Here is a 56,112-nt window from a genome sequence, read left to right as displayed (position 1 = left end):
TGCGGGACGGTGATGTACTGGTTCCAGACGAACAGGCCGGGCGCCAGCATCGCCGCGACGCCCAGCGTCGTGCTCGTCGCCAGCCAGCCTTCGAGCTTCCTGTTCTCGGGCTCATAGGCGGCGGTGTTGCCGGGACGATGGCGGAAGCGCAGAACGCAATAGGCCATGAACAGGACCACGGCGGTAAAGGCAATGCCGGTGATCCAGAAGGTGATGATGATGGTATTGTCTATGTAATTCCAGTTGGAGGCGATCGGCGTCCACCACCAAGGACTGAGCAAATGGAACAACACTGATCCGGCGGCCAACACAACCAGAATCACTACCACCGCCATTTTCTGTCCCTCCCCGCCGCGATTGGCCGTGAGACGAATACGCAATCCGCGGCGTTCCGATCAGAATTATTGCACGAACGGATAATACTGGCAAATCCTCGGTAAGGCGGAGAATTCTGCCTACCCGGGAGATGCTCCTATTTGGGGTGTTGCTTGAGATAGGCGATCACATTGGCGATCTCATCGTCCTTCTTGAGGCCGGGGAAGACCATCTTGGTGCCTTTGACCTTGGCTTTGGGATCTCGGAGATACTCATTCAGCGCCGCCTCGTCCCAGACGAGCCCGTTCTTGCCCGCATCGACCATGGCTTTCGAATATTTGAAGTTCGCATGAGTTCCGGCGGTTCGGCCGATGACGCCCATGAGCGATGGCCCGACCCTATTCTGATCCTTGTCCACGACGTGGCAGGCGGAGCATTTCTTGAAGACGGTGGCGCCGGCCTCGGCGTCGCCCTCCTGCGCCTGTCCGGCGGTCGGACAGAGAAGGAGTGCCGAAAAAGACAGGGCAACAACTGCAATTCGCATGATACTTCCCCATTTTCGCCCGGCGCGGGCAAAGAAGAGTATCGTCAATCGTGGCTTTGGACGGTGCTTGCTCTCTAAGAATGCGCGCCGGAGCGGTTGATACTTGCGACAAAAAGAAGCTAGTCCACACCGGGGAGAAGTCAATTGCTCCTTCGGGATAGAGACGGATAGGGCGCCCGTCAGACGCGGGTCCCCTCGCTGTCGAAGAAGTGCAGGCTATGCGCCGGGAAGTGGACGGGGATGGTGCCGGAGGCGGTCAGGAAGGAGCGATCGTTGGTGAAGACCTTAAAGCCCGCCCGCCCAAGCGAGAGGTGCAGGATGATGCCGAAGCCGGTCGGCTCGACGAGGTCGACGGCGGCGAGCAGCGTCTCCGGTCCATGGCCGGCAAGCACGATGTGCTCCGGGCGGATGCCGAGCGTCGCCCTGGCGTTGTTCGCAAGCGGGGGAGATGCGTCGAGGGGAATTCCGATGTCTCCGGCGATTTCGAACAGCGGCCCGTCGGCAGCGCGACAGGTGCCCTCGAAAAAGTTCATGCCGGGCGATCCGATGAAGCCGGCAACGAAGAGATTGGCGGGACGGTCGTAGAGGTCCAGCGGACTGCCGACCTGCTGGACGACGCCGGCATTCATGGCGACGATCCGGTCGGCGAGCGTCATCGCCTCGATCTGGTCATGCGTCACGTAGATCGAGGTGGCGCCGAGATCCTTGTGCAGCTTCTTGATTTCGGCGCGCATCTGCTCGCGCAGCCGTGCGTCGAGATTGGAGAGCGGCTCGTCGAAGAGGAAGGCCTTCGGCTGGCGCACGATGGCGCGGCCCATGGCGACGCGCTGGCGCTGACCGCCGGAAAGCGCTTTCGGCCGACGCTCCAGCAGCGGCTCGAGGCCAAGCTTGGCGGCGGCACCGGTCACCACGGTTGCGATCCTCTCCTTCGGCGTCTTGCGAAGCCTCAGGCTGTAACTCATGTTCCGGGCGACCGACATGTGCGGATAGAGCGCGTAGGACTGAAACACCATGGCAATGTCGCGGTCCTTTGGTGCGAGCTCGTTCACCCGCTTGCCGGCGATGCGGATCTCGCCGCCGGTGACGCTTTCAAGCCCGGCGATCATCCGCAGCAAGGTCGACTTGCCGCAGCCGGACGGGCCGACGAGGACGACGAATTCGCCGTCGCGGATCTTGAGGTCGACGTCGTGCAGCACCGGGTGGACGCCGTAGGATTTCTGGATATTGGCGATGTCGATGGAAGCCATGAGCAATCCTCAGCCTTTGACCGCGCCGGCCGTGAGGCCCTGGACGAGATAGCGTTGAATGAGCAGGAAGAAGAGGCAGGCCGGGATCAGCGCAAGCACGCCGGCAGCCATCATCTGGCCGAAATCGACCGAGAATTTCGAGACGAAGGAGAGGAGCCCGACCGGGAAGGTCGCCTGATCGTTGCCGGAGATCAGCATGAGCGAGAAGAGCAGTTCGCTCCAGGCGGCGGTGAAGACGAAGCCTAGCGTTGCGGCGATGCCGGGCAAGGTCAGCGGCAGGATGATCTGGCGGAAGGCGACGAATTGCGTGGCGCCGTCGATCATCGCCGCCTCTTCCAGATCCTTCGGAATGCCGTCGAAGAAGGACTGCATCAGGAAGGTGGCGAAGGGCACGTTGAAGGCGCTGTAGACGATGACGAGGCCCGTCAGGCTGTTGGTGAGCCCGAGCGGCGAGAGGATCTTGAAGATCGGCGCGACGAGCATGACCAGTGGGAACATCTGCGTCAAAAGCATCAGCGTCACCAGCCAGTATTTGCCGCGGAAGCGGAAACGCGACAGCGCATAGCCGGAAAGCGAGGCAAGGATCGTCACGACGACCGCCGTCGAGCCGGAGACGATCAGGCTGTTGCGAAAGAAAACCGGAAAGGCGCTGTGCCGCAGCACGAAGTCGAAGTGCTCGAGGCTGGCGCGCGACGGCCAGAGGCGGATGCCTTCGGAATAGAGCAGGTCGTTGGGCGTCACCGCGACCTTCAGCAGCCAGAAGAGTGGAAAGAGGGCAAAGGCAATATAGGTCAGGATCGCAAGGCGGTGCGCGACGGTGAGGAGGGCTGACTTGACGCGCATCGGTTCAATCCTTGCTCAGGAGCCATTGCCGCAGGATGACGATCAGCAGCGAATAGGCCAGCAGCAGCGCCAGGAGCACCAGCGCGATCGCCGAGGCGTAGCCGAAATCGAGCCGCTTGAAGGCCTGGGTGAAGATGTAGCTGGCGACGATCTGGGTCCGGTCGGCCGGACCGCCATTGGTCATGACGATGATCAAGTCGGCGAAGTTCGAGATCCAGACGGTGCGCAACAGAATGGTGATTGCGATCGTCGGCGCGAGGAAAGGCAGGGTGATCGACAGGAAGCGCTGAAAGGCGCCGGCGCCGTCTATGCTCGCCGCTTCGTAGAGGTCGCGCGGGATCGCCTGCAGGGCGGCAAGCAGGGTAATTGCGAAGAAGGGAATGCCCCACCAGATATTGGCGACGATCGGTCCCCACATGGCAAGCTGCGGATCCGACAAGATGTTCGCCGGCTGGCTCATGATCCCGAGCGCATAGAGCCAGTGCGGCAGCGGCCCGACGACCGGGTTGAAGAGCCAGGCCCAGTTGAGGCCGGCAAGGAAGCTCGGCACCGCCCAGGGCAGGAAGACGAGCGCCTGGGCGATGGCGCGGCCGCGAAACGGTTTGTCGAGCAGCAGCGCCAGAATCAATCCAAAGGCAAACTGAAGAAGAACGGATGCACCGGTCCACCAGAGCGTGTTGCGCAGCGAGCGGAAAAAGGCCTGGTCTTGAGAGAGCGCCCGAAAATGATCGAGTCCAATGAAGGCGCCGGAGAAGGGATTGAGGAGCTGCACGTCGCGGAACGCATAGGAGACGCCGAGCACCAGCGGCACCAGCATCACCGTGACGATCAGGATCAGCGCCGGCGCACTGTAAAGATAGGGCGCCGATGCGTCCGCGATGCGCTTCATCAGCGGCCGGCGGCTTGCGGACTGGCGCTGTTGGCGTGCGGCATAATCCATCGATCGGAGTTCCTCCTGGCCGCCCCGCGGGCGGGCGCAGTCCATGTTGATGAAGGGCGGCAGGCGACCCTGTCGCCCTTCATGTCGGATCACTTCTTGTTGGCCAGATATTTCTGCTGTGCCTTGGTCAGGTAGTCCGCCCATTGATTGGCGAGCTCTTCCGGCGTGATGTCGCCGAGGAGCGCTTCCTGGCTCGTCTTGATGGCGAGTGAATCCTTGAAGAAGGCGAATTCCTCGAGGTAGGTCGGCATGACGGTCAGCACGACGTCTTTGTCGGCCAGTTCGTCGAACCAGCCCTTGAACTGCGGGCCCGAATAGAAGGGGTCCTTCTCTGCGGACTTGTGGACCGGCAGCGCGCCGGTGCGCTTGTTCCACTCGATGTTGCCTTCCGGCCCTTCGAGCGTCTCGATCAGCTTCCAGGAGAGGTCCTTGTTCTGGCTTGCCGAAAGCATCGACCAGCCGGCGAAGCCGATCGTCGTGAAGGCCTTGCCGCTCGGGCCCTTGGGCATGGTGGTGACGCCGAAATCCTCCGGCTTCATGCGCTGGGCGATGGCGATCAGCGCGTCCGGATCCTGGTCGAGGAAGGCGCAGGTGCCGCTATAGAAGCCGGCGACGATTTCGTTGAAGCCCCAGTTGACGCTGTCCTTCGGCGCCAGACCCTTTTTGTAGAGGTCGATCACCCAGGTGAGGCCCTTGATCCAGCCTTCGCTGTTCATCGTCGAGGTGCCGTCCTCCTTGAAGAAGGTGTTGTCGCCGGCCATGGTGGCGCCGAACATCACCCAACCATTGAGGCCGCCCGGGCCGCCGCGCAGGCAGTAGCCGGATTTGCCGGGCAGCTTGGAGATCGCTTCCGACGCCTTGACGAAGTCGTCCATGGTCTTCGGCGGCTCGGCAACGCCGGCTTCCGAGAGCAGTTTCTTGTTGTAGAACATCGCCCGGAGATAGAAGCCGTAGGGCAGCATATAGGCGGTATCGTTGACGTCGCGGCCGAGTTCTAGGGCGCGCTCGGTGAGGCCTGGCGTGTGCTCCCACTTGGCGAGGTAGGGTTCGAGGCTCTCCAGCATGCCGTTATTGGCGTAGAGCGACAGCCAGGTGTCCGGCATTTCCATGACGTCCGGGATTTCGCCCGCCGAGACCATCGTGGCGAATTTCTGGAAGGCTTCGCCCCAGGGCAGCGAGATGATCTCGACAGTGGTGCCGGGATTCGCCGCCTCGAATTTGGCGACGATCGACTTCAGCGTTTCGGTGCGCTCGGGGCTGGTGATGACCTCGACGAGCTTCAGCTTGGTATCAGCAAGCGCGCTGCCGGCCATCAGCGTGGCGAGCAGGGTGACTGTGATCAGTTTCCTCATTTTTGTTCCCTTTGTTCTTGGCGTTGATCGATTTTTTTGGGGCGGGATGCGGAGAGCCGCCTTCCCGCTGGTCGTCAGCCTGGTGAAGCGGCGCCGAGCGCCGCTTCGAGATCGCTCCAGAGGGCCTCCGTTCCCTCCAGGCCGACATGGAGCCGTACCGACCGCGGAGAAATGCCGAAGGCGGCCGCGGAATTGGGTTGCGCTTTCTGCGCCAGGACGACCTCGCCCGGGACGATGAGGCTTTCGTGGCCACCCCAGGATACGCCGAGCTTGAACAGTTCGAGATGATCGGCGAAGCGGCGGATGTCGACGCCCTCGCGGAAGATGAAGGAGAACAGGCCGGAGGTACCCGAAAGACCCGGCGGCAGGTGATTGCCGAGCCCGGGGTGGCAGACGGTCTCGACCAGCGGATGCTCGAGCAGGCGGCGCGCAAGGGCAAGCGCCGAGCGCTCATGCGCCTTCATCCGGATCGGCAGGGTACGCAGGCCGCGGATTAGCAGCCAGGCATCGAAGGGCGAGAGCTTGCCGCCGAGGTAGGGATAGGCTTCGGAGCGGATGCGGCCGACGAGTTCCCTGGAGCCGGCGAGGACACCGGCGACGACATCGCTGTGGCCGCTCAAATATTTCGAGGCCGAGTGGATGACGAGATCGACGCCGAGCGAAATCGGCTGCTGGAACACCGGGCTCGCCCAGCTATTGTCGATGACGGTGACGATCCCTTGCGCCCTGGCAAGTGCGGCCAGGCCCGCCACGTCATGGGTATCCATCACCCAGCTCGTCGGGCTTTCCATGTAGAAGAGCTTGGCGCCGGGAAGTGCCTTGGCAACCGCTTCCTCATCGCGCCCGTCGACATAGGTGACCTCGATGCGCATGCGCTTCAGATGCGTGCCGAACAGCCGGAAGGCATCGGGATAGAGATGCTTGACCGCGACGATGCGGTCGCCCGGCTCGACGAAGGACAGAACCGTGGAGGAGATCGCCGACATGCCGCTGGCAAAGCCGATCGCATCCTCGGCACCCTCGAGCTTCGCCAGCATCTCCTCGAACAGCCTGACGGTCGGATTGAGGCCGCGGGTGTAGATCGGCCGGACGCGTTCGCCTCGGTACGAGGCGATCATCTCGTCATAGTCCTTGAAGGTGAAGAGGGAGGTCTGGACGATCGGCGGAACGACTGCGTCGAAGGCATGGGCCTCGTCATGGGCGGCAATCAGCGAGGCTCTGTCGAACGGGTTGAGGCCGTCATTCATTTGGACATTTCCTTGATGTCTTCCTCGACGATCGCGAGAATTTTCAGTGTCTCTTCCCGGGCGGCGTTCGGGTTCTGCGAGGCGATCGCGTCGAAGAGCGTCCGGTGATACGGAAACGACCGACGCGCGAAGTCCGGCCGGTCGAAGGGCTTTTCCCAGAAGCGCTCGAAGGCCTCGCGCATCTGCTCAAGCAATTGCCGGAAGAGCGGGTTGTGGGTCGCGTCGTAGATCGCCAGATGGAAGGCGAGGTCCTCGGGGCCGGACGTGCCCTTGGCAAGGTGAACGCGCTCCATCGCGTCGAGCTTCGTTTCGATGTTGATGAGGTCGGCCTCGGTGCGGCGCCGCGCAGCGACCATGCCGGCCTCGACCTCGATGCCGCGGCGAACTTCCAGCGTCTGCAGCAGCGCATCGCGAAGGTGCGCGGTGTCGAGGGTCAGCGGCATGTGGATGGTGGCGCCGGAAATGGCGCGCAACAGATAGGTGCCGCTGCCCTTGCGCGCCTCGACGACGCCGAGCGCCTGAAAATGGCTGATGACCTCGCGGATGGTGGAGCGCCCGACGGCGAGCGCCGCCATCAATTCGCGTTCGGCCGGAAGGCGATCGCCGGGCTTCAAGCCGGAGCGCTGGACATAGTCGGCGAGCGCGGAGATCACCTGCTGCACCCGATCGACCGGGGGCAGGGGCAGAAGCATCGCTTTCTCCGGCTCGGGCATGCACTCGCTCTCAAATTGGTCTGACATCTGAGCAATATGACAGCCGTTGCGCCGCATGGTCAAGGGGCAAGATTTGCGATATGGCTCCTACCGACAAAGACCTGCGGCAGAGGGGAATCCTCGGGGTGAGCGTCACAAAGTCCTATGCCGGCGACGGCGGCTATCCGGCGAGCTACTACGCTGCCACCCGCAACATCATCCGCACGCCGGTCAAGCTGCAGGGGCGGGTCGAAACCGATATCTGCGTCGTCGGCGCCGGTTACACAGGTCTGGCGACGGCCATTCATCTCGCCGAGAAGGGCAACAAGGTTACAGTGGTGGAGGGCGCCCAGGTGGGCTGGGGCGCTTCCGGGCGCAATGGCGGCCAGATCGTCAATGGCCTCAACGTTAGCCTCTCGACGATCCGGAGTCGCTTCGGAGAGGACGCGGCGCGCTTCATCGGCGGCCTCGTCCAGGAAGGCGGGCGGATCATCCGCCGGCTCGTCAGCCGATACCGGATCGACTGCGACCTGAAATCCGGCAACATCTACGCCGCCTATACCGGCGCGCATATGAAGGAGCTCGAGGCCAAGCAGGCGCTCTGGCGCAAATATGGCATGGACGACCACTTGCTTCTCGACCGGGAGGCGCTGCGCAAGCTCGTCGATTCCGAGGCCTATTGCGGCGGCATGCTCGATATCAGCGGCGGCCATATGCATCCGCTCAATCTGGTGCTCGGAGAGGCCCGCGCCTTCGAGAGCCTCGGCGGCACCATCTACGAGATGTCTCCAGTGGCACGCGTCGACCATAAGCGGGCGCGGCCGACCGTCCATACCAGGGAAGGTGAAGTCTCAGCCCGCCTTGTGGTGCTCTGCGGCAATGCTTATCTCGGCGAGGCGGTGCCCGAGCTCGTCTCGCGCGTCATGCCCGTCTCGACGCAGATGATCACCACGGCACCGCTCGGCGAGGAACTCGCGGACGCGCTGATCCCGAGCGACATGTGCGTCGAGGATGTGCGCTACATCCTCGACTATTTCCGGCTGTCGGCCGACAAGCGGATGATCTTCGGTGGCGGCACCGTCTATGGCGGAACCGATCCAGCCGATGTGGTGGCGAAGCTCCGGCCCAATCTTGAAAAGGTCTTTCCGCGCCTGAAGGGCGTGAAGATCGACTATGCCTGGAGCGGCAATTTCGCGCTGTCCTTCACGCGCATGCCGCAGATGGGCCGCATCGGCGCCAACACATATTTCGCCCACGGCTATAGCGGTCACGGGGTGACAGGCTCGCATCTCTTCGGCCGGACGCTCGCCGAGGCGATCGACGGCGACCAGACGCGCTTCGACATGTTCGAGAAACTGCCCTGGTATCCCTTTCCTGGCGGGCGGCTGTTCCGCGCGCAGTATTCGACGATCGGCTCCTGGTGGTATTCCTTCAAGGACGCCGTCGGCTGGTAGGCTTGCGGCTGCCGGCTTCTCGCCGAAATCGATACCGCTCGCTGCAACGATGCGCTAGTATTCCGGCTCGCGGGCGGGTCGCCCGCCGGCTTGACGCGGACATCAAGGGAACTTCAGGGAAGAGCTTCGAACGGGTTGCAAACCCGGGCTGCCACCGGCGTTTTGGCGTGCGGGAGCAAGTGTCGGTAAATCACCGTGCGGAGGTCGAACATGTTCATCCGCTTCGGTTATGAGATTGGCATCGATTGTCCGCAACCCCACGCCGATGATGACGTTTCTGTCCGTCGCCAAGGAACGGCGCAATGCAGTCGTGACGGAGCGCGGGCCGGTCGCGTCACCGCTCATCCCGATGGAAGAAATCACCGACCGCATCACAGTATCTGTTTGCGCATGGTTCTCTCTCAGGGTGAAACCCGGCTCGGCTACGACGCGGTGATCAGCGACGACGGGCGGCTCGACGCGTCGGATCCGCTGGCGGAGGCGGTGCCCGTCGAAAAGCTGCCTCCCTCTCTGCTACCCCACCTTTGCGCCAGCCGCTATTGCGAGACCGATCGGCTGAGCGCGCTTGCCTGGCGGCTCTTCGGCAGCATTCCGGCAGGCTGGCAACGGGTGCAGGCGATCTCAGACTATGTGCATGATCGGCTGATCTTCAGCTACGGCTATGCGCAGGCGATGCGTACGGCGCTCGAAGCGCACGAGGACCGGCTTGGGGTCAGCCGCGACTATGCCCATCTCGCCGTCGCTCTCTGCCGCTGCATGAACATGCCGGCCCGCTACGTTCACGGCTATATGGCCGACATTGGCGCTCCAAACAGCCCGGCGCCGATGGATTTCAACGCCTGGTTCGAGGTGTTCCTCGGCGACCGATGGTACACGTTCGACGCCAAGAACAATGGCGGGCGGGCCGGCCGCATTCCTGTCGCCCGCGGCCGGGATGCGGCAGACATTCCGCTGATCCAGACCTTCGGCAAGCATCGGCTGACGCACTTCACCGTCTGGACGTCGGTGGAGCCCGACGGCCGGCTCAGCCGCTCGCACAGTTCCGCCGACGTTTCGCTGCTGACCCCGTGGTTCAGCGAGACCTGGTCGCGCCACCTTCAGGAGCGCGAAGGCAACAACAGCCACTGAAGTCGGGAAACGGATTTTTCATCCCCCCGCACGTTCCGGGGAAAATAATATCTATAAACCCAATGGAGAATATAGGAGAACATAGCTACAGTCGAAGGTCAGCAGCGGAGAGAAAAATGAACCCGACAAAGGCGATGACCCACTCCCGCTACGCGTTTCATGTGGCGCAGCCGACTAGGCGCCTGCCGGCCAACCTCGTTCCCCACACGATCGCCATCGTCGCAGCGTTCAGCTTCGTCTCGGCCCTCATCATCGGCGCCATCTGACGGTTCCCACCACAGCACTCTTCAGGACGCGTCGCGAACGCCGCGCTTGACGCTCGACACCGCGGCCGCGCCATCGTACCCCTTGCGGGCCACGCCGCCTGCGTCGTAGCGTGACTTGGCACGCGGGACTGCACTCGCGGCGGCAAACCAATCATCCACGCTCAAAGCCGTCGCAAATGCGCGGAAGTCGCTTGCCGGCAGGTGACGATGTCCTGTCTGTCGCAAAACAAGAGACACCTTGACGGGAAGGAGGAGCGGCATGCTCGACAAACGCAAGTTCTACATCAACGGCGAATGGGTCGAACCGGCAGCACAGAACGACCTCTATGTGCTCAATCCTGCCACCGAAAAGCCGATCGCGGTTATCTCCCTCGGTACTGCAGTCGACATCGACCGGGCCGTTGCGGCCGCCAAGAAGGCCTTCGAGACCTACAGCCGGACCAGCCTGGGGGAACGGCTGGCGCTTCTTGAAAAGCTGCTGGCGATCTATGAACGCCGCTACGACGAGATGGCCGACACGATCACCGCGGAACTCGGCGCGCCGAAGACCATGAGCCGCGAGCAACAGGCCGATGTCGGCGTCGGCCACCTCAAGGGTTACATCGACGCGCTGAAGCGGCTGAAGCTGCGCGAAAAACTTCCGAACGGCGACACGCTGATGCGCGAGCCGATCGGGGTTTGCGGGCTGATCACGCCGTGGAACTGGCCGGTCAACCAGATTGCGCTCAAGGTCGTGCCAGCGCTTGCGACCGGCTGCACCTGCGTGTTGAAGCCGAGCGAGTTCACGCCGCTCAATGCCATGCTCTATGCGGAGATGATCGAAGAGGCTGGCTTCCCGCCCGGCGTCTTCAACCTCGTCAATGGCGACGGCCTTCACGCCGGCGCCGCACTGTCGAAGCACAAGGACATCGAAATGATGTCCTTCACCGGTTCGACGCGGGCCGGCATCGCCGTCAGCAAGGACGCCGCCGATACGGTCAAGCGCGTCACGCTGGAGCTCGGCGGCAAGTCGCCGAACATCGTCTTCGCCGATGCCGATCTCGAGCAGCGGGTGACGGCCAGCATCCTCGAATGCTTCAATAATTCCGGCCAGTCCTGCGATGCGCCGACCCGCATGCTGGTGGAGCGCAGCGTCTATGACGACGTGGTGGCGATCGCAAGGCGCGTGGGCCGGGAGGCGACCGTCGGCGATCCGAGCAAGGAAGGCGCGCATATCGGTCCGCTGGTGAGCCACATCCAGTTCGAGCGGGTGCAGGCGCTGATCGAGGCGGGCGTCGGCGAAGGGGCGCGGCTCCTCGTCGGCGGCCCCGGCAAGCCGGACGGCTTCGAGACCGGATATTTCGTCAAACCGACGATCTTCGCGGACGTCGACAATTCGATGCGGATCGCACGCGAGGAAGTGTTCGGGCCGGTGCTGGCGATCATTCCCTTCGACACGGAGGAGGAAGCGATCGCGCTTGCCAACGACACGAACTATGGTCTCGCGGCTTATGTCCAGACGGGCGATCGGCAGCGCGCCGAGCGGGTCGCGGTGCGATTGCGGGCCGGCATGGTGCATATCAATGGCGGGCCGCACCGCTACGGCAGCCCCTTCGGCGGCTACAAGCAGTCCGGCAACGGTCGTGAGGGCGGTACCTTCGGCCTCGAGGATTTTCTCGAGGTGAAGACGGTGCATCTGCCGGACGCGACTTGATCGGCGGCTGGAGCTCGCCGGCTGCGACGTTGTCTGCGGCTGCCAACGATTGCCTACCGGCGATTTTTCAGGGCTGTTGCTTGACCCGCAGTTCTGATAGCTGGCGGGGGCGCCTTTTGGCGCTCCCTCCCAGTACCCGGACATCACCGTGAGTCAAGCCGTCAGTTCCGCCTCCCCGCAACAGTCGCTCGCCATGGCCGCGCTGCTCATGGGCGGTGTCGCCATTGCCGGATCGCCGATCTTTGTCAGGCTCTCGGAAGTGGGGCCGATGGCAACGGCCTTCTGGCGCGTGGCGCTGGCGCTGATCCCGCTCCTTGCCTGGTCGTGGCTCGCCAAGGATACAGGCGCAGACCGGCGCCCGGAGCGCTTGTCCGACTATGCGCTGCTCGTCCTGCCGGGCGTGTTCCTCGCCATCGACCTCGGGGCGTGGCACCTCTCGCTCACCATGACCTCCGTGGCCAATGCGACGCTGCTTGCCAATCTCGCTCCGGTCTTCGTGACGCTTGCCAGTTGGGCACTGTTCCGCTCGCCGGTGAGCCGCATTTTCCTGGCCGGTCTCGTCACGGCCGTCGCCGGCGTCGTGGTGTTGAAAGGCGGCCCGGGTGCGCTTGGCGGCGGCGATCTCATCGGGGACGGCATCGCGATCGTCGCCGCGATGTTCTATGCCGGCTATATTCTTGCCATCGGGCAATTGCGCAGCCGCTTCGGCACCAACCGCATCATGATCTGGAGCACCGCCTCGGCCGCCGTCTGCACGCTCCCGATGGCAGTGCTCGCCGAGCCCGCGCTCCTGCCGCCGACGGGCTTCGGCTGGGCGATCCTTTTCGGACTCGCCTTCGTCAGTCATGCCGGCGGGCAGGTGGCGATCACCTATGCGCTCGCCTTCCTGGCGCCCGCCTTTTCATCGCTGACGCTGCTCGTGCAGCCGGTCGTGGCTGCGGTGCTCGCCTGGGTCCTGCTGAGCGAGCCCGTCGGTGTCATGCAGGCAACGGGCGGGGCGATCGTGCTCATCGGCATCCTGATCGCCCGCCGCGGCTAAGGCATGTCGCCGAAAAAGTGTGCAGCGGTTTTTGGGATGACGACATGCACAAAAACAAAGAGCTAAAGCGCGCCGCGTGAATACGTTTGAACGCGACGCGGTTTAGCGCTCCTCAAATGCCCGGCAGCGCAAATCCCGCCAGCCGTTCCTCCAATTTCCGGATCGTGGGCACGCCGGCATTGGCGAAGGCAAAGCGCAGATAGCTTTCCTGGCCTTCACCGAAATAGTCACCCGGCAGACAGACGATGCCGGCGAGCTTTGCCAGCTTCTCGGCGACGAACTGCGAGTCGATATCGCGGAAGGGGTGGCGGACATAGGCGAAATAGGCGCCGACGGCCTGCAGCTTCCACTGCGGCAGGCGGCCCATGACGTCCTTCAGCGCGTCGGCGCGGGCAGTGATTTCGGCGCGGTTGGCGAGCCGCCAGTGGGCGAGTGCCGGGATCGCCCTGGCGACGGCGGCCTGGGCCGAACGCGGGGCGCAGATCTGCAGGTTGTCCATGATCTTGGTTACCTGCTCGATCAGCGCGGGTCCGGCGGTGATCGCGCCGAGGCGGTGGCCGGGGATGCAGAAGGACTTGGAGAAGCTGTAAAGGCCTATGAAGCCGTCCTGCCAGCCCTTGGTCTGAAGGAGGCGATGGGGTGCCACCGCGGCCTCGGGCAGGAAGTCGCGATAGGTCTCGTCGAGGATGAGCCAGGTGCCGTTTGCGCGGCAGACCTCATAGATGCGCTGCAGCAGGTCGGCCGGATAGACGGCGCCGGTCGGGTTGTTCGGCGAAACGAGGGCGAGGGCGCGAATGCCGGGCCGAAGGGCCGAGGCGATGGTCTCGACCTCGGGCAGGAAGCCGGCGCCGGCATCGCAGGGTGCGAGTTCGACATTGATGCCGAGCATCGCCAGGGTGGTTTCCTGGTTGAAATAATAGGGATTGGTCATCAGCACCGTGTCGCCGGCGCCGGCAACCGCCATGGCGGCACAGATGAAGGCCTGGTTGCAGCCGGAGGTGACGTGAATGTTTTCCGGGCCAATGGGAGCGCCATAGAGTTTTGCCACCTCATCGGCATAGGCGCTGCGCAGTTCAGGCTCGCCCTCGATCGCGCCGTAGCCGGTATAGGCGGGCGACGCTGCGGCTTCGCCAAGCCATTTGAGCATATCCGGATGGGCAGGATAGCCGGGCACCGCCTGGGAGAGATCGATCAGCGGTCCCTTTGCCCCGTCATAGGCCTTCGCCCACGCAAGCACGGAGGGGACCGGCGGCGGCGAGAGCTTTGCGACGAGCGGATTGAGATGAGGCATCGGGCGTTCCTGTGGTTGGGCGAGTGGCATGGGCGAGGTGCCGGCACTACGGCTTGGTCTTGCGCTTTTGCGGGGTTTCCAAGCGCCGCTTGCGGGGTGACGAAACCGGCCGGAAGCTCTCCGCTGCCGATTTCGGATCTTCCGGCCTGCGGGACCGAATGATCGTCCGGGCGGAGGTCTGCAGCTCTGGCATCGGATCGCCTTCGAGTGCCGCAAACAGCCAGTCGATGAAGACGCGGACGATTGGCGCGGCGCGGATCTCGTTACGGCAGGCAACGAAAAAAGCGTCGTTGGCCGGCACCGTCAGATCGAAAGGCGCGATCAGCTCGCCGCGGGCGATCAGGCTGCCGGCGGTGATCGTATCGCCGAGCGCCACGCCCTGGTTGTGTAGGGCGCCTTCGGTCGAAAGCCGCGCGTCGCTCATGAAATGCTGGCGGCCGCGCTGAAGGTCGGCCGCGTCGGCTGCGGCAAGCCAGGTGTTCCATTCGCGGCCGTCGTCGCCATGCAGCATCACATGATCGCGCAGATCCCGGATCGAGCGCAGCGGCCGCATGTTGAGAAGGGTTGGGCTGACCACGGGAAACAGCTCGAGCCGACTCCAGAGCTTGGCCCAGCAGTCTCCCCAATTGCCGTCGCCATAGAGGAGGCAGACGTCGACTTCGGGCGAGTGGAGATGCAGCGCGTCATTGGAGGCGATCAGTGTCAGCTGCACGTCGGGAAACTGCTCGGTGAACTGATGCAGGCGCGGGATCATCCAGAAGGAGAGCAGCGCCGGCACGCAAGTGATCCGGAGTTCGCCGCTGGTGGCGGGCCGGGTCATCGCCGCCGTTGCGGCGGCGATCTCCGCGAAGGCGTGGGTGACGGCCGGCAGCAGCAGCGCGCCCTGCGGGGTCAGCCTCAGGCGTTTGCCGCCGCGCTCGAAAAGGGCCGCGTTGAAGGAGAGTTCGAGCGCACGGATCTGATGGCTGATCGCCCCATGCGTGACGTTGAGCTCGCGGGCCGCCGCGGAAACCGAGCCGCGCCGGGCGGTCGCCTCAAAGGCGCGCAGCGGGTTCAAGGGGGGCAGGCGGCTCGACAACGGGAACTCCGACGGGTTCGATTATGTGAATTTTTCTCACACGAAATGCTATAACAATGTCAATTGATTTTCTAGAGGATTTGTCACCTAATAGGTTCCAACAAGGGCAAAAGCCTGGGGAACACGATTGCGCCTGTATTGCTCGGCAACGCCGCCGGTTGCGATCGGCGTTGCGATGCTTTCTTCCCCCGGCGACAGACATGGAGGCTCCGGCACATGGCCTGGGACGAGAAGAAGCTCGGCGAACTGAGGGCGAAGTATGGCGAAAGCCATGGCGGCGAACTTTTCGATCCGACCTTCCGCAAGGTGGCGGACAAGATCTTCACGAAGAGCGGCACGCGGCTGGCGCCCTATTCCGGCATCCCCACCTTCCTGACCGCGCCCTATATGCCGGTCGATCCCGAGCAGCCGGACTTCGGCAATCTTCAGGTGGCGATCGTCGGCATCCCAATGGACCTCGGCGTAACCAACCGCCCGGGCTCCCGCTTCGGACCGCGGGCGCTGCGCGCCATCGAGCGGATCGGGCCGTATAACCACGTTCTCGGCTGCGCACCAGTGCATGATTTGCGCGTGGCGGACATCGGCGACGTGCCTTTCCGCAGCCGCTACCGGCTGGAACTCAGCCATGAGGACATCGAGAAGCGCCTCAACCAGATCGTCGATGCCGGTGTCGTGCCGCTCTCGGTCGGTGGCGACCATTCGATGACCCATCCGATCCTCAAGGCCGTCGGCAAACGAGAGCCCGTCGGCATGATCCATATCGATGCGCATTGCGATACCGGCGGCGCCTACGACCTCACCAAGTTCCATCACGGCGGCCCGTTCCGCAATGCCGTCCTCGACGGCGTTCTCGATCCGACCCGGGTCATCCAGATCGGCATTCGCGGCTCGGCCGAATATCTCTGGGAGTTCTCCTACGAGTCCGGCATGACCGTGATCCACGCGGAGGAGGTCTCCGGTCTCGGCATCCCGGCGATCATTGACAAGGCGAAGAAGATCGTCGGCGATGGTCCGACCTACCTTTCCTTTGACATCGACAGCCTCGACCCGAGCTTTGCTCCTGGCACCGGAACGCCCGAGATCGGCGGCCTGACGACGCGCGAGGTGCTGGAACTGATCCGCGGCCTCAAGGGCGTCAATCTCGTCGGCGGCGATGTCGTCGAGGTCGCCCCACAATACGACGCGACGACCAACACGGCCCATGCCGGTGCGCAGGTGCTGTTCGAAATCCTGAGCCTGATGGTTTTCAGTCCGACGATCACCGGCAAGGCGGGCTGATCCTTGAAACCGGTTCTGCCGCCGAACTGGAAGCGGTGGCAGGACCATCCTGAGCAGACAAACTTCCAGATTGGGGAACAAAGATGACAATCCAAACCAAGCTGAAAGCAGTATTTGCCGCCGCACTGATGATCGGTGCCGCGGCTGGAATGGCGCATGCCGATGCCGTCGACGACATCAAGGCCGCAGGCCAGATCAATGTCGGCATCTTCTCGGATTTCCCACCGTTCTCGTCGGCCAGCGCCGATATGAGCATCAAAGGCTATGACGTCGACGTGGCGCAGCAGATCGCCGATGCGCTCGGCGTGAAGCTCAATCTCGTCAGCGTGACCGGCCAGAACCGCATTCCCTATCTCAATGACAAGCGCGTCGATATCCTGATGAGCGTCGGCTACTCGAAGGAGCGTGCCGAGGTTATCGACTTCGCGGCCGCCTACGCGCCCTACTACATTGCCGTCATCGGTCCGGCCGAACTCAAGGTCGCCGGCAAGGACGATCTCGCCGACAAGACGATCGCCGTCAATCGCGGAACGCTGGAGGACACGTCGCTGACCGAGGCTGCACCGGCCTCTGCCAACATTCAACGCTTCGACAACTACAATGCGGTTATTCAGGCCTTCATCTCCGGCCAGACGCAGCTGATGGTCGTCGGTAATGACGTCGGCGCACAGGTTCTCGCGCGGCAGGAGGCCTTGAAGCCGGAACAGAAGTTTCAGCTGCTGACCTCACCCTCGCATATCGGCCTCAACAAGAACGAGGAACGCCTGAAGCAATCGGTCAACGAGACAGTCGCCAAGATGCTCGCGAACGGCAAATTGGACCAAAGCTCGCAGACATGGCTGAAAACGCCGCTCAACCCCGACAACCTAAAGGACTAAGCCGCTCACGCTAAGGCACGGGCGGCCTGCGGAGGCCTTTTCCGCAGGCTCGCTCTGGAAGGGTTGCAACGATGGGCTACAGCCTCGATTTCGGTTGGCTAAATGGTGCAATGGGCGCGATCGCTCACGGCGCTGCCATGACGTTGCTGCTAATCGCCTGCACGACGGTGCTCGGCATTCTCATCAGCGTTCTCCTGGCGGCTGCACGCCGCAGCCGCTATGACCTTCTGAGCAAGGCTGTGGCGACCTATGTCGAAGTGATCCGCAATACGCCCTTCCTGGTACAGCTTTTCTTCATCTTTTTTGGCTTGCCGAGCATTGGCATTCGCCTCGATCCGGTCATCGCGGCGATCCTGGCGATGACCCTCAACATGGCCGCCTACACGACCGAGATCGTCGGCGCGGGTCTCGATGCCGTGCCAAAGGGGCAGAGCGAGGCGGCTTTGGCACTCGGCCTGAAGCAGCGGCAGGTCTTCATCAAGATCATCCTTCCTCAGGCACTCAAGGTGATCTTCCCGGCACTGACCAGCCAGGTCGTCATCATGATGTTGGAATCGGCGGTCGTTTCGCAGATCGCCGTGCGCGAACTCGCCCACGAGGCAGACCTGCTGCAGGCGCGGACTTTCCGCTCCTTCGAGACCTATCTTGTGGTCACCATGATCTATCTCGGCCTGTCGATGGCGATCAGACGGTTTCTTGTCGCCGGCGGCCGGCGGGTGTTAGGGGCGGGTGTGTCGTGATCGAATTCACCTTTTGGGACATTCTGCGCAATCTGGTTTTCGCAACGCGCTGGACACTCTTGCTCTCAATCGTGGCCTTCGCAGGCGGGGCGGCGGTCGGGCTGCTGATCCTCTTTGCGCGTATATCGAAGCGGCCGTGGCTGCGCCGCTTCGGTGCCGGCTACATCGCGCTCTTCCAGGGCACGCCGCTGCTGATGCAGCTCTTCCTGATGTTCTTCGGCCTGCCGATGCTCGGCTTCCGCATCGAGCCCTGGACGGCCGCAGCCCTTGGACTCACTTTCTACGCCAGCGCTTATCTAGCAGAAATCTGGCGAGGGGGCGTCGAAGCGTTGCCTCGCGGCCAGTGGGACGCCGGTGCGAGCCTTGGCCTCCACTATCTCCAGGAGTTGCGTCTCGTCATCCTGCCGCAGGCCTTCGCGATCACCCGTCCGCCGGTGGTTGGGTTCCTGGTGCAACTCATCAAGAGTACGGCACTGACCTCGATCATCGGATTCGAGGAGCTTCTCAGGACGGCCAATGCGATCAATAATGCCACTTTCGAACCTTTCACGGTCTATGGGTTGGTCGCGGTGATTTTCTTCGTGCTGTGCTACCCTCTGACGCAATATGCGCGAATGCTCGAGCGACGTACGCCAGCACATTGAGACCAAGAAGATGTAAGCAATCAACGACAACAGGGAACGCGGCGACTGCCGTCAAAACAAAGGAGACATGCAATGAACATCAGTTCCATCAAGCGCCGCACGCTGCTGGGGGCGGGGCTTGCCGGTGCATCGATGCTGGCAATGCCGGCGGTGCTGAGGGCCCAGGACAAGTCGCTGAAGGTCGGCGTCTATGGCGGCTACTTCAAGGACTCCTTCGATAAGAACATCTTCCCGGAGTTTACCAAGGCAACCGGGATTGCCGTGGAGTCGATCGCCGAGCCGACCGGCGAGGCCTGGCTGGTTCAGCTCGAGCAGGCTGCCCGTGCCGGTCAGGCGCCGGCAGACGTTTCGATGATGTCGCAGGTCGCGATGCTCAAGGGTCAGGCGACCGAGCTGTGGACGCCGATCGATATGGCGAAGATCAAGCATGCGTCGGACCTTCTCGACCGCTTCGTCAACAAATATCCGGATGGCCGCGTTGCCGGCGTCGGGGCGGTCTCCTGGTACATTACGCTCGTCACCAACACCAATGTCTACAAGGAGGCGCCGACCTCCTGGACAGCCCTCTGGGATCCGGCGAACGCCGACAAGCTCGGCCTGCTGGCGCTGGTTTCGAACTCCTTCCTGCTGGAAGTGACCGCCAAGACCCACATGGGCGGCACGAATGCGCTCGACACGGAAGAGGGCATCCTGAAGGCGTTCGAGAAGCTCGCCGAAGTGAAGCCGAATGTCCGCCTCTGGTACCGCGACGAGGCGCAGTTCGAGCAGGCGCTGAAGTCGGGCGAAATCCCAATGGGCCAGTACTATCACGACGTCACCGGCCTTGCCGCTGCAGACGGCCACCCCGTTCGCTCGACCTTCCCGAAGGAAGGCGGCATCCAGGATTCCGGTTGCTGGGCCCTGTCGCGCGCCTCGCAGAAGTCGGCGGAGGCGCACATCTTCATCGACTACATGTGCCAGCCCGCCATCCAGGCGACGCTGTCGCGCAAGGTCGGCACCTCACCGACCGTCAAGCGCGAGTCGACCGACCTGACGGACAAGGAATTTGCCGCGGTGTCGTCCGATATCGAGCCGATCGTCCCGCGCTACGATCTCTATCAGACGAAATCCGATTGGCTGAACCAGAAGTGGACGGAACTGATCGTCGGCTGAAACAGGCAACGAGACTCCGCCCGCCCTGAAGATCCGGGGCGGGCTTGGATGGCTCGATGCATGATCCCTTAAACCGCAAGCGTTTTGGGGATAACCTATGCGGAAATTGAAGATGCTGCTGTGCCGTATCGCCCGCGTCTGGACGGGGGCGCGGCCGGCATCCGCGCATGAGGCGCGAGAGCAGGGGAACTTATGTCGGGACTTGCCCTTCAGAACGTCGTCAAGGAATTCGGGGCCTTCCGGGCCGTCAACGACGTCGACCTCACCGTGCCGCACGGCACCTTCGTCTGCATGCTCGGCCCTTCCGGCTGCGGCAAGACGACCCTTCTGCGGATGATTGCCGGGCTCGACCTGCCGACCGCGGGCGCCATCCGGCTCGACGGCGAGGACATCACCCGCGTGCCGACCCACAAGCGCAACCTCGGCATGGTGTTCCAGTCGCTGGCGCTTTTTCCGCATCTGACGGTCGGCGAGAACATCGCCTACCCCTTGCGCATCCGCGGTGCGCCGAAGGAGGAGCAGAAGAAGCGGGTCGACGAACTCCTGTCGATGATCCATCTTCCCGGTTACTCGGACCGGCCGGTCTCCAAGCTCTCGGGCGGCCAGCGCCAGCGTGTCGCGATCGCCCGGGCGCTGGCGATCTCGCCGAAGCTCTTCCTGCTCGACGAGCCGCTCTCGGCACTCGACGCGAAGCTGCGCGAGGCGATGCAGGTGGAGCTCCGGCAATTGCAGCAGAAGCTCGGCATCACCACGATTGTCGTCACCCATGACCAGCGCGAGGCGATGACCATGGCCGATACAGTGGTTGTCATGAGCGGCGGCGAAATCCGCCAGGCGGCCTCGCCGATCGAGATCTATCGCCGGCCAGCCGACAGCTTCGTCGCCGACTTCATCGGCCAGACCAACCTCATCGAAGCCGAATCGGATAGCCGCAATCATGTGACCGTGCTCGGCCAGCCGGTGCCGGGCCTGCAACTGCCGACCGGGGCCGCCAAGGCGACGATCTCGATTCGGCCGGAGGACGTTCATCTGACCGCACCAGGGGCCGGGGCGCTGACCGGCACCGTCACTTTCGTGCGCGACCTCGGCGGCACGATCGAGACCTTCGTCGATGTCGCCGGCCGCCAGATCGTCGCCGTCTCGACGCCGCGCGCCCGGCCGGAGGTCTCCGTCGGCCAGCAAGTCGGCGTGGCGCTGACGCCGGATGTCTGCGTGGTGCTGCGCAAATGAGGCGCGAACCGCCCCAGACCCTTGGCGATTATTCGCCGCTCCTTTTCCCCGCGGCGATGCTCACCATCTTCTTCGTCGTGCCGTTCGGCACGATGATCGCCGTCAGCTTCTTCCAGCGCCAGCAGGGCGGCTTCTACACGCCGGCCTTCGTCTTCGACAATTACGAGCGCTTCCTTTCGGCCTTCTTCGGCGGCGTGCTCGGCTTCTCGCTGATGATGGCGATCGCCGTCGCCATCTGCTGCGTGGTGCTGGCGCTGCCATTCACCTATCTGCTGACGCGCATGGCACGCCGCGTGCAGATCGTCTGGCTGGTCGCGCTGCTCTCTATCCTCTCGCTCTCCGAGGTGATCATCGGCTTTGCCTGGTCGACGCTCTTCTCGCGCACCGCCGGCATCACCAATATTCTCGTCGCGCTCGGCCTGATGGGGGAGGCCAAGGCTTTGACGCCGAGCTTCGCGGCGGTGCTGACCGGAATGGTCTACCAGGCCTTTCCCTATACGGTGCTGGTCCTGTTTCCGGCGCTTGTTCGCCTCGATCCGACCCTGACCGAGGCAGCCCGCACGCTCGGTGCCTCGCCGCTCAAGGCCTTCTTCACGGTCGTCGTGCCGGCGCTCAGGAACACCATCGTCGCGACGCTGATCATGGTGTTCATCTTCGCGCTCGGCTCCTATCTGCTGCCGCAGCTTCTCGGCCGGCCGCAGCACTGGACGCTCTCGGTGTTGATCACCGATCAGGCGATCTACCAGTCGAACATGCCCTTCGCCGCCGCCATGGCCGTGTTCCTCGTCTTGGTGACGCTGGGGCTGGTGGCGCTCACCGTGATCGCCGGACGCAAAGGAGAGGCGGCATGACATCCGTTTTCCGCAAGTTCTATTTCTTCCTGATCGCCCTTTTCCTGGCGCTGCCGCTGATCGTCGTCGCCGGCGTCTCGGTCAACCAGAAGCAGACCCTCGCCTTTCCGCCCGAAGGCTTTTCGACCTCCTGGTATGGGGAGATCTTCATGAACACGGAATGGCGAAACGCGCTTTTCGCCTCGGTGACGCTTGCGGTCCTTTCGGCGGCACTTGCCGTCGCGATCGCCCTGCCGCTCGCCTGGTTCCTGTGGCGGCGGGTGGCGCCCTGGGCGAATATTTTCCAGCTCCTCGGTGTCGCCCCCTTCACGCTGCCGCCGGTGATCACGGCGCTCGGCCTCTTGACCTTCTGGGCGACCGCCGGCTTCTACGGTCAGCCGTGGACGGCGGTGGTCAGCCACGCGATCTTCTTCGTGACCTTGCCGCTGGTGACGTTGTCGCTCGGCTTCACCTCGATCGATCGCTCGCTGGTCGAGGCCGCCGCGACGATGGGCGCCGACGAGCGCACCATTTTCCGTACCGTGGTGCTGCCGCTGATCCTGCCCTATATCGTCTCGGGCTACGCCTTCGCCTTCGTGCTGTCGCTCAACGAATATATTGTCGCCTATATGACAGTTGGGTTCACGATGGAGACGCTGCCGATTAAGATCTTCAACGCGCTGCGCTATGGCTACACGCCGACCATGGCTTCGGTGACGGTCCTCTTCGTTTCGACGGCGGCGCTCATCTTCGGTCTCGTCGCCCGCTTCGGCGATCTACCGAAGCTGCTCGGCGCCATGGCATCCGATCAAAAATGATGAAGCTCGCGGCCCTGCAGATGAAAAGCGTCGGCGGCGATATCGCCGCCAATCTCGCCCGTATCGAAGGCGCGGCTTCCGAGTCTGCGGCCAAGGGGGCGACATTGCTGGTGACGCCCGAACTCGGGATTACCGGTTACGGCGCGGGTGAGGATATCCGGGCGCTCGCCGAGCCTGCCGACGGATCGACCGTTGAAGCCTTGCGGCGGATCTCGCGTGACGCCGGAATCGCCATCATCGCCGGCTTTGCCGAGCGCGAAGGCGCGGCCGTCTACAACAGCGCCGTCCATGTAGACGGGGACGCCGCGCCGACGGTTTACCGGAAATCGCATCTCTATGGTGACTACGAGCGATCGCTGTTTACGCCGGCGGAGCCCTCGACGCGCCTCTTCGAGCATCGCGGCGTCACCTGCGGCATGCTGATCTGCTACGATGTCGAATTCCCGGAAAATGTCCGGCGCCTGGCAGCGGCCGGGACCGATGCCGTGTTGGTGCCGACGGCGCTGCCGGCCGGCTGGTCGGGCACCTTCATAACCGATCACATGATTCAGACCCGGGCCTTCGAGAACCAGGTCTTCGTCGCCTATGTCAACCATTGCGGCTCGGACGCGATGTTCTCCTTCGCCGGTCTTTCCTGCATCGCATCGCCTGACGGACAGGTCATGGCGAAAGCCAATTCCGCCGACGAAACGGTGATCTTCGCGGAAATCGACCCGCAGGCCTTTGCCATTTCGCGGGCGGAGAATAACTACCTCAAGGACCTCAGACGGGTCTGATTTCGATCGTTCTCTGGCAGGGAACAATCCGTTCGAGCCGTCCCACTTGCAGAACGCTTGGCCGGAGGCCGATATTCGGGTCAACGGAAGGCCTCAGGAGGGCAATCATGAGCTTGCAACTGACAGGTATTCACCACTTGACGGCGATTACCGCGAATGCGCCGGAAAATTTGCGCTTCTACACGAAAGTGCTGGGGCTGCGGCTCGTCAAGAAGACCGTCAACCAGGACGACACCTCGGCCTACCATCTCTTCTACGCCGACGGTAAGGCGACGCCGGGCTCGGATCTGACCTTTTTCGACTGGCCGGTCGGACCGGAAGGGCGCGGGACGCACAGCATCTCGCGCACCGGGCTGCGCGTCGGCGGTGCGCAAAGCGTCGAATGGTGGAAGCGGCGCTTCGACGAGCTCGAAGTGTCGTCAGGCGAAATCGGCGAAATCGATGGCCGGATGTCTCTCGATTTCGAGGACGGCGAGGGCCAGCGGTTCCGGCTGGTGGACGACGGCGGACTCACGCCTTCGCATCCGTGGGAAAGGAGTCCGGTCACGGCCGAGCACCAGATCAGGGGTCTCGGGCCGATCACCATCAGCGTACCGGATATCACCAATACGGCGCTCGTGCTCACCCATGTCATGAACATGCGCGAGGTGCGCCACTATCCCTCGCCGGACGGAAACGGCAAGGTGCATGTGTTCTCGATGGGCGAGGGCGGGGCGGGTGCCGAACTCCATGTCGCGGTCCAGCCGGGCCTGCCGATCGCCCGGCAGGGAGCCGGCGCCGTCCACCACGTCGCCTTCCGCGCGCCGGATGTCGACCATCTGCACCAGTGGACGGAGAGGCTGAAGGCCTTCCATCTGCCCTCGAGCGGCGAGGTGGAGCGCTTTTATTTCCGTTCGCTCTATTTCCGCGAGCCGAACGGCATCCTGTTCGAGATCGCCACAGATGGCCCCGGCTTTGCCGTCGACGAGCCCTTGGAGTCGCTCGGGGAGAGCCTATCGCTGCCGCCCTTCCTGGAGCCGAAGCGGGCGCAGATCGAGGCGCGGCTTAAGCCGCTGGAATAGCGTGGCGCGCCCGTTCTTGTATTGGTCGCCGAACAAGCGAAGCCGGTGCGATCGCCGGCTTTCCTTTCGCCGCCTCACGCCTAGTTTGCTTGGCAACCAGGATGCGCAACCGAACAGATTGAAAGGTTACACATAGCGATGACGAAACTACTCGGCATATCGGGAAGCCTGCGCAAGGCTTCCTTCAACACCGGACTGCTTACGGCCGCGAAGGCGGTCGCACCAGAGGAGGTCGAGTTCGAGGCCGCAACGCTGCACGGCATTCCGCTGTATGACGGGGATGTCGAGGCGGAGAGCGGCGTGCCGGCTCCGGTAGAGGCGCTGAAACAGCGGATCATCGCGGCGGACGGCGTCATTCTCTTCACGCCGGAATACAACAACTCCGTGCCCGGCGTTCTCAAAAATGCCGTCGATTGGCTGAGCCGCCCGGCCGCCGACATTGGCAAGGTGTTCGGCGGACGTCCCTTCGCGCTCGCCGGCGCCTCGCCGGGGAATTTCGGAACCATTCTCAGCCAGAATGCCTGGCTCCCGGTGATTCGGACGCTTGGTGCCGAGCTTTGGTCGGGCAAGCGGCTGATGGTGCCGAAAGCCCGCACCGTTTTCGACAGTGAAGCGCAATTGACAGATGAGGAAACCCGCGAGCGACTGCGCGCCTTCGTTCAGGCCTTTGCGGAATATGCGGCGACGGTGAAGGCGCATCGGTAGCTGCGCCCGCTGGGATTATAGCCCTCGTTCCGCGAGCCAAGGACGAATGACGGCGACGTCTTCCGGGCCGATGCCGTGTCCGGTGTCGAGGTCGACCGCCTCGAAATTCGCGCCGCTTTCCCGCAGTTCCGCCTTCAACTGCGGCGCGTGTCTGCCGTAGATGTCGTCCTTGCCGGTCAGCATCAAGGCGTTCGTGCCCGCGAGGTCGGCCCTCGGTGCATCCTCGAGGGCCGCCATGGCCCGCATCAGCACCGCATTCCTGATGGCGCCCGGGTGAAGGAGCATGACGGCCGCGAGCAGATTGGCGCCGTTCGAATAGCCGATGAACACGGTCCTTGCGAGATCAAGCCCGTAGGCCTCGCGCGCCTCGTCGACGAAAGCGGCGAAGGCTTCCGCTTCCGAGCGGATGTCGCGCTGGTCGAAGGTGGTCATCGACAGGCGGCGAAACCAGCGGGGAAACCCTTCCTCGGTGCTGCGGCCGCGCACGCCGATCAGCGTCGCGCGCGGATCGAGCTGATGGCCGAAGGGGAGCATGTCGGTCTCGTTACCGCCGCTGCCATGCAGCAGCACAAAGGTCCGCTCGTTCATCCGCTCCGGATGATGAAAGCGGTGGATAAAGGGCAGGTCACGGAGCGTCAGCCGCGGCTCATCGGGAAGCGCGAATTGCGGCAGCCGGACCAGCGTCGCGGCGGGATCGCTGCTCAAATGCGGCGGCAGGAAGAGTTTTGAACCGAGCGCGTCAGGAAGTTCATCGACCGCAAAGCCGGGGCCGTCGGTGGCAAGCTCGTAAAGCGAGCCGCCGGGCTCGCGCACATAGAGCGAGAAGAAATATTTCCGATCATGGGCGTTGGTGGCGCCGGCGTGTTCCTGTTCGAGATCGGCGCGCACGGCGAGCACGGTCGCCTCGTCCGGGGCGCGAAAGGCGATGTGATCGATCGTCCCGGTCCCGGGTGCCGCAGCCCAGAAGCCGGTTGCGTCACGCACGTCGATGACATCGCCGGATGAGGAGACGAGGCGATGGATCGTCTCCGTCGCGGCGGCCTCCCGATAGCCGAAATGGCTCTGGAGAAAATGCGCCGTTTCCTTCGGCTTTTCGGTCAGCACGGTGGCTCCGCGCAGGCGCCGGATCGAATCCGACTCCGGGATGTCGCGGCTTGCCCAGGGGGCGGGCTCGGCGAGCGCGTCGGTGCCGACCAGCTTGACGATCACCCCGTCCGGATCCTTGAGCCGCAGCACCGGTTCGCCGAACTCCTGCGCCGGACCGGTCGCCTGGATGTTGAACCGCAGGGCGCGCGTCAGCCAAAAGCCGATGCTCTGCGTTGGGACGGCGAAGGCGATCTCGCTCGGTTGGCCGGAGCCGACGCGCCCCGGCGAGCCATCCTCCCATATCAGGAAGGAGACGAGCGAGCCGGGCGAGCCCGACGCATCGCCGTAGAAGAGGTGCAACTGATTGGGATCCTCGAAGCCGCCGGTTCGCTTGACGAGGTGCAGGCCGAGGAATCCGACATAGAAATCGACATTCGCCTGAACCCTGCGGCTGATCAGCGTGATGTGGTGAATGCCGCTGGTCACAGTATTAGCCCTCCTTGCCACCGTTGGGGCGCTTCATTGCCAAAGGATCGATCAAGCCGGGATGCGGATCAATCCCGATTTCCGGTGAGGAAGGAGCGGAACGCCTCGCCGTGGTCCGGGTGCCAACGGGAAAGGGGAGGGCGGTTCTCGACGATGTCGCCGGCCGCCCACAGGATGCGCTTTTCGTCGGTGGACCTTTCGACTTCATTGTCGGGGCAGAGGATGTAGAAATCGCCGCGGGCGAGGCTCTCCAGCATGAAATCGACTGTCTGTTCCGGCGTCCAGGCGCCGGCCGGCTTTTCGGTGCGGCCATGCGCCGTCAGCGCCGTGTAGACGAAGCCGGGGATCAGCAGATGCGCGTTGACCTGGCAGTTCTCGGTGTTGCGCAACTCGTGCTGCAGCGCCTCGGTGAAGACCTTCACGCCCGCCTTCGAGACATTGTAGGCCGGGTCTCCGGGCGGCGTGGTGATTCCCTGTTTGGAGCCGGTATTGATGATCAGCGCCGGCTCGCCGTGGGCGATCATGGCGGGTGCGAAAATGCGCGAGCCGTTGATCACGCCCCACAGATTGACGCCGAGCACCGATTCCCAGTTCTCCAACGGGCCGAACATCGAGCTGCCGGGCTGAATGCCGGCATTGTTCATCAGCACATGCACATGGCCGAACCGCTCATGCGTCGCTCGCGCCAGGGCGACGAGCTCGTCGGCCCGGGAGACGTCCGTGGCAATTGCAGCGACGTCCGCCGCCCCGCCCGGGGCAAGCTTCGCCACTTCCGCCGCGGCCGCCTGCAGCCGTTCGCCGGCGAGATCGGCAAGCACGACCTTCATGCCGCGATCGGCGAAACGTCTTGCGGCGGCAAGCCCGATGCCGGAGGCGGAGCCGGTGATAACGGCGACGTTGTTTTTGGCGATGGCGGAAAAGGACAACATGGTTCACAATCCTGCTTACGACGGACGATCGACGAGAGATAGGGCCTGGCGGCGCACAAGTCCATGAGGGATGGCTGCCGACACTTTTTCGAAACAACCTCCCGCCTGGCCGGTCGCTGAGTGTGTGCGTTCATCCTCCCCGCGAGATTTCCATGGCTGTTGAAGGCAAGTTCGGCAAAGGCATACCCTGTCAGGACTGTCCCCTGCGGCCGCTCGACGCGTTCCGCCCTTTCACGCCTGAGGAACTCGCCTTCGTGTCCGACTTCAAGATGGGCGAGCAAACGGTCGAAAGCGGCGGGACGATCCTTTCCGAGGGCGAGACGAGCGCGCATCTCTTCACCGTGCTTTCCGGCTGGGGGTTCCGCTACAAAATGCTCGACGACGGTCGCCGCCAGATCCTGAACTATGTGATGCCGGGCGACATCGTCGGATTGCAGGGCAGCCTCATGGGCGAGATGCAGCACTCGATCGAGGCGCTCTCGCCGGTCACCCTGTGCGTGTTCAAGCGAAGCAGGCTCGGCGAGCTCTACCGGGGCTATCCCGAACTCGCCTATGACCTGACCTGGATCGCGGCCCGCGAGGAGCGCATTCTGGACGAGAACCTCTTGAGCATCGGCCGGCGTTCCGCGCTCGAACGGGCGGCCTATCTCGTTGCTTTTCTCTATCAGAGGGCTGAGACGCTGGAGCTTTTCCGTGGCGGCCGCGGCGTCATTCCCATCACCCAGCAACATCTTGCCGACACGCTCGGCCTGTCGATCGTCCACACCAACAAGACCCTCAGGAAACTAGCCGCGCTCAAGCTTATCCGTTGGGCCGAGGGAGGGTGCAATGTCCTGGAGATCGACGGCCTGTTGTCACTAGCGGGATGGGAGGGACTGAGGGAACTGAAGAGGCCGCTGATTTGACGCCGAATAATTCGTTCGAAGAGCGCGATATGTCTTTTTTAAATGCCACGTCTGTCCGTCTGGCCTAGCGTGCGCGAAGTGGTCGGTTCTCGGCAGAACGAGGAGACCGAGGGATGCTAGTAGATGACAAGTCAGATTTCGCCGGCCATCGAATCGGTCCTCGTTCTCGAGGATAATTTCCTCATCGCCATGGATATGGGAGAAATCCTCAGTGCGCTCGGCGTCAAGAGCGTGCACATCGCCAACAGCGTCGAAAAGGCGATGGAGATCGTCTCGGCACATCCGGTCGACTTCGCCATTCTCGATATCAATCTCGGCGACGAGACAAGCTTCGCCGTTGCCGAATCGCTGATGGCGCGGGGGATCCATTTCGGATTTACCAGCGGCTACGGTGATTTGCTGGCTCTGCCCGGCCATCTCCGCGATATTCCGCGGATCGAAAAACCCTTCAGCGAAGGCAGTCTCAGCAGTCTCATCGCGGCCGCTTTTCGCCCGGAAAGTCCTTAAGCGGAGAATCACACCCTGCCGCGCGCGACGAACCAGGGATTGGCGAAGTCGCAGTCGTTCGGCTGGTTGCGCTTCCCATAGGCGAGCGGCCGGCCGTCGATGACCAGCGTTTCGCCGCCCGCCGCCCGGAGAATCGCATCGCCGGCGGCCGTATCCCACTCCATCGTGCGGCTGAAGCGAGGATAGACATCGGCCTTGCCCTCGGCGAGCAGGCAGAATTTCAGCGACGAGCCGACAGCCTCGTAATCACTGATGCCGTTTTCAGCGAGGTGGGCGAGCGTTTCGGCGCTGTTGTGCCAGCGGCTGATCAGCGCGACCGGTCGGCCGCCGCAGGGGCGGCAGCCGATAGGCTGCCAGTGTCCAATCCGGCCGTCTTCGACCGGCGCCTTTCGTGCCATTCCGCCACTTGCTGCATGGATCACCCCAAGGGCAGGCGCATGGACGACACCCGCGGCGGGAAGCCCATTTTCAATGAGCGCGATGTTGACTGTGAAATGATCATTGTGCTCGACGAATTCCTTGGTGCCATCGAGCGGGTCGACGAGAAAGAACCGCTTGCCGGCAATGTCCGGGACGTGCCCGGCGGCGACGGCTTCCTCGGCGATGACCGGTATGTCTGGAAAGGCGGCGGCAAGCTCGTCGAGGATGATGCGCTCGGCGCGGTGATCCGCGTCGGTCACCGGCGAGGTGTCCGGCTTGTAGGTCACGGCCGGTCCGGCATTGTAGATTTCCATGATCGCCCGCCCGGCCGCAAGCGCCGATCGTTCCAAAATCTCCAGCATCGTTCCCCTGCTCCAAGGTCATATAGGGCGGCAATCCTTGCGAGTGGCCGTCGGTTCTAAACCACGATCTGTTGGGCCACATCAACTGTAAACTACCGCCGATAAAGTCATGCTCTTTCGTCATGGGTTAATACCGCCGGCGTTCGCGTTTTTCCGGTTTCCGGGCGAAAACTGATTGTTTTCGCAGCGAGAGCTGCAAATTTTTTGATTTTTCTGGCAGGAAAAACGTCAAATCGATTTTATAGCGGAAGAATCTGCGGGCCACGCAATTTTTGACTTTCATTTTCGCTTGAAAGAGGTATGAAATCCTCTGAGAGCACGCTCATGAAGGAAAACTAATAAAAAGAGATCGGACCAACAGGATCCGGTCCAGGGGAAGATTGATGGAGTATTTCATCCAGCAGCTCGTCAACGGGCTGACGCTTGGGTCTATTTATGGTATGATCGCGATCGGTTATACCATGGTCTACGGCATCATCGGCATGATCAACTTCGCCCACGGCGATATATTCATGCTGGGCGGCTTTGCCGCTTTGATTGTGTTCTTGCTTCTCACGACATTCATGGCAGGCATACCGGTTGTACTGGCGCTTTTGCTTATGATGATCGTCGGCATGCTGACGGCGGCGCTTTGGAACTGGACGATCGAGCGGGTAGCTTACCGGCCGCTGCGCGGTTCGTTCCGACTGGCGCCGCTGATCACCGCGATCGGCATGTCGATCGTGCTGTCGAACTTCATCCAGGTGACACAGGGTCCGCGCAACAAGCCGATCCCGCCGCTCGTCTCGTCGGTCTACGACCTGTTCGGGATCACCGTCTCTCTGAAGCAGATCATCATCGTCGTCATCACCGCGATCCTGCTTTCCGTCTTCTGGTATATCGTCAACCGGACGCCGCTCGGCCGGGCCCAGCGGGCCACCGAGCAGGATAGCAAGATGGCGGCGCTGCTCGGCGTCGACGTCGACCGCACCATTTCGGTGACCTTCATCATGGGCGCAGCGCTCGCTGCCGTCGCCGGCACCATGTATCTCATGTATTACGGCGTCGTCGTCTTCACCGACGGTTTCGCTCCGGGCGTCAAGGCGTTTACCGCCGCCGTCCTCGGAGGCATCGGCTCGCTGCCGGGCGCCGTTCTCGGCGGACTGCTGATCGGCCTCATCGAGTCACTGTGGTCGGCCTATTTCACAATCGACTACAAGGATGTCGCGACCTTCTCCATTCTCGCGATCGTCCTGATCTTCAAGCCGTCGGGTATTCTCGGACGACCGGAAGTCGAGAAGGTATAGTTCCATGGCAAATGTTGCATCTACTACTGCAAGCGCCGGCAGTGAGCTGACGGCGCGGGCCCTGCGCGAGGCTGTCTTCTCGGGGCTCATCACGCTCGGGCTGTTCGTGCTGTTCGTCGGCCTCAAGACCGACCAGAACATCCGCAACGAGCTGATCCTCAACCAGCGCTGGGGCCTCTTGGCGATCTTCGTGGTCGTCGCCATGGTCGGCCGCTTCCTGATGGTTGCCTATGTGCAGCCCTGGTTCGCCCAGCGCAAGGCAGCGAAAGCCGCCGTTCCGGAAGTGGCGAAGGAGGAGAGCTTCTTCAGCCGCAACTTTTCGAAGATCGCGATCGTTGCGCTCATCCTCTATCCGCCGGTCATCATGGCGCTCTTCGGCGTCCAGGGTTCGCTTAAATGGGTGGACAATTTCGGCATCCAGATCCTGATCTATGTGATGCTCGCCTGGGGCCTCAACATCGTCGTCGGCCTCGCCGGGCTGCTCGATCTCGGCTATGTGGCCTTCTACGCGGTCGGTGCCTATTCCTACGCGCTGCTTTCCAGCTATTTCGGCCTGTCCTTCTGGGTGCTGCTGCCGGTCGCCGGCATCCTCGCCGCCTGCTGGGGCGTGATTCTCGGATTCCCGGTGCTGCGCCTGCGCGGCGACTACCTGGCGATCGTGACGCTTGCCTTCGGTGAGATCATCCGCCTCGTGCTGATCAACTGGACGGAGGTCACCAAGGGAACGTTCGGCGTGTCGGGTATCGCCAAGGCGACGCTGTTCGGCATCAAGTTCGATGCTTCGAAGGACGGCTTCGCGGCGCTGATGGGGCTGCCGATTTCCTCGGCCTACTACAAGATCTTCCTCTTCTACCTGATCCTTGCCCTGGCGCTGCTGACGGCCTTCGTCACCATCCGGCTGCGCCGCATGCCGATCGGCCGGGCCTGGGAGGCGCTTCGCGAGGACGAGATCGCCTGCCGTTCGCTCGGCATCAACACCGTCACGACCAAGCTGACGGCGTTCGCCACGGGTGCCATGTTCGGCGGGTTTGCAGGCTCGTTCTTCGCGGTGCGCCAGGGCTTCGTCTCGCCGGAATCCTTCGTCTTCCTGGAGTCGGCCGTCATCCTCGCCATCGTCGTGCTTGGAGGCATGGGTTCGTTGACCGGTATCTTCGTCGCTGCGGTCGTGATGATCGGCGGTACGGAGATCCTGCGCGAACTCACCTTCCTGAAGATGATCTTCGGGCCGAACTTCACGCCTGAACTCTATCGCATGCTGATCTTCGGGCTTGCCATGGTGGTCGTCATGGTCTGGAAGCCACGCGGCTTCGTCGGATCGCGCGAACCGACCGCCTTCCTGCGCGAACGCAGAGCGGTCTCCGGCAGCTTCACCAAGGAAGGGCACGGCTGATGACCTTCGAGACAAATACAATGACAAAAGACCCCATTCTCAAGGTCGAGCGCCTGTCGATGCGCTTCGGCGGTCTCATGGCCATCAACGACTTCTCCTTCGAGGCCGAGCGCGGCGAGATCACGGCGCTCATCGGCCCCAACGGAGCGGGCAAGACGACGGTGTTCAACTGCATCACCGGCTTCTACAAGCCGACCATGGGCATGATCACCCTGCGGCAGAAGTCCGGCAATGAGTTCCTGCTGGAGCGTCTTCCGGATTTCGAGATCACCAAGCGCGCCAAGGTGGCGCGCACCTTCCAGAACATCCGGATGTTCTCCGGCCTGACGGTGCTCGAAAATCTCCTGGTGGCGCAGCACAACAAGCTGATGCAGGCTTCCGGCTACACCCTGCTCGGCCTGCTCGGCTTTCCGGCCTACCGCCAGGCTTCCAAGGAGTCGATCGATCTCGCCCGCCACTGGCTCGAGATGGCGTCGCTCATCGATCGTGCCGACGATCCGGCTGGCGATCTTCCCTATGGTGCGCAGCGGCGCCTCGAAATCGCCCGCGCCATGTGCACCGGACCGGAACTGCTTTGCCTCGACGAGCCGGCTGCGGGCCTCAATCCGCGTGAATCGGCCGCTCTCAACAACCTGTTGCAGACCATCCGCCGCGACACCGGTACCTCCATTCTGTTGATCGAGCACGACATGTCGGTGGTGATGGAGATTTCCGACCATGTGGTGGTGCTCGAATACGGACAGAAGATTTCCGACGGCAATCCGGATTTCGTGAAGCATGATCCACGGGTCATCGCGGCTTATCTGGGCGTCGAGGACGAAGAGGTTGAAGAGGTGATCGAACAGATCGAGGAAATCGGAAGCGAGCAGGGAGGCGCCCCGCAATGACTGCTCCGCTGCTGAATGTGAGAGGCGTCGAGACCTATTACGGCAATATCCGGGCGCTGAACGGCGTCGATGTCGAGGTCCATCGTGGGGAAATCGTTTCGCTGATCGGAGCCAACGGCGCGGGGAAATCGACGCTGATGATGACGATCTGCGGCAAGCCGCAGGCGCGCACCGGTTCGGTCTTCTTCGAAGGGCAGGACATCACGCGCATGCCGACCCATGAGATTGCCCGTCTCAGGATCGCCCAGTCCCCGGAAGGCCGCCGCATCTTCCCGCGCATGACGGTGCTCGAAAATCTGCAGATGGGCGCCAGCCTCGACAATCTGAAGCACTTCAAGGACGACGTGGAAAAGGTCTTCACGCTGTTCCCGCGGCTCAAGGAGCGGCAGGCGCAGCGCGGCGGAACGCTCTCGGGCGGCGAACAGCAGATGCTGTCGATCGGCCGGGCGCTGATGGCGCGGCCGAAGCTGCTGCTGCTCGACGAACCTTCGCTCGGCCTTGCGCCACTGATTGTCAAGGGCATTTTCGAGGCGATCAAGAAGCTCAACAAGCAGGAGGGCCTCACGGTGTTCCTGGTCGAGCAGAACGCTTTTGGGGCGCTGAAGCTTTCAGACCGGGGCTACGTCATGGTGAACGGCCGGGTTACGATGAGCGGAACGGGCAAGGACCTGCTCGCCAATCCGGAGGTCCGTGCGGCCTATCTCGAAGGCGGCCGGCATTGATGCACGCTGGAGTTAAGTGACATGCAGGGAATTCTTTACGAAGAAGCCTCCATCTGGCAGTTTCTGTTCATCACCTGCGTCCTCGGCGGCTGGACCGCCTGGCGCACCGGCAAGAGCGTCGCCGAAAGCTGGGGAGAGGTTCCGCGGCTCATCGTCTACGTGGCGCTTCTGGGGCTTGCTATCCGCTTTGTGCACCACGCGCTTTTCGGCGGCACGATGTTCAGCCTGCAGTACTATATCGTAGACACGCTCGTGCTTTTGTTGTTTGCTACCGCCGGTTACCGGTACTACCGGACCAAGCAAATGGCCAACATGTACTACTGGCTCTACGAGAAGACCTCGCCTTTCTCCTGGAAGGCCAAATAAGGGAACAGCGCGTGCCGGTCGGGTGCGGCCGGTGCGAAGGAACACCGGCGCAATTATGGTGGGCATTGCGCAGGCTTATGAAATTGAGACCCGCTCGAATATTTGGGAGTAACAAAATGAAAAAGTCTCTTCTGTCGGCTGTGGCGCTGACAGCAATGGTGGCCTTCAGCGGCACCGCATGGGCCGATCTCCTGGTCGGCGTCGCTGGTCCGCTGACCGGCCCGAACGCCGCGTTCGGCGCTCAGCTCCAGAAAGGTGCGGAGCAGGCGGCTGCCGACATCAACGCGGCTGGCGGCATCAATGGCGAACAGATCAAGCTCGTCCTCGGCGACGACGTTTCGGACCCGAAGCAGGGCATTTCGGTCGCCAACAAATTCGTTGCTGACGGCGTGAAGTTCGTGATTGGCCACTTCAACTCCGGCGTGTCCATTCCGGCATCGGAAGTCTATGCCGAGAACGGCATCCTGGAAATCACGCCGTCCGCGACCAACCCGCAGTTCACCGAGCGCGGCATGTGGAACACGTTCCGCACCTGCGGCCGTGACGACCAGCAGGGTGCAGTTGCCGGCGCTTACCTCGCTGCCAACTTCAAGGACGCGAAGATCGCCGTCATCCACGACAAGACGCCGTACGGCCAGGGTCTTGCCGATGAGACCAAGAAGTCGATGAACGAAGCGGGCCTCAATGAAGCTCTCTACGAAGGTATCAACATCGGCGACAAGGATTTCTCGGCGCTGATCGCTAAGATGAAGGAAGCCGGTGTTGGGGTCGTCTACTACGGCGGCCTGCACACGGAAGCGGGCCTCATCATGCGTCAGATGAAGGACCAGGGCCTGAAGGCAACCTTCATGTCGGGCGACGGCATCGTTTCGAACGAGCTGGCTTCGATCGCCGGTGACGCCGTCGACGGCACGCTGATGACCTTCGCGCCGGATCCGCGCAAGAACCCGGCTTCGAAGGAACTCGTCGAGAAGTTCCGGGCCGCCGGCTTCGAACCGGAAGCCTACACGCTCTATTCCTACGCAGCGCTGCAGGTGATTGCGGATGCCGCCAAGGCCGCCGGTGGCAACGACCCGCAAGCGGTTGCCGAAGCGATCAAGGCGAAGGGTCCGTTCAAGACCGCGATCGGCGAACTCGGTTATGACGAAAAGGGCGACATCACCCGCCCGGACTACGTCATGTACACCTGGAAGAAGGGTGAAGACGGCAAGTACAGCTACTTCCAGAACGAATAGTCTCGTTCTAACGCTTTAACAGCGAAGCAGGGCCCGGCGTGGAAGCGCCGGGCCCTTGCTTTTTGAGCATCCCTGACGCGGGAGATTTGCCGCAGCCCGGTCCGGCGCGGCTGAATTACGGCATGGAAGGATCGATAGGCAGTTGCGTCCCTCTCAACCGCCGAACTATAGATAAAATCCGATTATATCTATATCGATGGCAGTAGGCAGAGGGGGACAGCCGCGAATGCAGGATGCGTTGGGAACGAGCGGAGCGGATTCGATGAGCTCCGGCTCCGATGTAACAGCTTGGACTCTCGCTGCGGCGACAAAAATCTATAATTTACCTTTCAACGACCTTCTGTTCCGTGCGCAGTCCATCCATCGCACGCATTTCGATCCGAATGCGGTGCAGATGAGCCGGCTCCTGTCGATCAAGACCGGGGGATGCGCCGAGGATTGCGGCTATTGCAGCCAGTCGGCGCACTACCCAACCGGCCTCAAGGCGTCGAAGCTGATGGAAGGCGAGCGTGTGATCGCGGAAGCGCGCAAAGCCAAGGACGGCGGCGCGACGCGCTATTGCATGGGAGCGGCCTGGCGCAGCCCGAAGGAGCGCGACATGGAGGCTATCGTCGCCATGGTGCGCGGCGTCAGGGCGCTCGGGATGGAAACCTGCATGACCCTCGGGATGCTGTCGCCCGCCCAGACGGAGCGGCTCGCAGAGGCCGGTCTCGATTACTACAACCACAATGTCGACACCTCGGAGCGCTTTTACAGCGAGATCATCACCACGCGAACCTTCGCCGACCGGCTGGAAACGCTTGCCAATGTCCGCGAGGCGGGCATCAAGGTCTGCGCGGGCGGCATCTTGGGCATGGGCGAAAGCGTCGATGATCGCATTTCGATGCTGGTGACGCTCGCCAACCTTCCGGCCGCGCCGGAAAGCGTGCCGATCAACATGCTGATCCCCATCCCCGGGTCGAAGCTTGCGGATGCGCCGCCGGTCGATCCGATCGACTTCGTCCGGACGATCGCGCTCGCCCGCATCCTGATGCCGAAATCGCATGTTCGCCTTTCCGCCGGCCGGACCGACATGAGCGACGAAATGCAGGCGCTCTGTTTCTTCGCCGGGGCGAATTCGATCTTCGTCGGCGAGACGCTGTTGACGGCGGACAATCCCGGGGAGGATCACGATGCGGCGCTGTTCCGCCGCCTCGGGCTGAAGCCCATGGCACTGGAGCCGATGGAGCCGGCCGAATGATCGCCGCGCGTCTGGGCCGCTACGAGAAGATCCTGGCAGGACTGGAGCGAAAGGGGCGGCGGCGTGCGCTGGTCGCCCGAGCCGGAATTGATTTCACCTCGAACGACTATCTGGGCCTCGCAGGCTCTCCCCGGCTGAAGGAGGCGATCGCCTCCGCCCTCGACCGGGACGTGCCGGTCGGCGCCGGCGGATCGCGACTGCTGCGTGGCAATCATCCCGAGCATGAGGCGCTGGAGGCGGAGGCGGCCGAGTTCTTCGGTTCGCAACGAGTGCTCTTTTTCGGCAGCGGCTATATGGCCAATGTTGCGCTGTTTTCGACCCTGCCGCAGCGCGACGACATCATCATCCACGACGCGTTGATCCATGCGAGCGCCCATGAGGGCATCGCGGCAAGCCGTGCGCAGGCGGTCGCCGTCCGCCACAATGGTGTCGGGGCCTTCGCCGACGCCATTCGGGAATGGCGTGGTGCTGGCGGAACGGGACGCCCGTGGATCGCCGTTGAAAGCCTCTATTCGATGGACGGAGATCGGGCGCCGCTCCCGGAGCTTGCGGCGCTCGCCGAAGAGCATGACGCCTTTCTGGTCATCGACGAGGCGCATGCCACCGGCGTTTTCGGTCCCGGCGGCCGCGGCCTTTCGACGGCGCTCGAGGGCCGAGAGAATGTGATCGTCCTGCATACCTGCGGCAAGGCGCTCGGCGTCTCCGGCGCGTTGCTCTGCGCCAGCGGAACACTTTGCGACTATCTCTTCAACCGCGCCCGCGGCTTCATCTATTCGACCGCGCCGTCGCCCTTGACGGCAGCCGCAGTTCGCGCGGCATTGCGGATCGCCGCGGACGAGCCGCAGCGTCGCGCCGAATTCGACGCGCTCCGCGCCTTTGCTAATGCGGCGCTTGCCGCGACAACCGGGATCGAAGGCAGCGGATCGCAGATCCTGCCGGTGATGATCGGCGACAATGGCCGTGCCGTGAAGATCGCCGATCGGCTGCGCGAGGAAGGATTCGACATCCGCGCGATCCGGCCACCAACCGTTCCCGAAGGCACGGCGCGGCTTCGGATCGCGATCACGCTGAACGTCGACAGGCAGGCGATTGCGCAGATGCTGGCACGGCTGAAGACGGCGATGGCGGAGGAATTATGATGGCAGCCCGCGTCGTGATCACCGGCACGGATACCTGCGTCGGCAAGACCGTCTTTTCCGCCGCACTCACCGATGCGCTTTCGGGCTGCTACTGGAAGCCGGTCCAGTCTGGGCTCGACGGCGAAACGGACAGCGAAGCGGTCCGTCGGCTGGGCCGAATAGAGGCTCGCCGCATCCTGCCGGAGTCCTACAGGCTCGCCACACCCGTCTCGCCGCATCTCTCGGCCAGGCTCGACGGCGTGACGATCCGGCCGGAAAGCCTCTCGCCCCCTCCGGTCGAGGCACCCCTTGTCATCGAGGGGGCTGGCGGGCTCATGGTTCCGCTGACGGAGCGGACGGTCTTCGCCGACGTCTTTCAGCGCTGGCGGATCCCCGTTGTCCTCTGCGCCCGCACGGCACTCGGCACGATCAATCACACGCTGCTGTCGCTCGAAGCGCTGCGGGCCCGCTCGATCCCGGTTCTCGGCGTCGCCTTCATCGGCGACGAGCAGGCGGACACGGAAAGGACGATCGCGGAACTGGGTCATGTTCGGGTGCTCGGTCGGCTGCCGCACCTCGCGCCGCTGACGCCGGATAGTCTTCGCCGGAAGTTTTGCGAAGGCTTCAATATGGACGATTTCCGCGAGGCGCTGGCATGAGCGCCTCTCCGGTCTGGCACCCCTTCACCCAGCATGCGCTGGAGCCGGCGATGAAGCGCATCGTCCGCACCGAGGGCGCCTATCTGATCGACGAGGAGGACTCGCACATTGTCGATGCGATCTCGTCCTGGTGGGTGATCACCCACGGCCATCGGCACCCGGCGATCATGGAGGCGATCCGGCGCGCCGTTGAAAGCTACGACCAGGTGATCTTTGCCGAGTACACTCATGCGCCGGCGGAGGAACTGGCGAGCGGCCTGATCGAGATCGCGCCCGCCGGCTTGAAGCACGTCTTTTATTCCGACAGCGGCTCGACCGCCGTGGAGGTAGCGCTGAAGATGGCGATCGGCTATTTCCACAATATCGGCGCGCCGCGTAGCCGCATCTGCGTGATGGAGCACAGCTATCACGGCGACACGATCGGCACGATGTCGGCCGGCGAGCGCGGCGTTTTCAATTCGGCCTACGAGCCGCTTCTTTTCGCCGTCGACCGCCTGCCGTTTCCGGAGCCCGGCCGCGAACAGGAGACGCTCGACGCTTTCGAGCACTTTTGCGCTTCCGGCCAGGTGGCGGCGCTCATCGTCGAGCCGCTGGTTCTCGGGGCCGGCGGGATGAAGATCTATCCGGCCTTCGCGCTGACCGAACTGAAGCGGATCGCCGAACAGCACGGCATTCTGCTGATTGCCGACGAGGTGATGACCGGCTGGGGCCGCACCGGAACTCTCTTTGCCTGCGAGCAGGCGGGGATCGCGCCCGACTTCCTGTGCACGTCAAAGGGCTTGACCGGGGGTGCGCTTCCGCTCGCGGCAACCCTTTGCACGGCGGAGATATTCGACGCGCATCTTTCACCGGACCGGCGCCGAACATTCTTTCATTCGAGCTCCTATACCGCCAATCCGATCGCCTGCGCCGCGGCCGTCGCCAATCTCGCTGTGTGGAAGGAGGAGCCGGTCGGCGGGCGCATCGAAGCGCTTGCCGCGAAGCAACGGCGACATCTGAAGCGCTTCGCGGCCGATCCGCGCTTCCGCAATGTACGTCAGGCAGGTACGATCGCCGCGCTCGACCTTTGCGTGCCGGCGGGGGGCTACCTGGCCGATGTCGGGCCGCGGCTCAGGGCTTTCTTCCGCCAGCGCAGGCTGCTCATCCGGCCGCTCGGCAATGTCATCTATCTGATACCGCCCTATTGCATCGCCGATGCGGATCTCGATCGGGCCTATGACGCGATCGACGAGGCTGCGTTTGCCTTCGCGAGGGGGCGGCTATGAGCATCGTCCGGTCATCCCGCCTTGCCGGATTTGGCCACGCCGTGCCGACGCGGCGCGTCGAGAACGCCGAAATCGAAGCGAAACTCGGCCTTGAATCGGGCTGGATCGAACGGCGGACGGGCATCCGGGCACGACGCTGGGTCGAGCCCGGAGAGACGCTGACCGGTCTTGCGGCGAAGGCCGGGGAGGCGGCACTCGAGGATGCGGCTATCGCGCGCGGCGACATCGCCTTGACGCTGCTCGCCACATCAACGCCCGATCACCTGCTGCCGCCCTCGGCACCGTTGCTCGCCCATCGCCTCAGGCTTGGCAATTCCGGTGCGATCGATCTGGCCGGCGCCTGCTCGGGCTTCCTCTACGCGCTGACGCTCGCCGACGGGTTCGTCCGCACGCAGGGCAAGCCGGTCCTTGTCGTTGCCGCCAACATCCTGAGCCGGCGCATCAACCCGGCTGAGCGGGCAAGTGCCGTTCTCTTCGCGGACGCTGCCGGCGCAGTCGTCGTCGCGCCCTCGCACGATCCCCAGAAGGGCGTGCTCGGCATCGACCTCGCGTCAGACGGAAGCCGCTACGATCTGATCACCATTGCCGTCGGCGGCAGCAGCCGGCCCTTTGCGCCGGATATGCCGGCGGAGGACGTGCTGATGACCATGCGCGACGCGCGGGAGGTGTTCGTCCGTGCGGTGGAGATGATGACGGCCTGCGCCGCTCGCGCGCTCGCCGCCGCGGGCATCGGCCCCGCGGAGGTCGGCCGCTTCGTGCCGCATCAGGCGAATGTCCGGATCTTCGATGCGGTTTGCGCCAATCTCGGCATCGATCCGTCCAGGACCGTGCGCACCATCGAGGAGTACGGGAACTCGTCGGCCGCGACGATTCCGCTGTCGCTTTCACTTGCACACAGGGCCAAGGCCTTCGTTCCCGGAGAAAGGCTGTTGCTCACCGGGGCGGGCGCGGGGCTGACCGGAGGGGCCGTGCTCCTCGGTATCTAAGAAACTGCAGTCTGCTGCACCCCGCTCCAAGCATGCCTACCGCAGCAGCGATGCCCGGAGCGCTGCGATTTCCCCTTTTAGGCGCCCGATCTCCGCGGGCTCCATTCCGGTCGCTTCGATGATGCCGCACGGGACGGTGCTGGCCTTTTCCTTGAGCGCCTCGCCGGTTTCGGTCAGGCGCACGCGCACCTGCCGCTCGTCGGCGCGGTCGCGGACTCTCGAAATATAGCCCATTGCCTCCAGGCGCTTCAGCATAGGCGTGAGGGTGCTCGATTCGAGAAAGAGCTTGTCTCCCAGGCTGCCGACGGTTTGATCATCTTTTTCCCACAGGACAACCATTACGAGATATTGTGGATAGGTAAGATCCAGCTCGTCGAGTAGTGGCTTGTAGACGCGCGTAAACGCGTGGTTCGCGGAATAGATTGCAAAGCACAGGAAATTATCGATTTTCATCAACTCTTCGGGAGAGGGGATATTTGCCTTCGCCATCGCTGTCTTTCCGTATTCGCCGAGGCAGTACAGTAAATCGTTCGCGATATAATCGCAAGGTATTGACATCGATGTGCTGGCGCAATAAAGATCGTGTACGATTTAATCGTTGCCTAATTAAGAGGCGGGACGGGCGTCTTATCGCAAAGGTTACATCGCAACGATCCCATTTGCCGCCACGAAGGGAAGGAGCAATTCCATGACAAAGGTTCAAGACAGCGCGACCGCCGTTTCCAGAAGGGAGATGCTGGCGGGAGCACTCGGCGCCGCCAGCGCGGCCGCCGCATTCGCAGCCGCCCGGCCAGCCGCAGCGGACACAGCAAAGCCATCAACAACGGAAGGAGCAAGGACCATGGGAAGCAGGATCACCACGCGCGACGGCGTTGAAATCTATTACAAGAACTGGGGTCCGAAGGACGGGCCGGTCGTCATCCTCAGCCACGGCTGGCCGCTCTCGTCCGACAGTTGGGAAGCCCAGGCCTTCCATCTCGCCAATAACGGTTTCCGCGTCGTCACTCATGATCGCCGCGGCCACGGCCGGTCTAGCCAGCCCTGGGACGGCAACGACATGGATCACTATGCCGACGACCTTGCCGACCTGATCGAGCAACTGGACCTGAAAGGTATCTTTCTAGCCGGATTCTCGACCGGCGGCGGCGAGATTACCCGCTATATCGGTCGTCACGGCACCAGCCGCGTTGCCAAGGCTGGGTTGATTTCGGCGGTGCCGCCGCTGATGGTAAAGACCGACAAGAATCCGGGCGGCCTCCCGAAAGAGGTGTTCGATGGCTTGCAGGCGGCGAGCCTCGCCGACCGCTCGCAGCTCTACAAGGACATCGCTTCCGGTCCCTTCTTCGGCTTCAACCGTCCGGGTGCGAAGCCGTCGCAGGGGATGATCGACAGCTTCTGGCTGCAGGGCATGGCGGGGGGCCACAAAAATACCTATGACTCGATCGTCGCCTTCTCGCAGACCGACTTCACCGAGGACCTGAAGAAGTTCGACGTGCCGACGCTCATCATCCATGGAGACGACGACCAGATCGTGCCGATCGACGCCGCCGCCCGGGCCTCGAAGACGCTCATTCCGCACGCGGATCTGAAGGTCTATCCGGGTGCGCCGCATGGCATCACGGACACCCACAAGGATCAGTTGAACAAGGACCTGCTGGAGTTCGCCCGCTCCTAGGATGGCGCGTGCCAAAATTGTTGTTCGGAGGGCGCCGCAAACCGGCGCCCTCTTTTTTGGTGGGCCCTCAGCCTCTTCAAAGTTGGCCGGTCCGACGAGTTTCTTTCGGCGGACCCGATTGTGCTTGTGAAACAGTGACTTGACATTGATCATGCCATTTCGGACGATGCCGCATGACGATGCACGTCGCAGGGGCGTGCCGGCTGGGGATATCTGAACACCTTGAATGACGCGGCGATCATCGCTCCGCAAAGGGCGTGGGGAAAAGGGCGGCTTGTTGCCAAGTCCGAACGCGGACGCACGCGCATCGCCGAACTCTATCAGGAAGGTTGCGCCAAGATCCGCTTGCCGAAGACCTTCGATGCCTCGATGGAGGCGGTGCTCATCAACTCCTCGGGCGGCGTAACCGGCGGCGACCGGCTCGAATGGGATTTCGAAGCCGGCGAGGGGACCGAGCTCACGCTGACGACGCAGGCCTGCGAGAAGATCTACAAGGCGAGCGCCGGTACGGCCTCAATCGCCACGTGCATATCCGTCGCCGCCGGAGCGCGGGTCGATTGGCTTCCGCAGGAAACGATCCTCTTCGACCGCGCCTCGCTGTCGCGCTCGCTCGAGGTAGAACTGGCGCCCGATGCAAGCTTTCTCGCGGTCGAGGCGGTGCTTCTCGGCCGCAAGGCGATGGGCGAGGCGGTGCATGCCGGGCTGTTTCGCGATCGTTGGCGCGTGCGGAGCGGCGGCAGATTTGTCCATGCCGAGGATCTGGCCCTTGCCGACGACATCGCAGGGCTTGCCGCCCGGCCAGCGACGCTCGGCGGTGCGGCTGCCTTCGCAACCTTGCTTTATGCCGCGCCCGATTGTGAAGCGATGCTTTCGAAGCTGCGTGCAATGCTCGCGCCGGTGGTAGAGGCGGGAGTCAGCCACTACAAGGTCGGCGGCTGCGACAAGCTCGTTGCCCGTGTCGCCGCGGTCGATGGATTTGCGCTCAGAAAAATCCTGATCCCGCTCATTTCGCACTTGCGTGAGGACGCATCTGTGCCGAAAGTCTGGACTCTCTGATCCCGCAATCAATCCGGATAGCGACGCATGAATCTCACTCCGCGCGAAAAAGACAAGCTGTTGATTTCCATGGCGGCAATGGTCGCGCGCCGACGACTGGAGCGAGGCGTCAAGCTCAACCATCCGGAGGCCATCGCCCTCATCACCGATTTCGTCGTCGAGGGTGCGCGCGACGGCCGGTCCGTCGCTGAGTTGATGGAGGCGGGCGCCCATGTGCTGACCCGCGACCAGGTCATGGAAGGCATCCCCGAGATGATCCACGACATCCAGATTGAGGCGACCTTCCCGGATGGGACGAAGCTGGTCACCGTTCACGAGCCGATCCGCTAGGAGACAACGATGCTGAGCTTGCGCCCGAACTGCGAATGCTGCGATCGCGACCTGCCGCCCGAAAGCCGGGAGGCGATGATCTGCACTTTCGAATGCACCTTTTGCGCCGATTGCGCCGAGGGGAAGCTCGGCGGGATCTGCCCAAACTGCAGCGGCGAGCTGGTCCGCCGTCCTATGCGGCCGACGGCAATGCTCAGGAAATGTCCGGCCTCGACCCAGCGCGTGCTGAAGCCGCAAGGCTGCGCGCCGGAAAAGGCCGCGTAAGGAGAGACGAGCATGATTCCAGGCGAGATCATCGCAGCCGCGGGCGACATCGAACTCAATGTCGGTCTTCCGACGATCACCATCGAAGTCTCCAATTCCGGCGACCGGCCGGTTCAGGTCGGCAGCCATTATCATTTCGCGGAAACGAACGCCGGCCTGATCTTCGACCGTGGTGCGGCGCGCGGCAAGCGGCTCGATATCCCGGCGGGCACGGCGGTGCGTTTCGAACCGGGGCAGACGCGGCAGGTGACGCTGATCCCGCTTTCCGGCAAGCGCGAGGTTTTCGGGTTCCGTCAACAGGTCATGGGCAAGCTATGAGAGTAGCCGCATCCGCCCTTGGCCTGCTTCTAATTCTCACGACCTTTGCGCTCGCTCAGGAACAGCCTGAGGTGAATTGCCAAGAGGCGGTAGCGCAGATGGATTTGAACATTTGCGCCGATCGGGAATACCAGGCCGCGGATGCGGACCTGAACAAGATCTATAAGCAGGCGATGACCGCGATGCAGCAAACCGACAAGGAGCTCGGTGATATCGACGCGGCTTATATAGGTGCCATCGCGGCATTGAAAAAGGCGCAGCGGGCCTGGATCGGCTACCGCGACGGCCAGTGCGAACTCGCCGGCTTCGAGGCTCGGGGCGGTTCGATGGAGCCCATGCTCGTCTCGGGCTGCCTCGCAGAGCTGACCCGAAAGCGCACCGCCGAACTCAAGGAACTTCTCGAGGCGCAAGGAAACTGAGTGTTGCTGGGCCGGCGCGTCATGATCGTGGGAAATGGCGAGGTGCCGGAGGGTGCTGCCGCGACGATCGACGCAGCCGACCTGGTAGTCCGCTTCAACGATTGCCGCTCGGTCGGCCGGGGCGGCACCCGCACCGACATCGTCGCCGTCTGCAACACGGGCCGCCCGGCGCTTGCAATGCTCGGCGGTGGCCGCTGGAAGACGAGCGAGCCGGTGCGCCAGGCGCGTGAAATCTGGAGCGTGCGTTCCGCTGCCAAGTTCGCGGCGATGCGGGCAGCGCTCGCCAAGACCCATCCGGACCTCGACGATTTCTGCGACGACTACACCACCGGCTTCGAGACCTTCGCGCGGGCGACCGGCCGACGGCACCGGGTCGTCCCGATCGAAGCGCACGAGCGGCTGGAGCAAGATCTCGCCCGTTTCGCGCCGCCGCCTTACGTCGCTCCATCGAGCGGTCTGGTGGTGATCGCCGACATCCTGTCCGACGTCGCTTCCGCCGGCGACGAGATCGTGCTCGCCGGCTTCGGTCACAGCGGCTGGGAGTGGCATCCCTTCGCCGCCGAGCGGCGTTATGTCGATGCGCATGCCGCCGCAGGCCGCCTCCGCCGCCTCAATCCATTGCCTTCGTCAGACTTGTCCCAAGGAGCCTGAACCATGTCCTACAAAATGTCGCGCGCGGCCTATGCCAACATGTTCGGTCCGACGGTCGGCGACAGGGTGCGGCTTGCCGACACGGAGCTCTTCATTGAGGTTGAGAAGGACTTCACCACCTATGGCGAAGAGGTGAAGTTCGGCGGCGGCAAGGTCATCCGCGACGGCATGGGCCAGAGCCAGGTGACGCGCGAGGGCGGCGCGGTCGATACGGTCATCACCAACGCGCTGATCGTCGACCACTGGGGCATCGTCAAGGCGGATATCGGCCTGAAGGACGGGCGGATCGCGGCAATAGGAAAGGCCGGCAATCCCGATACGCAGCCGGGCGTGAACATCATCGTCGGACCGGGCACCGAGGCGATCGCCGGCGAGGGCAAGATCGTCACGGCCGGCGGCATGGACAGCCATATCCATTTCATCTGCCCGCAGCAGATCGAAGAGGCGCTGATGAGCGGGCTCACCTGCATGCTCGGTGGCGGCACGGGCCCCGCACATGGCACGCTGGCGACGACGTGCACGCCGGGGCCGTGGCATATCGCGCGTATGATCGAGGCCGCCGATGCCTTCCCGATGAACCTTGCCTTCGCCGGCAAGGGCAACGCCTCGCTGCCGGGCGCGCTCGTTGAAATGGTGCTCGGCGGCGCCACCTCGCTGAAGCTGCACGAGGACTGGGGAACGACACCGGGAGCGATCGACTGCTGCCTGTCGGTGGCGGACGAATACGACGTTCAGGTGATGATCCACACCGACACGCTAAACGAGAGCGGCTTCGTCGAGGACACGATTGCGGCGATCAAGGGCCGGACCATTCACGCCTTCCATACGGAAGGGGCGGGCGGCGGCCACGCACCGGACATCATCAAGATCTGCGGCCAGCCGAACGTCATTCCGTCCTCGACCAACCCGACGCGGCCCTACACCCAGAACACGCTGGCCGAGCATCTCGACATGCTCATGGTCTGCCACCACCTGTCGCCGTCGATCCCCGAGGACATCGCCTTTGCCGAAAGCCGCATCCGCAAGGAGACGATCGCCGCGGAGGACATTCTCCACGATATCGGCGCCTTCTCGATCATCTCCTCCGACAGCCAGGCCATGGGCCGTGTCGGCGAGGTGGCGATCCGCACCTGGCAGACGGCCGACAAGATGAAGCGCCAGCGCGGCCGGCTGAAGGAGGAGATCGGCGACAACGACAATTTCCGCGTCAAGCGCTATGTCGCCAAATACACGATCAACCCGGCGATCGCCCATGGCCTCAGCCATGAGATCGGTTCGCTCGAAGTCGGTAAGCGCGCCGACCTCGTCATCTGGAACCCTGCCTTTTTCGGCGTGAAGCCGGATATGGTGCTGCTCGGCGGAACGATCGCGGCCGCGCCGATGGGCGACCCGAATGCTTCGATCCCGACGCCACAGCCGGTCCATTACCGGCCGATGTTCGGCGCCTATGGCCGAAGCCGGACCAATTCCTCGGTCACCTTCGTGTCGCAGGCTTCGCTCGACGCCGGCCTGGCGGGACGGCTCGGCGTCGCCAAAGAGCTCGTCGCCGTCCAGAATACCCGCGGCGGCATCGGCAAGGCCTCGATGATCCACAACAGCCTCACACCGCATGTCGAGGTCGATCCGGAAACCTATGAGGTGCGCGCCGACGGCGCGCTGTTGACGTGCGAGCCGGCGACCGTGCTGCCGATGGCGCAGCGGTATTTCCTGTTTTAGTCGCCGCTCTCAGTATGCGAATAAAGCGTGCGGTCAGATGGCTTTGCGGGACCATCCTCGTCCTGATGCTCGCGGCGGTTGGCGGAACCTTGGTTCCCAAGCCGCTTATGCCTGCCTATGCGTCGGGTGACACGACCGGGCTGCATCGCATCCTGGTGCTTTCCGGTCCTATTCACACGGATATCGCCGTCAGGGTGGACGACGAGGTTCGGGCGAAATTCGCGTTTCTCGAAGATGCGGACGTACCGCTCCGGCATCCCGACGCCCAATGGCTGATCTTTGGCTGGGGAGGGCGCTCCTTCTATCTGGAGACGCCGACCTGGAGCGCGTTGAAGCCATTGCCGGTCTTGAGGGCACTTAGCCTCGATCGGTCCGTGATGCATGTCGATACCGCGGGACATATTGTCGAGCCGCAGGACGCTGTCGCCGGTTTTGATATTGATGCCGAAGATCACCAGCGCTTGCTGGACTTCATCGACGACAGCTTCCGACGGGAGGCTGGAGTGGCAATGCCTGTAGCCGGCTTCTCCTACGGGCCGAATGACCGTTTTTTCGAGGCGCACGGCTATTTCAACGCTCTGTTCGGGTGCAACACGTGGACGGCGCGTGCGCTGCGAAATGCCGGCCTGCGAACGGGGCTGTGGAATCCCATTCCTGTGTCCTTGGACTTTTCTCTCAGCATCTACAACTGAGTCCCCAGGGTGCAGCCATGCGGCAGTCGCATGCCTGCCATGCGCAGCCACCGAGATCGCCGCTTTGATGCTGCACTGCAGCGGAATCTCCGATAGAAGGGGCCTCCCTTTCGCCGGCTGCGCTTCCTCCCAAGACTTGACGGCCGGCTGCCACTCGAAGGAGATGTTGATGCTCGGCAGAAAAGTTCCCGTTGTAACCTTCCGCACCCGCGTCCGCGACGAATCCGTTGGCGGTTCCAATCCGTTCCGCTGGCAGGATGTCTCGTCGAACGACTATTTCGTCGGCAAGCGCGTCGTCTTGTTCTCGCTGCCGGGCGCCTTCACCCCGACCTGCTCGACCTACCAGCTGCCGGATTTCGAGAAGCTGACGCCCGAGTTCCGCGCGCTCGGCATCGACGAGATCTATTGCATCTCGGTCAACGACGCCTTCGTCATGAACGCCTGGGGCAAGTCTCAGGGGCTGGAAAACGTCAAGCTTATTCCGGATGGTTCGGGCGAGTTCACGCGCAAGATGGGCATGCTGGTCGCCAAGGACAATCTCGGCTTCGGAATGCGCTCCTGGCGCTACGCCGCCATCGTCAACAACGGCACGGTCGAGCAGTGGTTCGAAGAGGAAGGCTATTCCGACAATTGCGATAGCGACCCCTATGGCGTCTCCTCGCCGCAGAACATTCTCGAGGCGCTGAAGTCGCAGAAGATCGCTGCCTGATCCGGCATTGTGATCGTATAAGCCCCGCTGCCGCACGCAGGTTGGAAAGTCGTTCGGATTTCCCTCTTGCTGCTGGCGCCGGGGCTTTTTCTTGTTAATGTGAAGCCCGTCAGAGGCACGGAACTCAAATGGTTTACGTCATCGCATATCTGAAGGCGCATGCGGGCAAGGGCGACGACGTCGTGGCCCGTGCCGCACCGCTGATCGAGGCCACCCGCAAGGAGGAGGGCTGCATCAGCTACGATCTCTATCTAAAGCCCGCCGAGCCGAACGCGCTGGTCTTCGTCGAGACCTGGAAGAGCCGGGCGGCCCTCGATGCGCACTTCGCCGAACCGCATCTGAAATCCTTCCAGGCGGCGATGGCCGACCTGCTCGTCGAAGCGCGTATCGAGGTCGTGCATCCGGAAAAGGTCGAGGTCATCTGACGTGCCCTATCGTTCGACGGAGATCCTCTCTCCGGGTGCCGCCGACAAGGCGCCGCTTCACCAGGTGACGCTCACCCACGACCAGCGGCATCTGCGCCGCAAGCTCCTGCATCTCGAAAACGAGGATGTGGTGATGCTCGACCTCAAGGAGCCGGTAATGCTTGCCGACGGCGACCTGCTGGTGCTGGAGGGCGGCGGCTATATCGAAGTGAAAGCGGCTGAGGAGGCGCTCTACGAAATCCTTCCGCGCGACAGGCTGCATCTGGTCGAACTCGCCTGGCATCTCGGCAACCGGCACCTGCCGGCAGCGATCGAGGAGGGGCGGATCTTGATCGCCCGCGATCCCGTCATCCGCGCCATGCTCGAAGGGCTCGGAGCGACGGTAAGCGAAGTGGTCGAGCCGTTCCAACCCTTGCGCGGCGCCTATCACGGCACCGGCCATCACCACCATGGGCACGGTCACCACCACGACCATGGCTGACGAGGCCGCCACGCAGGCTCTGCTGCGCCTCGTCACCTGGCTCTCGCCTGCCTTTCCGGTCGGCGCCTTTTCCTATTCCGGCGGATTGGAGCAGGCCGTTCATGACGGCCTCGTTACAAGTGCCGGCGATCTGCGGCAGTGGCTGGAAACGCTGGTGAACCGCGGCCCGATCTGGAACGACGCGCTGCTTCTGGCGGAAAGCTATCGCGGCCATGACGATCCAGCCCGGCTACGGGCGGTCGGCGAAATTGCCGAGGCGCTTGCCGGCTCGCGCGAGCGGCACATGGAAACCATGCTTCTTGGCGAGGCGTTCCTTGCCGCCGCCGGCCACTGGCCGCACCCGGTGCTGGAGACGCTCGGATCGACGGCCGCCTATCCGGTGGCGGTCGGTGCCGTCGCCGGTGCGCATCGGACCGGACTTGAGCCGACGATCGCGGCCTTTCTCAACGCAACGACCTCCAATGCCGTATCGGTCGCCATCCGTTGCGGCGTCATCGGCCAGCGCGACGGCGTCGGCTTGCTTGCCGGGCTGGAGGCGGCGATGGCGGCGATTGCCGCTCGCGCCGCGCGCGGCTCGCTCGACGATCTTGGCTCGGCCGCGATCATGGCCGATATTGCATCGCTCAGACATGAAACCCTGCATTCGCGCCTGTTTCGTTCGTGATGCATGTCGCCCAAAAGTGGCAACGGTTTTGGGCCAACGACATGCATGGAAAGCAAAGACTCAGGCGCCCGGAAAGGACATAGAAAATGCCATCGAAAAACGGTCCCCTTCGCGTCGGCATCGGCGGCCCGGTCGGGTCCGGCAAGACGGCGCTGACCGACAAGCTGTGCAAGGCGATGCGCGAGAAATATTCGGTCGCCGTCGTCACCAATGATATCTACACGAAAGAGGACGCCGAGGCGCTGGTGCGGATGCAGGCGCTGCCTTCGGAGCGAATCGTCGGCGTCGAGACCGGCGGCTGCCCGCACACGGCGATTCGCGAGGACGCCTCGATCAATCTTCAGGCGATTGCCGACCTCAACCGCCGCATCCCCGATCTCGACGTGGTCTTCATCGAATCGGGCGGCGACAACCTCGCTGCGACCTTTTCGCCCGACCTGGCGGACCTGACCATCTATGTGATCTCCGTCTGCCAGGGGGAGGAAATCCCGCGCAAAGGTGGCCCGGGGATCACCAGGTCGGATCTGCTGGTGATCAACAAGAAGGATCTCGCTCCTTATGTGGGCGCCGATCTCGAAGTTATGGAGCGCGATGCGACACGTATGCGCGCCGAAAAGCCCTTCGTCTTTTCCGACATGAAGCGCGGCGACGGCATCGACCGGATCGTCGAGTTCCTGACGGTGCAGGGCGGGCTCTAAACTCGGGACCTTAGAACTGTTCGAGCGCCTGACGGTCGCGAATTTCGATCACCCGGCCCTTCACCACGACGCCCGATTGACGAAGCGTGGAGAAGGCGCGCGACAGTGCCTCGGGGGCGAGGCCGAGTTTGCCGGCGAGCACGCTCTTCTGAAACGGCAGGCGGAAGGAGAAGCTCTGGGAACCGTTCGGGCAATGGCTCAGAATGTAGTTCGCGACGCGCTGAGGCGCGGTGAGAAGCCGGTCTTCGGCAAGGCAGTCCTCGGCCAGCTTGCCGTGGTGACAAAGAATTTCGAGAAGCGCCTGGGCAACGGCCGGGTCTTCGGCGGCCAGCCGGCGCAGCTTGCCGCCTTCCAGCCGGGCGATGATCGAGTGTTCGGCGGCCTGGGCATTGGCGGTCGCGCGGCGATCCAGGAACATGGCGTTGACGCCGATCAATTCGCCTTTCGGGAAGACTGCGACACCGGCTTCGCGCCCGTACCTTGCCCAGGCGATAGAGGCGGACGAGCCCCGAGAGGACGACCAGCACATCGTCGAGCGGCTCGTTCTGGCGAAACAGCGTGACGTGCGCTTCGTGCGTCGAAACTGTCGCGCCCTCGACAATCGCCCCTATCGCGGATCGCGGCAGCCGCGAAAAGAATCGCGCATTGAGGAGGATGGCCCGGTCGCTGGAGGTCAATCGCAAGGTCTTCATACCGCTCGTCCGAAAAATCGTGACTAAGCTAGCGGTTTCGCGCCGGTCCTAACTTGACCCGTATCAAACAACTTGGCGAAAAGAGGCGCTGCTGCTTGTCCCTGCTCGGAACGGGTGCAGCAGTAGTTCTTAGAAAATACGGCTTACTCGGCGGCGAGTGCCGGATGGCTGATGACCTTGCGGTCGGACTTGCCGCGCCGCTCGGCCTCCAGCGCCTTGACACGCTCCTCCAGGCTTTCGATCGTCGTGCCCTGTTCTGCGGCAAGCTTGCTGAGCGCCTCGCGGTCGAGCGGCAGGTCTTCTTCCTCCTTCTTGCCGACCATGCGGCCGAAGGTCCAGGCGAGAAGACGCGACAGGTCGTCCATGATCAGGAAGAAGGAGGGGACGACGACGAGGCTGAGCACCGTCGAGACGATGATGCCGCCGATGACCGCGATCGCCATCGGCGCCCGGAACGAGCCGCCTTCGCCGACGCCGAGTGCAGAGGGGAGCATACCGGCGGACATAGCGATGGAGGTCATGACGATCGGCCGGGCGCGCTTGCGGCCAGCCTCGATCATCGACAGCGTCCGGTCCATGCCGTGATGCATCATCTCGATGCCGAAATCGACGAGCAGGATGGCGTTCTTGGTGACGATGCCCATCAGCATGAGGATGCCGATCAGGACGGGCATGGAGAGCGCATTCTGCGTGAGGATCAAAGCGGCTGCCACGCCGCCGATCGCCAGCGGCAGCGAGAACAGGATAGTGAATGGCTGGATGACGTCCTTGAACAAGAGGATGAGCACGACCAGCACCATCATCAGGCCCAGCAGCATCGCATTGCCGAAGCTCTGCTGCATTTCCGCCTGCACTTCGGCGTCGCCACTTTCGAGGAACTCGACGGTCCCCGGCAGCTTCGCTTCGGAGGCGATCTGCTTGAAGCGGGCCGACGCGGTGTCGAGGGCGACGCCTACGGGCAGATCGGCGCCGAGCTTCACAACGCGGTTGCGGTCATAGCGTTTGATGGAACTCGGCCCTTCTCCATAGTTGATGTCGGCGACGCTCGCGAGCGGGACTGTCGCACCGGACGCCGTCTGTACCCTGAGATTGCGGATCGCAGCCAGATCTGTCCGGAAATCGCGGTTGAGCTGGACCCGGATCGGGATCAGCCGCCCGTCGAGCGCAATCTTCGTCAGTTGTGCGTCGATATCGCCGATCGTGGCGACGCGGATAACTTCCGAGATCTGCGCCGTGGTGATGCCGAGGCGGGACATCTGCTCATCGCGCGGACGAATCTGCAGTTCCGGCCGCGGCAGGGCACCGTCGGGGCTGACATTGGCGAGCAGCGGATCCCTGCGGAGCTTCGCTTCGAGCGTGGCGATGGCCGTCTCCAGATCCGCCTCGTTGTTGGAAAGCAGGTTGAACGACAGGTCGCGCTCGCCGCGATCGTTCAACTTGGTGACGCGGAGATCCGGGATCGATTGCAGCCGCGCGAAGATTTCCTTCTCGATCTGAGATTGCGGCTTGGTGCGGCCAGCCGGCGGCAGCTTCGGCAGATACTCACCGATCAGCGGCGTGCGCCCGATAACGTCGTTGACGACCTTGTTGACAAGCGAGTGATCGAGCTTCTTGAGCAGCACGGTGACGGCGGCGCGGCGCAGTTCGAGATCGCCCTTCGGCGAGGCGCCCCCGAGGACGAAGACGTTCTCGACTCCCTCGATATCCTTGATGCGGTTGTAGATTTCCGTGGTCGTCCGGTCCGTGTCCTCGAGCATCGCATCGGGCGGCAGTTCAATCGACAGGCTGACGCGCGAATTGTCCTCCGGCGGCAGGAAACTACCGGGCACGAAGGCGATGAGCGCGGCGACGGAGCCGATAGTGAGCAGGATTGCCACGACCAGCGTGGAGTAGCGCGTATACCAGCGTTTCGTGGTGAAGTGCACGACCCGCGTGTACTGCCGCATCATGAAGCCGTCATCATCGTGGTGACCGCCGCCGACATCCGTCGGCTTCATCAGATAGGCCGCCATCACCGGCGTGATCAGGCGGGCGACGAGCAGCGAGAAGAAGACCGAGACAGCGACCGTCAGCCCGAACTGGATGAAGTATTGCCCCGGAATGCCTGGCATGAAGGAAACGGGCACGAAGACCGCGATGATGGTGAAGGTGGTGGCGATGACCGCCAGGCCGATCTCGTCGGCTGCCTCGATCGCCGCCTTGTAGGGCGACTTGCCCATGCGGATATGGCGCTCGATATTCTCGATCTCGACGATTGCATCGTCGACGAGAATGCCGGTTGCGAGCGTCATCGCCAGGAAGCTCACGAGGTTCAGCGAGAAGCCAAGGAGCTCCATGACCCAGAAAGTCGGGATGGCTGAAAGCGGCAGAGCAACCGCTGAGATCAAGGTGGCGCGCCAGTTGCGCAGGAACAGCATAACGACGATGACGGCGAGCAGAGCACCCTCGATCAGCGTATGTATCGCCGCCTCGTAGTTGCCATAGGTGAAGTAGACCAGATCGTCGACCATCTCGATGGTGACGTCCGGATGCTTGGCGCGGATCTCGTCGAGGGTCTTGGCGACTGTTTCGGCGACGCTCACCTCGCTCGCCCCCTTGGCACGGAACACCGCGAAGGTAACGCCCGGGTGGCCGTTGAAGCGCGAGAAGGACTTCGGCTCCTCGTAGGTATCGGTAACCTTGCCGAGCTCCGACAGACGCACGAAGCGTCCGTTCGGCAGCGAGATCATCGTGTTGGCGAGCTGGGAAACGTCGCGCGCGTCGCCGAGCGTACGGATCGCCTGTTCGCTGCCGCCGACCTGACCGCGGCCCGAGCCGAGATCCATGTTCATGCGGCGGAGCTGGCCGTTGACGTCAGCCGCGGTGATCCCGAAGGAATTCAGCCGGTCGTCATCGAGCTCGATGCGCACTTCGCGGTCGGACCCGCCATAGCGGTCGACCCGACCGATGCCGCTTTGGCCCTGGATGGCGCGCTTGATCGTGTCGTCGACGAACCAGGACAGCTCCTCGAGCGTCATGCCGGGCGAGGAGACGGCAAAGGTCTGGATGGCCTGGCCTTCCACGTCAACCTTGGAGACGATCGGCTCCTCGATCGAGGTCGGCAGGTCGCCGCGGATGCGGTCGATCGCGTCCTTGACATCCTGAACGGCCTGTTGCGTGGGCACTTCCATGCGGAAGATGACTGCGGTGGTGGATGTCCCGTCGGTAATCGTCGACTCGATATGGTCGACGCCGGAGATGCCGGCTACCGCGTCCTCGATTTCCTTGGTCACCTGGGTCTCGAGTTCGGCGGGGGCGGCTCCGCTCTGCGCCACGACGATCGAGACGATCGGGACGTCGATGTTCGGGAAGCGGGTGATCGGCAGCGAATTGAAGGACTGCCAGCCGAGCACGACGAGCACGAAAAACGCCAGAATCGGCGCGACCGGATTGCGGATGGACCAGGCGGAGAAGTTCATGGTCTCTGTTCCCGTCAATTGGTTATCGGCTGGTCGGACTTGACCGGATTGATCCGGTCGCCGTCACGCACGTAGGCGCCGGCCTTGGCCACGGCCTGCTCGCCCGGCTTGAGGCCAGAAAGGATCTCGACAAACTGCCCGTCCTGGATGCCGGTCTCAACCGGAACCAGCCGAACGATGCCGTCTTCGACCTTGCGAACGATGGTCTTGCCGTCTTCCGATGTAACGGCGGTTTGCGGCAGGACGACCGTCTGCTTTTCTTCGACCGTAATGACCGCGCTCGCGTACATGCCGGCGCGCGCCTCGGTCGTGTCGGTGAGGCTGATGTGAACCTTGCCTAGCCGCGTGTCTTGATCGATCGTCGGCGCGATCAGGCGGATCTTGCCCGCGACGGTCGCATTGCTTCCGGCGAGCTTCACCGTTGCGGGTTGCCCGACGGCAAGCTTGACGATATCGGACTCGGCGACATCGGCCTTCATCTCGATCGCACCGTCGCGGATCATTGCGAAGAGCGGTTCGCCATTGCCGCTGGCGATCGCGCCGACCTTGGCGTTCTTTGCCGAGATCACGCCGCTGACCGGGGCCTTTACCTCGGTACGGGCAAGCCTGAGGTCGATATCGTCGATCTGCGCCTGGACAACCTTGATGTCCGCTCTGGCGACGCCCACCGATTGCTCGGCCGAGCGAAGGCGGGCGCGCGTGGCGGCGGCGAGTGCCTTCAGGCGGTCCGCCTCGGCGGTCGAGACCGTGCCGTTCTCCGAAAGCCGTACGGCG

At 63.2% G+C, this 56,112-nt stretch carries 59 protein-coding genes and 1 pseudogene (2 of these 60 cut by a window edge); 43 read left to right on the top strand and 17 right to left on the bottom strand.

Translation table 11 applies throughout. The annotated features are described in order from the left end of the window. The 8 genes from SS05631_RS12520 to SS05631_RS12485 all read right to left on the bottom strand — a co-directional run. Positions 1-335: the 5' portion of a cytochrome c oxidase subunit II gene (locus SS05631_RS12520; RefSeq protein ID WP_037414488.1), read on the bottom strand. Its footprint begins 505 nt before the window's first position; the window shows 335 of its 840 coding nt (coding positions 1-335); its start codon is at positions 333-335; its stop codon lies off the left edge, out of view. A 137-nt stretch (positions 336-472) separates the two neighbouring features. Further along, complete coding sequence (locus tag SS05631_RS12515; protein WP_037414489.1) at positions 473-859, bottom strand: cytochrome c family protein; 387 nt, start codon at positions 857-859, stop codon at positions 473-475. A 179-nt stretch (positions 860-1,038) separates the two neighbouring features. Next, entirely contained in the window at positions 1,039-2,106 is a 1,068-nt protein-coding gene (ugpC, locus tag SS05631_RS12510) for a sn-glycerol-3-phosphate ABC transporter ATP-binding protein UgpC (protein WP_037414490.1), read from the bottom strand. A 9-nt stretch (positions 2,107-2,115) separates the two neighbouring features. After that, positions 2,116-2,949, bottom strand: coding sequence for a carbohydrate ABC transporter permease (locus tag SS05631_RS12505; protein WP_037414491.1), 834 nt, complete (start codon positions 2,947-2,949; stop codon positions 2,116-2,118). A 4-nt stretch (positions 2,950-2,953) separates the two neighbouring features. Continuing rightward, positions 2,954-3,889, bottom strand: a complete 936-nt coding sequence (locus SS05631_RS12500) for a sugar ABC transporter permease (protein WP_037414493.1) — start codon at positions 3,887-3,889, stop codon at positions 2,954-2,956. An 89-nt stretch (positions 3,890-3,978) separates the two neighbouring features. Continuing rightward, positions 3,979-5,241, bottom strand: coding sequence for a sugar ABC transporter substrate-binding protein (locus tag SS05631_RS12495; protein ID WP_037414495.1), 1,263 nt, complete (start codon positions 5,239-5,241; stop codon positions 3,979-3,981). A gap of 74 nt (positions 5,242-5,315) precedes the next feature. Continuing rightward, on the bottom strand, positions 5,316-6,488 hold the full coding sequence (locus SS05631_RS12490) for a PLP-dependent transferase (RefSeq protein ID WP_037414497.1): 1,173 nt from the start codon (positions 6,486-6,488) through the stop codon (positions 5,316-5,318). After that, the gene (locus SS05631_RS12485; RefSeq protein WP_037414499.1) at positions 6,485-7,201 is read right to left on the bottom strand and encodes a FadR/GntR family transcriptional regulator; all 717 of its coding nucleotides are present in this window, start codon (positions 7,199-7,201) and stop codon (positions 6,485-6,487) included. Before SS05631_RS12485 ends, SS05631_RS12490 begins: the two co-directional genes overlap by 4 nt. A 125-nt stretch (positions 7,202-7,326) precedes the next feature. Between SS05631_RS12485 and SS05631_RS12480 the strand changes: the two genes are divergently transcribed. The 5 genes from SS05631_RS12480 to SS05631_RS12460 all read left to right on the top strand — a co-directional run bounded on the left by SS05631_RS12480 (position 7,327) and on the right by SS05631_RS12460 (position 12,760). After that, positions 7,327-8,634 carry an FAD-binding oxidoreductase gene (locus SS05631_RS12480; RefSeq protein ID WP_245369155.1) on the top strand — a complete coding sequence of 436 codons (1,308 nt, stop codon included), beginning with the start codon at positions 7,327-7,329 and terminating at the stop codon, positions 8,632-8,634. Positions 8,635-9,024: 390 nt separating this feature from the next. After that, positions 9,025-9,762, top strand: coding sequence for a transglutaminase family protein (locus SS05631_RS12475; RefSeq protein WP_244412099.1), 738 nt, complete (start codon positions 9,025-9,027; stop codon positions 9,760-9,762). A 116-nt stretch (positions 9,763-9,878) separates the two neighbouring features. Continuing rightward, complete coding sequence (locus tag SS05631_RS12470) at positions 9,879-10,028, top strand: hypothetical protein (protein WP_037414513.1); 150 nt, start codon at positions 9,879-9,881, stop codon at positions 10,026-10,028. A gap of 259 nt (positions 10,029-10,287) precedes the next feature. After that, positions 10,288-11,721: an aldehyde dehydrogenase family protein gene (locus SS05631_RS12465; RefSeq protein ID WP_037414515.1), complete on the top strand. Its 1,434-nt coding sequence runs from the start codon at positions 10,288-10,290 to the stop codon at positions 11,719-11,721. 193 nt (positions 11,722-11,914) lie between these two features. Next, positions 11,915-12,760: a DMT family transporter gene (locus SS05631_RS12460; protein WP_083853873.1), complete on the top strand. Its 846-nt coding sequence runs from the start codon at positions 11,915-11,917 to the stop codon at positions 12,758-12,760. Between the two features lie 112 nt (positions 12,761-12,872). Here SS05631_RS12460 and SS05631_RS12455 read toward each other — a convergent pair whose 3' ends face one another. Together SS05631_RS12455 and SS05631_RS12450 are read right to left on the bottom strand one after the other, a co-directional pair. Further along, positions 12,873-14,051: an aminotransferase gene (locus tag SS05631_RS12455; protein ID WP_037414554.1), complete on the bottom strand. Its 1,179-nt coding sequence runs from the start codon at positions 14,049-14,051 to the stop codon at positions 12,873-12,875. 46 nt (positions 14,052-14,097) lie between these two features. After that, on the bottom strand, positions 14,098-15,129 hold the full coding sequence (locus tag SS05631_RS12450) for a LysR substrate-binding domain-containing protein (protein WP_037414519.1): 1,032 nt from the start codon (positions 15,127-15,129) through the stop codon (positions 14,098-14,100). Between the two features lie 216 nt (positions 15,130-15,345). On the opposite strand from SS05631_RS12450, the gene speB reads away from it, so the two are divergent. The 11 genes from speB (at position 15,346) to SS05631_RS12395 (ending at position 25,241) form a co-directional block, all read left to right on the top strand. After that, the gene (gene speB, locus SS05631_RS12445; RefSeq protein ID WP_095677987.1) at positions 15,346-16,407 is read left to right on the top strand and encodes an agmatinase; all 1,062 of its coding nucleotides are present in this window, start codon (positions 15,346-15,348) and stop codon (positions 16,405-16,407) included. An 83-nt stretch (positions 16,408-16,490) separates the two neighbouring features. Continuing rightward, positions 16,491-17,285 (top strand): transporter substrate-binding domain-containing protein, encoded by a 795-nt coding sequence (locus SS05631_RS12440; RefSeq protein ID WP_037414523.1) that lies wholly within the window; start codon positions 16,491-16,493, stop codon positions 17,283-17,285. Between the two features lie 71 nt (positions 17,286-17,356). After that, positions 17,357-18,025 (top strand): amino acid ABC transporter permease, encoded by a 669-nt coding sequence (locus SS05631_RS12435; RefSeq protein WP_037414525.1) that lies wholly within the window; start codon positions 17,357-17,359, stop codon positions 18,023-18,025. Continuing rightward, entirely contained in the window at positions 18,022-18,669 is a 648-nt protein-coding gene (locus SS05631_RS12430; RefSeq protein ID WP_037414527.1) for an amino acid ABC transporter permease, read from the top strand. Before SS05631_RS12435 ends, SS05631_RS12430 begins: the two co-directional genes overlap by 4 nt. Positions 18,670-18,741: 72 nt before the next feature. Next, complete coding sequence (locus tag SS05631_RS12425; RefSeq protein WP_037414529.1) at positions 18,742-19,821, top strand: ABC transporter substrate-binding protein; 1,080 nt, start codon at positions 18,742-18,744, stop codon at positions 19,819-19,821. Between the two features lie 192 nt (positions 19,822-20,013). Then, positions 20,014-21,051, top strand: coding sequence for an ABC transporter ATP-binding protein (locus SS05631_RS12420; RefSeq protein ID WP_037414531.1), 1,038 nt, complete (start codon positions 20,014-20,016; stop codon positions 21,049-21,051). After that, entirely contained in the window at positions 21,048-21,902 is an 855-nt protein-coding gene (locus tag SS05631_RS12415) for an ABC transporter permease (protein ID WP_037414533.1), read from the top strand. Before SS05631_RS12420 ends, SS05631_RS12415 begins: the two co-directional genes overlap by 4 nt. Next, the gene (locus SS05631_RS12410) at positions 21,899-22,699 is read left to right on the top strand and encodes an ABC transporter permease (RefSeq protein WP_037414535.1); all 801 of its coding nucleotides are present in this window, start codon (positions 21,899-21,901) and stop codon (positions 22,697-22,699) included. Before SS05631_RS12415 ends, SS05631_RS12410 begins: the two co-directional genes overlap by 4 nt. Beyond that, entirely contained in the window at positions 22,696-23,475 is a 780-nt protein-coding gene (locus SS05631_RS12405; RefSeq protein WP_037414537.1) for a carbon-nitrogen hydrolase family protein, read from the top strand. Before SS05631_RS12410 ends, SS05631_RS12405 begins: the two co-directional genes overlap by 4 nt. A 107-nt stretch (positions 23,476-23,582) precedes the next feature. Continuing rightward, positions 23,583-24,536, top strand: a complete 954-nt coding sequence (locus tag SS05631_RS12400; RefSeq protein WP_037414539.1) for a ring-cleaving dioxygenase — start codon at positions 23,583-23,585, stop codon at positions 24,534-24,536. A gap of 138 nt (positions 24,537-24,674) precedes the next feature. Beyond that, positions 24,675-25,241 (top strand): NADPH-dependent FMN reductase, encoded by a 567-nt coding sequence (locus SS05631_RS12395; RefSeq protein WP_037414541.1) that lies wholly within the window; start codon positions 24,675-24,677, stop codon positions 25,239-25,241. 15 nt (positions 25,242-25,256) lie between these two features. On the opposite strand, the gene SS05631_RS12390 is transcribed toward SS05631_RS12395, so the two are convergent. Further along, complete coding sequence (locus tag SS05631_RS12390) at positions 25,257-26,813, bottom strand: VOC family protein (protein WP_037414542.1); 1,557 nt, start codon at positions 26,811-26,813, stop codon at positions 25,257-25,259. 68 nt (positions 26,814-26,881) lie between these two features. Then, positions 26,882-27,742 carry an SDR family NAD(P)-dependent oxidoreductase gene (locus SS05631_RS12385; protein ID WP_037414544.1) on the bottom strand — a complete coding sequence of 287 codons (861 nt, stop codon included), beginning with the start codon at positions 27,740-27,742 and terminating at the stop codon, positions 26,882-26,884. Between the two features lie 152 nt (positions 27,743-27,894). Between SS05631_RS12385 and SS05631_RS12380 the strand changes: the two genes are divergently transcribed. Beyond that, a complete protein-coding gene (locus tag SS05631_RS12380; RefSeq protein ID WP_037414546.1) occupies positions 27,895-28,647 on the top strand; it encodes a Crp/Fnr family transcriptional regulator in 753 nt (250 codons plus the stop codon). 123 nt (positions 28,648-28,770) lie between these two features. Continuing rightward, a complete protein-coding gene (locus tag SS05631_RS12375; protein WP_037414548.1) occupies positions 28,771-29,154 on the top strand; it encodes a response regulator in 384 nt (127 codons plus the stop codon). Positions 29,155-29,162: 8 nt separating this feature from the next. On the opposite strand, the gene cysQ is transcribed toward SS05631_RS12375, so the two are convergent. After that, entirely contained in the window at positions 29,163-29,936 is a 774-nt protein-coding gene (gene cysQ, locus SS05631_RS12370) for a 3'(2'),5'-bisphosphate nucleotidase CysQ (RefSeq protein WP_095677986.1), read from the bottom strand. Between the two features lie 383 nt (positions 29,937-30,319). On the opposite strand from cysQ, the gene SS05631_RS12365 reads away from it, so the two are divergent. From SS05631_RS12365 to SS05631_RS12315, 11 genes are all read left to right on the top strand, one after another. Next, positions 30,320-31,222, top strand: a complete 903-nt coding sequence (locus SS05631_RS12365) for a branched-chain amino acid ABC transporter permease (protein ID WP_037414559.1) — start codon at positions 30,320-30,322, stop codon at positions 31,220-31,222. 4 nt (positions 31,223-31,226) lie between these two features. Continuing rightward, positions 31,227-32,612 carry a high-affinity branched-chain amino acid ABC transporter permease LivM gene (gene livM, locus SS05631_RS12360; RefSeq protein ID WP_037414561.1) on the top strand — a complete coding sequence of 462 codons (1,386 nt, stop codon included), beginning with the start codon at positions 31,227-31,229 and terminating at the stop codon, positions 32,610-32,612. Next, on the top strand, positions 32,612-33,499 hold the full coding sequence (locus SS05631_RS12355) for an ABC transporter ATP-binding protein (protein ID WP_037414563.1): 888 nt from the start codon (positions 32,612-32,614) through the stop codon (positions 33,497-33,499). The genes livM and SS05631_RS12355 overlap by 1 nt, the downstream gene beginning before the upstream one ends. Beyond that, positions 33,496-34,221: an ABC transporter ATP-binding protein gene (locus SS05631_RS12350; protein WP_037414564.1), complete on the top strand. Its 726-nt coding sequence runs from the start codon at positions 33,496-33,498 to the stop codon at positions 34,219-34,221. The genes SS05631_RS12355 and SS05631_RS12350 overlap by 4 nt, the downstream gene beginning before the upstream one ends. Positions 34,222-34,242: 21 nt before the next feature. Next, entirely contained in the window at positions 34,243-34,587 is a 345-nt protein-coding gene (locus SS05631_RS12345; protein WP_037414566.1) for a DUF6867 family protein, read from the top strand. A gap of 116 nt (positions 34,588-34,703) precedes the next feature. After that, complete coding sequence (locus SS05631_RS12340) at positions 34,704-35,822, top strand: branched-chain amino acid ABC transporter substrate-binding protein (protein ID WP_037414568.1); 1,119 nt, start codon at positions 34,704-34,706, stop codon at positions 35,820-35,822. 262 nt (positions 35,823-36,084) lie between these two features. Further along, entirely contained in the window at positions 36,085-37,062 is a 978-nt protein-coding gene (bioB, locus tag SS05631_RS12335; protein ID WP_050988176.1) for a biotin synthase BioB, read from the top strand. After that, positions 37,059-38,201 carry an 8-amino-7-oxononanoate synthase gene (locus SS05631_RS12330; protein ID WP_037414572.1) on the top strand — a complete coding sequence of 381 codons (1,143 nt, stop codon included), beginning with the start codon at positions 37,059-37,061 and terminating at the stop codon, positions 38,199-38,201. Before bioB ends, SS05631_RS12330 begins: the two co-directional genes overlap by 4 nt. Beyond that, complete coding sequence (gene bioD / locus SS05631_RS12325; RefSeq protein ID WP_037414573.1) at positions 38,201-38,839, top strand: dethiobiotin synthase; 639 nt, start codon at positions 38,201-38,203, stop codon at positions 38,837-38,839. Before SS05631_RS12330 ends, bioD begins: the two co-directional genes overlap by 1 nt. Beyond that, positions 38,836-40,104 (top strand): adenosylmethionine--8-amino-7-oxononanoate transaminase, encoded by a 1,269-nt coding sequence (locus tag SS05631_RS12320; protein ID WP_037414575.1) that lies wholly within the window; start codon positions 38,836-38,838, stop codon positions 40,102-40,104. The genes bioD and SS05631_RS12320 overlap by 4 nt, the downstream gene beginning before the upstream one ends. Next, on the top strand, positions 40,101-41,090 hold the full coding sequence (locus SS05631_RS12315; protein WP_037414577.1) for a beta-ketoacyl-ACP synthase III: 990 nt from the start codon (positions 40,101-40,103) through the stop codon (positions 41,088-41,090). The genes SS05631_RS12320 and SS05631_RS12315 overlap by 4 nt, the downstream gene beginning before the upstream one ends. 36 nt (positions 41,091-41,126) lie before the next feature. Here SS05631_RS12315 and SS05631_RS12310 read toward each other — a convergent pair whose 3' ends face one another. Further along, positions 41,127-41,579, bottom strand: a complete 453-nt coding sequence (locus tag SS05631_RS12310) for a MarR family transcriptional regulator (RefSeq protein ID WP_037414579.1) — start codon at positions 41,577-41,579, stop codon at positions 41,127-41,129. 199 nt (positions 41,580-41,778) lie between these two features. Between SS05631_RS12310 and SS05631_RS12305 the strand changes: the two genes are divergently transcribed. The 14 genes from SS05631_RS12305 to ureG all read left to right on the top strand — a co-directional run bounded on the left by SS05631_RS12305 (position 41,779) and on the right by ureG (position 51,188). Then, the gene (locus SS05631_RS12305; RefSeq protein WP_037414580.1) at positions 41,779-42,765 is read left to right on the top strand and encodes an alpha/beta hydrolase; all 987 of its coding nucleotides are present in this window, start codon (positions 41,779-41,781) and stop codon (positions 42,763-42,765) included. A gap of 222 nt (positions 42,766-42,987) precedes the next feature. Beyond that, a complete protein-coding gene (locus SS05631_RS12300; protein WP_037414582.1) occupies positions 42,988-43,821 on the top strand; it encodes an urease accessory protein UreD in 834 nt (277 codons plus the stop codon). Positions 43,822-43,848: 27 nt separating this feature from the next. Further along, the gene (locus SS05631_RS12295; RefSeq protein ID WP_026618115.1) at positions 43,849-44,151 is read left to right on the top strand and encodes an urease subunit gamma; all 303 of its coding nucleotides are present in this window, start codon (positions 43,849-43,851) and stop codon (positions 44,149-44,151) included. Between the two features lie 9 nt (positions 44,152-44,160). Next, positions 44,161-44,415 carry a DUF1272 domain-containing protein gene (locus SS05631_RS12290; RefSeq protein ID WP_083853876.1) on the top strand — a complete coding sequence of 85 codons (255 nt, stop codon included), beginning with the start codon at positions 44,161-44,163 and terminating at the stop codon, positions 44,413-44,415. 12 nt (positions 44,416-44,427) lie between these two features. Continuing rightward, positions 44,428-44,733: an urease subunit beta gene (locus tag SS05631_RS12285; protein ID WP_037414588.1), complete on the top strand. Its 306-nt coding sequence runs from the start codon at positions 44,428-44,430 to the stop codon at positions 44,731-44,733. Beyond that, on the top strand, positions 44,730-45,152 hold the full coding sequence (locus tag SS05631_RS12280; RefSeq protein ID WP_037414590.1) for a lysozyme inhibitor LprI family protein: 423 nt from the start codon (positions 44,730-44,732) through the stop codon (positions 45,150-45,152). Before SS05631_RS12285 ends, SS05631_RS12280 begins: the two co-directional genes overlap by 4 nt. Beyond that, positions 45,153-45,803 carry a Urease operon accessory protein gene (locus SS05631_RS12275; protein ID WP_086022726.1) on the top strand — a complete coding sequence of 217 codons (651 nt, stop codon included), beginning with the start codon at positions 45,153-45,155 and terminating at the stop codon, positions 45,801-45,803. A 3-nt stretch (positions 45,804-45,806) separates the two neighbouring features. Beyond that, positions 45,807-47,519, top strand: coding sequence for an urease subunit alpha (gene ureC / locus SS05631_RS12270; RefSeq protein ID WP_037414591.1), 1,713 nt, complete (start codon positions 45,807-45,809; stop codon positions 47,517-47,519). A 20-nt stretch (positions 47,520-47,539) separates the two neighbouring features. After that, positions 47,540-48,211 carry a TIGR02117 family protein gene (locus SS05631_RS12265; protein WP_037414629.1) on the top strand — a complete coding sequence of 224 codons (672 nt, stop codon included), beginning with the start codon at positions 47,540-47,542 and terminating at the stop codon, positions 48,209-48,211. Positions 48,212-48,380: 169 nt separating this feature from the next. Further along, complete coding sequence (locus SS05631_RS12260) at positions 48,381-48,920, top strand: peroxiredoxin (RefSeq protein WP_037414593.1); 540 nt, start codon at positions 48,381-48,383, stop codon at positions 48,918-48,920. A gap of 128 nt (positions 48,921-49,048) precedes the next feature. Further along, on the top strand, positions 49,049-49,345 hold the full coding sequence (locus tag SS05631_RS12255) for a putative quinol monooxygenase (protein ID WP_037414595.1): 297 nt from the start codon (positions 49,049-49,051) through the stop codon (positions 49,343-49,345). A gap of 1 nt (position 49,346) precedes the next feature. After that, positions 49,347-49,826, top strand: a complete 480-nt coding sequence (gene ureE / locus SS05631_RS12250) for an urease accessory protein UreE (RefSeq protein WP_037414596.1) — start codon at positions 49,347-49,349, stop codon at positions 49,824-49,826. After that, positions 49,819-50,490 carry an urease accessory protein UreF gene (locus SS05631_RS12245; protein ID WP_037414631.1) on the top strand — a complete coding sequence of 224 codons (672 nt, stop codon included), beginning with the start codon at positions 49,819-49,821 and terminating at the stop codon, positions 50,488-50,490. The genes ureE and SS05631_RS12245 overlap by 8 nt, the downstream gene beginning before the upstream one ends. Positions 50,491-50,576: 86 nt before the next feature. After that, a complete protein-coding gene (ureG, locus tag SS05631_RS12240) occupies positions 50,577-51,188 on the top strand; it encodes an urease accessory protein UreG (RefSeq protein ID WP_037414598.1) in 612 nt (203 codons plus the stop codon). 10 nt (positions 51,189-51,198) lie between these two features. Here ureG and SS05631_RS12235 read toward each other — a convergent pair. The 3 genes and pseudogenes from SS05631_RS12235 to SS05631_RS12225 form a co-directional block, all read right to left on the bottom strand. Next, positions 51,199-51,880: pseudogene (locus SS05631_RS12235) on the bottom strand (Crp/Fnr family transcriptional regulator). 143 nt (positions 51,881-52,023) lie between these two features. Beyond that, complete coding sequence (locus tag SS05631_RS12230) at positions 52,024-55,338, bottom strand: efflux RND transporter permease subunit (protein ID WP_037414600.1); 3,315 nt, start codon at positions 55,336-55,338, stop codon at positions 52,024-52,026. A gap of 14 nt (positions 55,339-55,352) precedes the next feature. After that, positions 55,353-56,112, bottom strand: the 3' portion of a protein-coding gene (locus tag SS05631_RS12225) for an efflux RND transporter periplasmic adaptor subunit (protein ID WP_037414633.1). Its footprint extends 428 nt past the window's final position; 760 of the gene's 1,188 nt are visible here — the last part of the coding sequence; the start codon falls outside the window, past its right edge; its stop codon occupies positions 55,353-55,355.

Origin of the sequence: Sinorhizobium sp. CCBAU 05631, assembly GCF_002288505.1 — a bacterium.
GTDB classification, from domain to species: Bacteria; Pseudomonadota; Alphaproteobacteria; order Rhizobiales; family Rhizobiaceae; genus Sinorhizobium; species Sinorhizobium fredii_C.
The sequence above is the reverse complement of the archived record's forward strand: the minus strand, read 5'-3'. Positions and strand labels throughout refer to the sequence as shown.

Coding starts and splice junctions, on each gene's coding strand:
- SS05631_RS12515 (WP_037414489.1), bottom strand. CDS start 859: ATGCGAATTGCAGTTGTTGCCCTGTCTTTTTCGGCACTCCTTCTCTGT.
- ugpC (WP_037414490.1), bottom strand. CDS start 2,106: ATGGCTTCCATCGACATCGCCAATATCCAGAAATCCTACGGCGTCCAC.
- SS05631_RS12505 (WP_037414491.1), bottom strand. CDS start 2,949: ATGCGCGTCAAGTCAGCCCTCCTCACCGTCGCGCACCGCCTTGCGATC.
- SS05631_RS12500 (WP_037414493.1), bottom strand. CDS start 3,889: ATGGATTATGCCGCACGCCAACAGCGCCAGTCCGCAAGCCGCCGGCCG.
- SS05631_RS12495 (WP_037414495.1), bottom strand. CDS start 5,241: ATGAGGAAACTGATCACAGTCACCCTGCTCGCCACGCTGATGGCCGGC.
- SS05631_RS12490 (WP_037414497.1), bottom strand. CDS start 6,488: ATGAATGACGGCCTCAACCCGTTCGACAGAGCCTCGCTGATTGCCGCC.
- SS05631_RS12485 (WP_037414499.1), bottom strand. CDS start 7,201: ATGCCCGAGCCGGAGAAAGCGATGCTTCTGCCCCTGCCCCCGGTCGAT.
- SS05631_RS12475 (WP_244412099.1), top strand. CDS start 9,025: ATGGTTCTCTCTCAGGGTGAAACCCGGCTCGGCTACGACGCGGTGATC.
- SS05631_RS12470 (WP_037414513.1), top strand. CDS start 9,879: ATGAACCCGACAAAGGCGATGACCCACTCCCGCTACGCGTTTCATGTG.
- SS05631_RS12465 (WP_037414515.1), top strand. CDS start 10,288: ATGCTCGACAAACGCAAGTTCTACATCAACGGCGAATGGGTCGAACCG.
- SS05631_RS12460 (WP_083853873.1), top strand. CDS start 11,915: ATGGCCGCGCTGCTCATGGGCGGTGTCGCCATTGCCGGATCGCCGATC.
- SS05631_RS12455 (WP_037414554.1), bottom strand. CDS start 14,051: ATGCCTCATCTCAATCCGCTCGTCGCAAAGCTCTCGCCGCCGCCGGTC.
- speB (WP_095677987.1), top strand. CDS start 15,346: ATGGCCTGGGACGAGAAGAAGCTCGGCGAACTGAGGGCGAAGTATGGC.
- SS05631_RS12440 (WP_037414523.1), top strand. CDS start 16,491: ATGACAATCCAAACCAAGCTGAAAGCAGTATTTGCCGCCGCACTGATG.
- SS05631_RS12435 (WP_037414525.1), top strand. CDS start 17,357: ATGGGCTACAGCCTCGATTTCGGTTGGCTAAATGGTGCAATGGGCGCG.
- SS05631_RS12425 (WP_037414529.1), top strand. CDS start 18,742: ATGAACATCAGTTCCATCAAGCGCCGCACGCTGCTGGGGGCGGGGCTT.
- SS05631_RS12420 (WP_037414531.1), top strand. CDS start 20,014: ATGTCGGGACTTGCCCTTCAGAACGTCGTCAAGGAATTCGGGGCCTTC.
- SS05631_RS12415 (WP_037414533.1), top strand. CDS start 21,048: ATGAGGCGCGAACCGCCCCAGACCCTTGGCGATTATTCGCCGCTCCTT.
- SS05631_RS12410 (WP_037414535.1), top strand. CDS start 21,899: ATGACATCCGTTTTCCGCAAGTTCTATTTCTTCCTGATCGCCCTTTTC.
- SS05631_RS12405 (WP_037414537.1), top strand. CDS start 22,696: ATGATGAAGCTCGCGGCCCTGCAGATGAAAAGCGTCGGCGGCGATATC.
- SS05631_RS12400 (WP_037414539.1), top strand. CDS start 23,583: ATGAGCTTGCAACTGACAGGTATTCACCACTTGACGGCGATTACCGCG.
- SS05631_RS12395 (WP_037414541.1), top strand. CDS start 24,675: ATGACGAAACTACTCGGCATATCGGGAAGCCTGCGCAAGGCTTCCTTC.
- SS05631_RS12385 (WP_037414544.1), bottom strand. CDS start 27,742: ATGTTGTCCTTTTCCGCCATCGCCAAAAACAACGTCGCCGTTATCACC.
- SS05631_RS12380 (WP_037414546.1), top strand. CDS start 27,895: ATGGCTGTTGAAGGCAAGTTCGGCAAAGGCATACCCTGTCAGGACTGT.
- SS05631_RS12375 (WP_037414548.1), top strand. CDS start 28,771: ATGACAAGTCAGATTTCGCCGGCCATCGAATCGGTCCTCGTTCTCGAG.
- cysQ (WP_095677986.1), bottom strand. CDS start 29,936: ATGCTGGAGATTTTGGAACGATCGGCGCTTGCGGCCGGGCGGGCGATC.
- SS05631_RS12365 (WP_037414559.1), top strand. CDS start 30,320: ATGGAGTATTTCATCCAGCAGCTCGTCAACGGGCTGACGCTTGGGTCT.
- livM (WP_037414561.1), top strand. CDS start 31,227: ATGGCAAATGTTGCATCTACTACTGCAAGCGCCGGCAGTGAGCTGACG.
- SS05631_RS12355 (WP_037414563.1), top strand. CDS start 32,612: ATGACCTTCGAGACAAATACAATGACAAAAGACCCCATTCTCAAGGTC.
- SS05631_RS12350 (WP_037414564.1), top strand. CDS start 33,496: ATGACTGCTCCGCTGCTGAATGTGAGAGGCGTCGAGACCTATTACGGC.
- SS05631_RS12345 (WP_037414566.1), top strand. CDS start 34,243: ATGCAGGGAATTCTTTACGAAGAAGCCTCCATCTGGCAGTTTCTGTTC.
- SS05631_RS12340 (WP_037414568.1), top strand. CDS start 34,704: ATGAAAAAGTCTCTTCTGTCGGCTGTGGCGCTGACAGCAATGGTGGCC.
- bioB (WP_050988176.1), top strand. CDS start 36,085: ATGAGCTCCGGCTCCGATGTAACAGCTTGGACTCTCGCTGCGGCGACA.
- SS05631_RS12330 (WP_037414572.1), top strand. CDS start 37,059: ATGATCGCCGCGCGTCTGGGCCGCTACGAGAAGATCCTGGCAGGACTG.
- bioD (WP_037414573.1), top strand. CDS start 38,201: ATGGCAGCCCGCGTCGTGATCACCGGCACGGATACCTGCGTCGGCAAG.
- SS05631_RS12320 (WP_037414575.1), top strand. CDS start 38,836: ATGAGCGCCTCTCCGGTCTGGCACCCCTTCACCCAGCATGCGCTGGAG.
- SS05631_RS12315 (WP_037414577.1), top strand. CDS start 40,101: ATGAGCATCGTCCGGTCATCCCGCCTTGCCGGATTTGGCCACGCCGTG.
- SS05631_RS12310 (WP_037414579.1), bottom strand. CDS start 41,579: ATGGCGAAGGCAAATATCCCCTCTCCCGAAGAGTTGATGAAAATCGAT.
- SS05631_RS12305 (WP_037414580.1), top strand. CDS start 41,779: ATGACAAAGGTTCAAGACAGCGCGACCGCCGTTTCCAGAAGGGAGATG.
- SS05631_RS12295 (WP_026618115.1), top strand. CDS start 43,849: ATGAATCTCACTCCGCGCGAAAAAGACAAGCTGTTGATTTCCATGGCG.
- SS05631_RS12290 (WP_083853876.1), top strand. CDS start 44,161: ATGCTGAGCTTGCGCCCGAACTGCGAATGCTGCGATCGCGACCTGCCG.
- SS05631_RS12285 (WP_037414588.1), top strand. CDS start 44,428: ATGATTCCAGGCGAGATCATCGCAGCCGCGGGCGACATCGAACTCAAT.
- SS05631_RS12280 (WP_037414590.1), top strand. CDS start 44,730: ATGAGAGTAGCCGCATCCGCCCTTGGCCTGCTTCTAATTCTCACGACC.
- ureC (WP_037414591.1), top strand. CDS start 45,807: ATGTCCTACAAAATGTCGCGCGCGGCCTATGCCAACATGTTCGGTCCG.
- SS05631_RS12260 (WP_037414593.1), top strand. CDS start 48,381: ATGCTCGGCAGAAAAGTTCCCGTTGTAACCTTCCGCACCCGCGTCCGC.
- SS05631_RS12255 (WP_037414595.1), top strand. CDS start 49,049: ATGGTTTACGTCATCGCATATCTGAAGGCGCATGCGGGCAAGGGCGAC.
- SS05631_RS12245 (WP_037414631.1), top strand. CDS start 49,819: ATGGCTGACGAGGCCGCCACGCAGGCTCTGCTGCGCCTCGTCACCTGG.
- ureG (WP_037414598.1), top strand. CDS start 50,577: ATGCCATCGAAAAACGGTCCCCTTCGCGTCGGCATCGGCGGCCCGGTC.
- SS05631_RS12230 (WP_037414600.1), bottom strand. CDS start 55,338: ATGAACTTCTCCGCCTGGTCCATCCGCAATCCGGTCGCGCCGATTCTG.